Consider the following 57,671-nt stretch of genomic DNA (forward strand, 5'->3'; position numbering starts at 1 on the left):
CCGTTTCGAACGCTTCATTGGTGAGCTCTTGCGGCACAAGACCAATCCGCTCGCGGGCTTGGCGATAATCGCGCACGCTGTCGAAGCCGTCGACAATGACATGGCCTTCGCTGGGATTGACCAAGCCACATACCAAGCTGATCAAGGTAGTTTTACCCGCCCCGTTCGGGCCGAGCAGTGCAAAAATTTCGCCGCGCTGGATGGTTAAATCCACGCGGGTGAGCGCCTGAAAGCCACCTTCGTAGGTTTTATTCAGGCCATCGATGGTGATGATAGGGTCGTCCAAGGCGTGCTCCTTACATCGCGGGCCAGCGCAGAACCGGCGCAGCGCGATGCCAATGGCACCGCGACATGGCTGCCGCGGTGCATGACGGCCTTTAAAAGGTATTAAGTGCGGCTGGTGATTTCGAGCAAGTGATAGCCAAACTGAGTTTGAACCGGCCCGTGAACCTTGTTGAGTTCACCGCTGAAGACGACTTTGTCGAATTCCGGCACCATTTGGCCGGGGCCAAAGCTGCCCAGGTCGCCGCCCTGACGGCCAGAAGGGCAGCTGGAGTGCTGCTTGGCTATGTCCGCGAAATCGCGGCCGTTTTCGATTTCTTGTTTCAGTGCGTTGCACTGCTCTTCACTGCTTACCAAAATATGACGGGCGCTGGCACGTGCCATAACAAACTCCTCAATAAAAAAACCCAATACGGCGGGCCAGTTTATCACGCTCGCTGCTAGTCGTGACCCAAGGCACCGCTATAACGCAGCGCTTCGCCCACACTCGCCAGGGCACGCTCATGGGCCTGCACCGAGAGCGGCCCACGAGCACAGGCCACGATGACCCAGGGGCCATTGGCGGCGTCACCTGCTTGTGAGGCACGCGATGCAATACCGGCATCGCAGCTTCGCCGGTGCTGCGTGCCTGTTTTGTGCGCAAAGGTGAACCCGCTGCCCATGCCTTGTTTCAAGCGCCGCTCGCCAGATTTAGTTCGCTGCATGATCGCCAGCAGCGTTTGGCGCTGTTCGGCATTCACATCCTCCATACCACCGTGATGCAGGCTGGCCAGCAGGTCGCCATAGGCGCGCAGCGTGCCCACGTTTTCACCGGTGGCTTCGTAGGCATCGAAGGCGTGGTCGTAGTCGGGCTGTTCGAAGCTCCCTTCACCCATGCCCAATGTGCGCGCTAAGGCGGCCGGGCGCTGGTTCACACGGTGTTGGCGCAGGGCGATAAAATCTAACCCGCCCAGTTGGCGAGCCTCGGGATGTAACTGGCCATATACACCCTGGCGCACTTCCACCAGCTTGCTGATGGGGCCAAGGTGCGCCGGCTGGCCGTTGCTGGAGGCCACCATGCGGCGGGCGCGGGCATTCACGGCGTCCAAGCCCACACGGTCTATCAGCATATCCGTGGCGGTGTTATCGCTGACGGTGAGCATCTGCTCGAGCAAATAACGAATCGAGATCGGTGTACCGGGGTCGTGCCAGTTGACCGGCCCGGCGCCATCGACAAAGTCGCTGCGTGCCAATCTAAGGCGCTCATCCAGAGAGAGCGTACCCGCCTGGCGCTCGGCCAGTACTTGAGCCGCCACGGGCACTTTAATCAGCGAGGCCAAATACCAGGGGTCGTCTGCCTGCCAGGAGTACGCCTCGCCTGTTGCAAGGTTCTGAACGTAAACACCTAGCGCGCCGCCAAACACCTCTTCAATGGCGCTTATTCGCGCATCTACATCGCCTTGCCAAAGGCTCTGTTTATCGACCTCGTAGTACCAGTTCGTACTTGCCAAAATGGCGGTGCTGGCTGGCAATAAAGCGCACAGCAGCGCTGCGGCTAGCCAGCGTTGAAGATGTCGCAACTTTACCTCCTACCGCGGCTGGTGGCGGGTTATTTGTAACGGGCGATCCAGCGCGTTAGCCAAATCCACAGCGCGGCCCCAAGAATTAACAGCCCACCTACGCCAAGCGCCTGTGGATAGGTGTACATGCCTTCGCCTTCCAGCAGAAAACGCAGCACCAGAAAAATCATCACAATGTGGAAAATAAACGCGTTGAGCGCGTCGCTACCCACCATGGTTAATGGCCGTAGCGCCTTGGCTGCCGTAGCTCCACCAGCGAGTACAGCGCCTAAAATAACCAGCGCGCCGCCCACGCTGTACAGCGTGAATTTGAGCCCAGGCGGGTGCTTGCCATCGTTATTGGCTACCGCCAGCATCGCAGCAGAAACATCGCCTTCTGCAAAGGCCAAGCCATAGAACGCGGCGACCATGACAGCCCCCACGCCCACCAGCGCCAGCACCAGCTTTCGCCGCAGCGCCGTATCAAAATAGCAGCGCAGCAAGGCTTCACCGATCAGCAGGCCCGCCAAGATCAACGGCGCGCGGCTGAGCTGGCCCCAGGTGTAATGGTCTTCATGGTCTACCAACAGCGCTTTTAAGGTGTCGTTACCGCCAAAGCTCATCCCCTGCAGCCAAGCGGAGAGCGCGGTTAAGCCAATAATAAGCGTACACCGCCCCCACAGCGGTGTACGTGCCCATAGCGGAAGTACCAATGGTACCCACAGCAGGGCAATGGCATAAAAACCGAGGATTTCTACCCAAATCGCAAAGCGCTGATAAAGCAGCGCATCAACAATATCGCCTGGGGCGTAATACGGCAGCATCTCGACGACCGTCAACGCCTTGTACCAAAACCACACTTCAACCGCGCGCACCCATAGTTTTAGCCGCCGTTTTGGCCACGCCTCTGTTTGGGTAGACGCTAAAAAGGCCACGGATAGCGCAATCCCGAAGACCAGGATGAACAGGGAAGAAGAGAACTTAGTGAGAAAGTGGACGGGTACCATGCCCCAATCGGGCACGTTGCGTATTCCAATCAGCCCACTCACCGTATGGCTGAGAATCATCAGCCCAATCGCTATACCACGGGCGAGATCAATCGCATCTATACGCCCTTCCGCACGGGGCAGGCGTGGCACTTCTTGCCAGGTAAACACGTTAGCAACGTCCTTGTAGGGTGTTCATGTTAGGGAAACATTGCTTTTACCATAGCCTATTCACCTAGTGTGCTATTGCGCTTTATTAAACGTTGCCACTCATCCAACACAACAGTGCCCCGCAATGGGCGGGGCACTGTGCTGCTCATCCATGAGCGTGAGGGGAAGGACTTCCTTTCGCTAAAATGGGTTTACTGGCCGGATGTGTCATCCTTTTCCGTTTCCCACTGCTCTTGCTCTTCCTCCTCCTCTTCGTAAGTAAATTCTTGCTCTTCCTCTTCGTACTCGGTGGTCACGCCTTCAGTAGTAGTGGAACCCTGCTCCTGCTCGGTGTCGGAGGAGTTGAAGGTGCCTTGATCATCCTGCATGGTCTCTTCTTGCGGCGTTGCGGGCTGCTCTTCGGGCTCTTCCATCGCAAACGCGAGCGGGCTCGCTACCAGACCAAATGATACACCCAGGATACCTAACTTCTTGAGAGCTTCCTTTTTCATGGTCGTGCCTCCTAATGGCAACTCTTTCGTTCAATTCAGCGTTAAACATTCAACAACGTTATGTCTTCACGATTGATTCACGATCAATAAGAGCGGCGAGTCTTCCTAACCTTTCGCTCTTACCCAACTATTGCAGACGCCATACCAGGGCATGCCAAAAATAAATATAAAAACCATTTTTCAACCACTTAATAAAAAATTCATTAACTGAGACAAGGTGAATAGCGATTTTTAATTAGCAAAATCTTGTTTACGTTTGGCACATGAGCCCCAGCGATTCATGCCACCCCGCACCGCGGCTAACTTGGCATAATAAATAGGTACATAGGGCGAAAGCGTTGGTGAGAAAGGTTGCAAGGCTAGAAAGGCTTATTTTAACCCAACATAACTGCTGGTATCTTTTGGTCACCGTTCACCGTATCGAGAAAATAAATGTCTACCCAACAAGCATCCACGTTTCGTTTAGTTACCCGCAGCGATTTTGATGGTTTGGTATGCGGTGCCCTGCTCAAGCACTTAGGCCTTATTGACGACATCACCTTCGTTCACCCGAAGGACATGCAGGATGGCAAAATTGATATTGATGCCAACGACATCACCACCAACCTGCCCTATGTGCCCGGCTGCCACTTAGCGTTCGACCACCACCTAAGCGAAACCGTGCGCAACGTGGAGCGTGCCGACAACCACATCATCAATGCAGACGCGCCTTCCGCTGCCCGCGTAGTGTGGGAGTACTACGGCGGCCACGAGGCCTTCCCCGCACGCTGGGACGATATGATGGAAGCCGTCGATAAGGGCGACTCTGCCCAGTTCAACAAAGACGAAATTCTCAACCCGCAGGGCTGGGTACTGCTCAACTTCATTATGGACGCCCGCACCGGCCTGGGCCGCTTCCGCGACTTCCGCATCTCCAACTATCAGCTGATGATGAAGCTGATCGACTACTGCCGCGAGCACACCATCGATGAAATCCTCGCCCTTGACGATGTGCACGAGCGCACCACGCTTTACCGTGAGCATGAGCAGTTAGCAAAGGAGCAAATCGAGCGCTGCGCAACCGTGCACGGCAATGTGGTAGTACTGGATCTACGTAACGAAGAGACCATCTACGCCACCAACCGCTTCGTGATCTACGCCATGTACCCCGACTGCAACATCTCGATTCACGTGATGTGGGGGCTCAAGCAGCAGAACACCGTGCTGGCGATTGGTAAATCGATCCTGAACCGCTCCAGTAACACCAACGTAGGCGAGCTGTGCTTAAGCTATGGTGGCGGCGGCCACCTAAATGCGGGCACCTGCCAAGTTGATAATGACCAAGCGGAGAGCGCGCTGGCGGAGATTGTTAAGAAGATTAATGCGGATGGGTAAAACGGGTACTTATCTGTCATAAGTAGAGTGGCCGCTACTGGCGGCCACTCTACTTAGTTAACGCAGGCTACTCAGCGCCAACCACATGCTTCACTTCCAAGTACGCACTCAGCCCCCAAGGGCCTAACTCACGCCCGATACCGCTGCGCTTGAAGCCACCCCAGGCAGTTTCGGGTAGCACGAGCTGCTCGCTGTTGTACCAAATACTGCCTGCCTTCAACTGACGGCCAATGCGCTTGGCCCGCTCCGGGTCGCCGCTGATCACCGTCGCGGCGAGGCCATAATCACTGTCATTGGCAAGCTGAATCGCTTCGGCTTCGCTTGCCACGCTACGACCACAAAGTACGGGGCCGAAGATCTCTTCTTTCCACAAACGGCTCTCTACCGGCACATCGCGGTAAAGCGTGGGCGCTAGGAAGTAGCCTTGGGCGGGCAGCGTGCGGTGTTGCCCATCGCGTACCACCGTGAGCCCTTCCTGATCGGCAATATCCAGGTAGCGCTGTACTGCATCGCGCTGCTTAACGCTGGTAAGTGGGCCTAAATCGGTGCCTTCGGCTAGCGGGTCGCCTAGCGTCAGCGCATCCATGCGTTCGGCAAGCGCAGCGTAAAGCGCTTCGGCTATGTCTTCGTGAACCAACAGACGCGAGGTAGCAGAGCAGATCTGACCGGCGTTGAAGTAAATACCCGCCATTACCCAATCAGCGGCTTGGGCAGGGTCCGCATCTTCCATCACTAAAATGGGTGATTTACCGCCCAGCTCCAGTGACACACTCGCAGTACGGGCGCTGGCAGCCTGCATGACAGCTTCGCCAACGCGATTACTGCCGGTGAAGGAGATTTTATCCACGCCAGGGTGGTTAGTCAGCGGCGCACCGATGCCCTCGCCGTCACCATTGAGCAGATTTAGCACGCCTGCAGGCAAGCCGATTTCCAGCGCGATCTCCGCCAGCATTTGTTCAGGCAGCGGCGTCACTTCTGAAGGTTTAAATACCGCAGTGCAGCCCGCTGCTAGGGCAGGTGCCAGCTTCCAAGCACTAGTCACTAAAGGGAAGTTCCACGGCGCAATCAGCCCCACTACCCCAACCGGGTCATGATACGTCAGTGCTTCAACGCCTTCCATTTCGACACTGACCCGCTCCCCTTGCCGGGCATCCAGCGCTTTGGCCTGCTTGGCGTAGTAGCGGTAGCAGGCAATTGCATCGTCTAGGTCAATACCTGCTTCCACCAGTGGCTTACCGTTATTGGTGGCCGACAGTGTGATCAATGCCTCTCGACGAGACTCCAGCGCATCAGCAAACCCATCGAGGTAGTTGGCACGTGCGGCCCCACCCAACGCCTGCCATTCAGGTTGAGCCTGCTGGGCAGCTTTAACGGCAGCATCCACATCTGCCGCATCCCCTGCGGTGACCTGAGCAATACGCTCTTCGCGATAAGGATTCATCACATCGAGCAACCGTGTACCCTTCGATGCAACCCACTGGTTGTTGATGAACTGATGATTGAGTGTCTGCATGGGAATACCCTAGTCAGAAAGTGAGCACGCGCGCTGCCAGGCAGCGGCGTCAATTTCGATCAGTAGCGGCCCGGTGGGAACGCGGTTGGCGAGTGCCTGGGAAAGCTCAGCGGGGCTCTCTACCAGCATGCCGGGGCAGCCAAAGCCTTCGGCCAGAGTCAGGAAGTTAGGTGCTTGAATATCGACCCCCAATCGCGCCACGCCGTTGGCATCCATATAGCGGCGGATCTCTTCATAGCCCGCGTTATGCCATAGCACGATGACCACGGGCAGGCGGGCTTCCACGGCGGTGGCGAGCTCCGAGAGCGTAAACATCACCCCGCCGTCTCCCACCAGCGCTACTACGGGTAAATCTGGCCGGGCTAGCTGCGCTCCTAATGCCGCAGGCAGCCCATAGCCCAGGGTGCCGTAACCGGTGGATGCATTGAAATAGCGGCGAGGCGCAGGCTGGCTGACGAGGTGGTTTCCGACGTACACCGGGGCGGTGGAGTCGCCCACTAGAATGGCGTCAGGTAAGTGGTCGGCCAGCGTTTTATAGAGCGGAACGAAATCGCTAAACGCGGGATCGTTGGCCAAATCTAAAGCATTCAGAGCAGCGGCGGTCCGCTCGCCGCCCTGACGCTTCAGCGGCTCCGAAAAATGCGTTAGCAGAAGCTCCAAACTGCGCCCGGCATCGCCCACCAAACCAAGCGTGGTGCGCTGATTGCGCACCAGCTGCTCGGGATCAACGTCGATACGAATCAGCGCGCCGTTGAGGTGAAAACCGTCTTCAAAGACGACGTCATAGTCGGTTTCACCCAACTCGGTCCCTACCGCCAGAATCACATCCGCCTTAGCGGCTAGTGCCCTCACGGCGGGCAGCGCGGCATTGGCGCCTAAGTCCAGCGGGTGATCACGACCCAGCAGCCCCTTGGCGTTGATGGTTGTCACCGTAGGCGCATCCAACTGCTCTACCAGTGCTCGTGCGGCATCAGGCGCTGACACACAACCACCGCCCAACAGCACCAGAGGCTGCTTCGCCGCCGTGAGTAGCCGAGCCGCCTCGGCCAGCCCTTCCGGATCGGGAGCCGCGCGGTACAGCGTGGGCGCCTGCCAGCTAGTCGGAACACTGACGGGCGCATTAAACAGATCAATGGGAATTTCAATATGCACCGGGCCAGGGCGGGCGCCGTTAAAAACGGCAAAGGCACGGGCCAACACTTCAGGTAGCGTGCTGGCATCCAGCAACGTGTGGCTAAACCGCGCCACGCCGCTGATCATCTGCTGCTGGCTGGGCAGTTCGTGCAACCGCCCCTGGCCTAAACCCAAGGTATCGCGGCGATTAACGCTGGAGATCACCAGCATGGGAATGGAGTCCGCCAGGGCTTGGCCCATGGCGGTGGTCATATTGGTCATCCCCGGCCCAGTGATAATTAAACACACACCTGGCTGACCGCTGGCACGGGCATAGCCATCAGCCATAAACCCCGCCCCCTGCTCATGGCGCGGAGTGATATGCGCTACCTCACTGCCTTCCAGGCCACGGTACAGCTCTACCGTGTGCACACCGGGAATGCCAAATACTTTATTAACATTATAGCGATCATGTAGTAGTCGGATGAGTAGTTCAGCACATGTCATGGCAGACTCCAAAGCAGCATATTGAAAGGATCGGCATTAATGATCAAATTTTAGGAGGCTGGCCTTGCCAAGTAGCCTCTAAGCCAATGTTCTGTAGCTCACGATCACGATCGTAAATAGGCTGTCCTTGAAGAAAGCTAATCTCTACTTGGGTTCGGTGTAGGTTACCCCGCACTTTCCGCTTGAAAGGATCATGGTCCAGTACAATTAGATCGGCAGACTTGCCAACTTCCAGTGAGCCTGTTTCTTCTTCTAGCCCCATAGCGTAGGCCCCATTGATTGTTGCCACGCGTAATGCTTCTTCAAGACTGATGGGCGTCCCAAATCGTTCGTCACCTGGCTCCCACGGATTTTGACGTGTCACAAGAGTCTCCAAGGCGAGCCATGGGTCAATTGAGGCCACCGGAAAGTCTGTACCAAAAACAGCAATCCCGCCGGCATCCAATACTCCGCGAAGATTGTAAGCCCTTGCGAGTCGTTCTGGACCATAGCCTGCACGAGCACCCGAGGTAAAACGAGAGGGATACCAGGCAGCAGGAGAAAATTCTGCAATGACATCCAGTTCGCCAAAGCGCGCTAGATTGGCTTCATGCAGGATGGTGCTGTGAGCACATTGATGACGTACGCCACTTGGGCCGTTTATACGCCGAGTCTCCTCCACCGCATCTAGGAATAGGTCGGATGCGCCATCCCCAGTACAGTGAGCAATGACTCTAATCCCCCGGCGATCCATATCAAGCAGCATGCCGCGCAAATGCTCAGGCGTTAGATTAATTTTTCCACGCCAACTATCGCCATCCTCCCAGGGCGTTAACAGAAAGGATGAACGGGGTTCTACGGTGCCATCGAAGTGAAATTTAACGGCATTGGCATTGAGGCGACTGCTTGCATAATAGTGCCGTTCCCCACAGAGAAGCTCCCAGCGGCGCTGAACGGGAAAGATATCGTCCTGCCAGCTAATCGCTGCTTCTACGCGTAAGCTCAGTTTGCCTGTATCGTCGAGCTGCTTAAGTGCCGCTAGCCGCTGTTCGCAGACATGAACATACTTTGTCGCGGTGACTCCACGACTGGATTGAAAATGCATGCCTTCCTGGTACGCCTTTCTCAACACATCCACGGGTGTTGGAGGCATTGCAGCATGAATCATGGCATATGCCCCATCAATCATAAGGCCCGTGGGGTCATCCGTCAGCGGATCACGCTCCATATAACCATTACGTGGGTCGGGCGTATGTCGATCAATGTTTGCCAGTTCCAGGGCTTTGCTATTGACCATCATCGTGCCCCACATACGATCCAGTATTGCGACAGGCCGGTCAGGCATGAAACTGTCCAACCACTCTCGGCCAGGCGTCAAACCAGCTTGCCGAAAGGTATAGCGTACGAAGTAGGCGCCATGAATCCAGCCATCGCCAGGGTGACTTTCCGCGTAGTCTAGAATCGATTGCTTTACTTCCTGAGGCGTTGGGTCCTCAAGGTTGATTTTGAGAGATTTATCGTACTTGGCTGCAAGACCCAGGTCTGGATGGGTATGCATATCATGTAGGCCTGGCATAACAAAACGGCCGTTCAGTGGGATGACGCGTGTATCAGGGCCGATCCAATCGTGCACGCTATTGTCATTACCAATGGCGCATAACCGTCCTCCCGCTATGGCTAGTGATTCAGCCCAAGGGCAAAGCGGATCAAGTGTGTATATTTTTCCCCCTTGGAGCACAATATCGGCATAGTTAGGGGCGGGAGCATGGCTGGAACGCCAAGGATCGAACATGGAAAATCACCTCTGACTGTTTTGCAAAACTCACCATAAACCAGGAAAAAAGTGTGTGAGGTGGTAATTTCTTGCGTCTGAGGTGAGGATTCTTGGCGTATTGCTCGGTTAGCCAGTGACTGTCGACGTGTTAAGCAACCCTTCCAGGAGCTTCTTTACCCAGTCGCTAAAGGCTTTCACGTTTGGGTCCTCTAAGCGACTATGAGGAGTGACCAGATAATAGGCACGATCACTGGGAATTTTTTCATTGAACGGTCTCACTAACTGACCTTGTCGTAGGCTATCTCCACAGACCACGTCGTCACCCATTGCAATTCCTTGACCAGAAAGCGCTGCTTGTAAGACTAAAAGGACATTTGAGAAATAAAGGCCGGATTCAACGTTAACCTGGCTTTTTCCAGTACAACCGGCTAGCCAGAGTTGCCAATCATGCATGTCGTGTAGATGAAGGAGTGTCGCGCGTTCAAGGTCGCGAGGATGTGTGATGTTTAGCTCGTTAAGCAACATGGGACTGCAAACAGGGTGGTAAGTAGGTTTGGCCAACAGTTCCACATTCTGGTCTGTATGGATACCGTCGCTGAACACCACAAAGAGATCAAAATGAGGTTGGTTGACCGTCTCGTTTTCTCTGTTGGTACTTAAATGCAGGCGAATGGTGGGGTAGGCACGATAAAAATCATTGATATGCCGACTGACTACGCTGGCAGCAAACCCAGGCGGCAAACAAACATTTAAATGGCCGTTATATTCCTGGTCTGGCAAGTTAGCATGGATCCGCTCCAGGCTCTGCAGTACCTCGCGAACCTCACCAGCGTATAGCTGGCCTGCCGGGGTCAGAATGACGCCGCGACCGTGACGTTCATAAAGTCGGATATTTAGCTGGCTTTCAAGAAGTCGCAGCTGATGGCTGATCGCGCTCCGGGTCAGGCTAAGATAGTCGGCGGCTTCTGTGAGGCTACCCAACCTTGCTAAAGCTTCAAAAGCTCGTAACGCCTGTAACGAAGGCAGGTGATAATTTCTTTGTTGAGACATTTTGACCAATAAGATGATTATTTTTGACTTTTGATGAGTTGAGTTTGCTCTATAGTGGTTTTTAAAGCAATAACACAACTAAGAAGGGGCTTTAATGACTACTCAAACTCAACGGGATGGTCTTACACAGCACATTGACAAGCTGATGCCCAAGCTATCCGAGTGGAATCAAGTCATCTGGCATTATGCCGAAACAGCTTGGCGAGAGTATCGCTCGGCTCGCTTCTATGTCGATCTGTTGCGAGAGCATGGCTTTAACGTGGAAGAGGGCTCTGCCGGTATGCCGACAGCCTTTTGTGCCACATGGAGTAATGGTTCTGGCCCAACGTTAGGTGGCTATGCCGAATACGATGCCGTGCCCGGTAATTGCCAAGCGGCCGATGTGGTTAAGCGTCCCCGTGACAATCTCAGTCCATGGGCCGGGGGGCATACCGACCCTCATTCCGCCTTGGGCATGGGGTCGTTAGGCGGCTTTTTGGCCATGCAAGCGTTAATGAAAGAACAGGGCATCACGGGTACGTTAAAATTTTTCGGCGAACCAGCAGAAAAGGTTCGTGGTTCCAAGCCTATTCATGCTGCCCATGGCTATTACGATGATTTAGATGCAGCGATCAGCTTTCATCCCTTCTATATGCTGCCACTGTGTAACACCACGCGTTGGGATACACACTGTGGTGCTGCTTATGGGGTCATATACACCTTCGTATGTGATAGCCCCGAGACCTGGATGACTCGGGGTACTCACTCTCCGATTGCTGCCTCTCATGCCAGTGCACGCGCTCCTGGTGCTAATGATGCCGTCACCCAAATGTATACAAATGCCAAGGCCCTTCGTGAGCATGTCTTAGCCAGTGGGCTTAATTGGTCGATGAATGAAGTAATCCTCAACGCGGGACAGGCGACAGCCGACAACTTGGCCGCTCAAATGTCACAAATTCAATACTTCATTCGTGTATCAACCGTCGAGCAAGCAGAACATGTGGTACGCGGCCTGGACCACATTGCAGAATCCGTCGCCAAGCTAACGCACTGCCGCGTTGAGCGTCATTGGGTTGCTAAGTCCCGGCCCGGTTTGCCGAATCATTCGCTCGCAGCACTAACATATGCAAATTTGGAGCGGGTTGGGCCGCCAGCGTTAGGTGAAGAAGCCATTGAATTAGCGCGTAAAATCCAAACGGGTTTGGGTATGACGCCAATGGAAAAACCCTTTCTAGCCGATATTGAAACACTGCGCACACCTCAAGATGCTGAGCGCGAACTGCGTCAGATTTTGCCACCTAACCAGACCCACTTCACGTCAGACGATTACACCGAATATAGCTGGCATGCGCCCACTGTAAGGCTCTATGTTGGGCGACCAGCACTGGCACCCCGCGATGATGGTGGCGCATATCCAGACTGGGTAATGAATGCACTAGGTGGGTTGGCGCCCTGTATCGATCCCATGATCGAAACAGCAGCTAAGACGGTTGGCCTGACGCTGCTTGATCTGTTCCAGAAGCCGGGCGCACTTGAAGAAGCACAGGCCGAGTTTCAAAAGCGCACAGGAGGGGGGATCGGAGGAGACAAGTGGCTGGCGCCACTTTGCGATTATGAACCGCCGATTAATTTCCGTTGGCCAGAGTATGTCACCACGCCACGTGGTGAAAATGAGTGGGTGATTCCGGCATCCAGTGAGTGCTTCAAGGCACCCCGGGGACAGTGAAGCTTACCTTCAGTAGGAGAAAAGCAGATGAAAGATAATAAGTTTGCACCTCGAACCCTTTCAACCTCAGCCAAGGTAGGCTTGATATCACTGGCATTGGGAGGCAGTGCATTAGTCTTTCCCCTAACCGTGATGGCACAGGACGATGATGTCATCGAAATACGCATGCAGCGTTATACCGGCACTGAAGAAGATGAAATATTCAAGCGTTACCAGGATATGCTGTCAGAAGCCAGTGATGGAAGAATCAAGCTCAATATTTTCCGCGGTGGAGAGTTGGTACCCAATGACCAGATGTTCTCTGCTCTTCGCGGTGGCACATTACAAGCCATTTATGGCTATGGCGGTTACTGGGGAGGGCAAATGGATACCGCCGTCCTTGAGTCGGGAATACCGATGGCCTGGACCAGTCTTGAGGAAGCGCAGGAGCTTTGGAATGAGCGTGGCCTGGGTGAACTATTGTCGGAAAATTATGCCCAGCTAGGGGTTCATTATACTGTGCCGGTCTTTGGGGGTAAGTTCGATCTTTTGACGAAAGAGCCCGTTGAGTCATTGGCTGATTTGAGCGAACTCAAGATTCGTGCAACACCCTCTGTTTCTGCTGTGCTCAATCACTTCGATATCCCCACCGTCTACATTCCACCTCAAGAGTTTTACATCGCCCTGAGTACCAATGCCATCGACGGCTTGATCTATGGGGGGCCTTATGATTATTCGGTGCTTAAATTGAATGAGGTTGCCACCAGCTATACCGAGATGAACATGCTTTATCCGGGGTTTGTCGATAACGTTCTTGTGAATCAAAACGTATGGAACAGCATGCCAGAGGATCTCCAGGAAACGTTTATGGAGGTTACTGCTGAATGGGCTGACTATCGTCATCAAAAATTCGTTGAGTGGAACGAGGAAGCAGCTCACCTCTTTGAGATCACTACTTTGCCAGAAGAAGACGTCGTGTCCATGACTGAGGCTGCTCAAGATGTATGGGATGCCGAGGCTGAAAAATCACCAGTGGCGGCTGAAGCGATCGAGATGATTCGTAACATGGCCCAAGACCAAGGCCGCCTTGAGTAATTAGGGAGCCAAACAATGAACGTGCTTCATACTTGGATCCGATGGCAGGACCGCCTGAGCGAGTGGCTCGGGCGGGTCGTCGCTTGGCTTGGTTTTGCCTTAGTTTGTATATTGGTTTACGAGGTGGCATCGCGTCAATTGCTAAGCTCACCTACCAATTGGGCGCATGAAGCCTCGACCCTGACATACGGCGTTTATGCCATCCTGGCTGGCGCCTATACCGAAAAATGGCAGGGCCATGTAAGAATAGATATTTTCTATCAGCGCCTCTCCCCAAAGGCGCAGGCATTTATATTTTTCATCATTAGCATTCTGACGCTAATTCTTCTTTTGCTTCTACTACAGAGTGCCTATGAGTTTGCCATGCAATCTGTAGCGATGCAGGAGCGCTCTTTTCGTAGCACCTGGGCGCCCATTATCTGGCCCGTTAAGGTGATGATACCCATCGCTGTCGTCCTGATTATGATGCAAATGCTGGCAAATACATTGCGCCATCTTTGCACCTTATTGGGCCACCCTTTGGATGCTGATCCCGTGACACACCAAGCTACTGATACAGAGAGGGATTTGCATGGTAAGCATTGATCCAATTTTGCTAACACTGCTGATGTTTGGTGCCATGCTCACTCTAATGTTCTTTGGTGTGCCACTCGCCTGGACATTAATGGGGGTGGGTGTTGGTTTTGGCTACTGGATATGGGGCCCCGACAGCTTGGGCATTATGTTGCCGTCGGTCTTTGGTCTAATGAATGAATTCATTCTAGTAGCATTACCGTTGTTTATTTTAATGGGTATGGTACTGGAGCGTTCTGGCATTGCTGATGATCTGTTTGGCATGATTTATAAGATTATGGGCAGTGTGCGAGGCGGTTTAGGCATGGGCACCGTGGTTATTTGTGCGTTGATCGCCGCCATGGTGGGAATCACTGGTGCTGCCACTGTCAGCCTGGGATTGATAGCTCTGCCTGCTATGCTCAAGCGTGGCTACAGTAAACAGCTTTCAGCCGGCACTATTATGGCGGGAGGGGCACTGGGCTTCTTGATCCCTCCTTCCCTTGTGATGATTCTCTACGCCTTTTTGACGCGTGAGTCAGTAGGTAAATTATTCGCAGCGGGTATTATGCCTGGGCTAATGTTGACGGTTATTTACATGGCTTATATTGGCATGCGTTGTTACTTCAATCCTTCACTGGGCCCACCTATCGAGTCTTCTGAGCGTATTAGCAATTTAGACAAGCTGAAGTCGCTTAAAGCGATAGTGCTTCCAGGTGCTCTTATTGCCGTCGTGCTTGGAACGATGGCGGCAGGCGTGGCTTCTCCTACTGAAGCTTCGGCACTGGGGGCAAGTGGCGCTATGCTCTGCGCGCTAGCGCACCGCAAACTGAGTTTTTCAATGCTGAGCAGTGCGCTTTACAGTACCGCACGCATCATGGGGATGCTGATGTGGATCATGATAGGCGCGGTAATCTTCTCAAAGATTTACATTGCCTTAGGTGCAGGACAGGCGATCGTAGGCCAAATAATGGCCGCTGACCTCAGTCCCTACCTTGTGTTAACAGTGATCTTGCTAAGTTATCTTGTGCTAGGCATGTTCCTGGATGACTCCGCTATCCTTTTCATTACGGTACCGCTCTATGTACCAATCATTAAGGCGCTGGGGTTTGACCCGATCTGGTTCGCTATTCTTTTTGTACTTGCCATGCAGACTGCTTATCTCACCCCTCCGTTTGGTTACAACCTCTTCTACATGCGTTCGGTAGCACCACCAGAAGTCACCACCGGGGATCTCTATCGCTCTGTTGTGCCTTTCTTAATTATGCAGGTGTTGGGAATTGTAATACTGGTTCTGTTTCCACAAATAGCACTTTGGTTGCCCGAGCTTATTTTCAATTAGGAGACATCATGTCGACAACTTTATCGGCTCAGGCAACGCGTCAGCTAGAAAATGAGCACGTTATTGTGACGCGCTGGGATTTTCAACCTGGTGCAGAAACTGGATGGCATAAGCATGCACTGGATTATGTGGTGGTGCCCGTCTTCGATGGAGTCATGCGGCTAGAGACGGCCGAGGGGGGTCAAAGCAGTAGCGTCAAAGCGGGCGAATCCTATTACCGCACAGCAGGGGTTGAGCACAACGTAATTAATGCAGGCGAGGGCCACTTTGCATTCGTCGAGATCGAATTTAAATCTTCTAGGCAATAGACAATGTCAGAACTACATCAGTCGGTACCAGAGTTGGAAAAACTGGGCGTCACCGTTGTGGCAGGTTTTCTAGGGGCAGGCAAAACTACTCTGGTTAACCACCTCCTGGAGCATGCGAATGGTCGGCGTCTAGGGGTCATGGTTAATGATTTTGGTGCACTTAACATAGACCAGGCACTTATTAACGAACGGCGTGATGACCTTATAACACTCAGCAACGGCTGCGTATGTTGCAGTTTGCAGGGTGAGCTCTCCTCATCCATAGAATCATTAATCGCGCGCAAAGGGCCGCAGCTTGATCATCTGTTAATAGAGTGCAGTGGCGTTTCCGACCCTGAACGCGTGGTCAATGTACTTTGCTACCCTCGAATACGTAATAAGGCAAGACTGGAGGGGGTAATAACGCTTATCGACGCTGCTCTGGATTATGATGCCCTAAGCTCACCTTTGAGGCACCTTGTCTCTTCTCAGATCGAGAACGCTGATCTTGTAATGATTAATAAAAGTGATTTGGTCAATGAGCCAATTATTGAGCGGCTCGAACAGTCACTTTTGCTGCCTGATAGCCGCCATCTCCGCACTACTCAAGCAGCACTACCTACAGATTTCGTATTCTGGCCAACACCTTCTCGGCTGCCATCATTTCGTCCAGTGAAACCCAATACCCATGCGTCTACGCAGATTGAATCCTTGGGCCTAAGCACGATGAGTTGGCAGCACGAGGGAATAGTCAATATGGATGTGCTCCGCACTATTCTCAATGACATGCCAAAGCAAATTCTACGTTTCAAAGGTGTGGTCTGCCTTAGCGATGGTAGGGTGCTTGCTTTACAGCGCGCGGCAGGAAGATTGACCAGTTGGGAGCTTGAGCTTTCCACAAACAATGAGAGTCAGTTTGTATTTATCGGAGAAGATACACCTTCAGTCTGGGAGTGGCTCAATCTGCGCTTAAGCACATTAGCAAAGAGCACTTGAGGTAGGTCCGAACATATATTAAGTATCAGCCAGGGGTACACAGAAATAATGACTTTTATTGTATGCGATGACTTTATAATACTGACCTTCACTCCCAAAATAGGTGATAATGGCTCCAGCTAATTTTGGCTAACAGCATCTCGCTATATAAAGCACGTCATATCAATTATGAGACAGGAAACAAGGCCGATGATATGTACAACAAGTTGAGCGTTTCTACTACCTCTTTATCATTGAGCTAGTCGTACTAATCTAGGGTAATAAACTAAAAAAAGCAGTACGCCCATCAGCGAAGGCAGCAAAAACTTTAGAAGATGTGCTCGGGGGATCAATGAGGACGAAGTGGGTTCTTCCGACTTCGCTTGAGAATAAGACATACGGTTCACCTATTGGATGTGATTATTGGAGGTGGGCTGGCGGCGTCCTGAAGGGAAGCGCGGCTCCCCTTCTTATGTTTTGTCATCTGCGCCTTGTTAGGTCAGCGCTTTTTCACGAACAAGTGCATGCTAGGTTTAGGCGTTATGCTTAACGCCCGGCAGTACGCAGAGCATTTCATACAGCAGCGTGGCACCCATCAGCGCCGTATTACCGCTGGGGTCATAAGGCGGTGATACCTCTACTAAGTCACCACCGACGATGTTCAAGCCAGCGGTGCCCCGCACAATTTCCAAGCCTTGGGCAGAGGTTAGGCCGCCCATTTCCACGGTGCCGGTACCGGGGGCAACGGAGGGGTCTAAGCCATCGATATCAAAGCTGATATACACGGGGATATCGCCCATTTGTTCGCGCACTTCCGCCATCAATGGCGCCAGCGAGCGGTGCCAACACTCCTCAGCAGGTACCACGCGGAAACCCTGCTCGCGGCACCAGTCGAAATCTTCAGGGGCGTAACCGGTCCCGCGCAGGCCAATTTGCACGACCTTGTTATGGGCGAGTAACCCTTCCTCCTGGGCACGACGGAACGGCGTGCCGTGCGCGATGGGTTCGCCAAACATGTGCTCGTTCACATCCGCGTGGGCATCGATATGAATCAACCCCACCGGACCATGCTTTTTCGCCATGGCACGCAGAATGGGTAGCGTCAGCGTATGCTCGCCGCCCAGGGTTAACGGAATGCAGTTGTGCTTGAGCACGTCGTCATAGAAGGCAGTGATGATGTCGACGCTTTTCGGCAGGTGAAAGGTGTTGATGGGCACATCGCCAATATCGGCCACCTGAAGACGCTCGAACGGCGCAGCGCCTGTCGCCATGTTGTAAGGGCGCAACATGCGCGACTCATCGCGAATCTGCCGTGGCCCTAGGCGCGTACCCGGGCGGTTCGACGTACCGATATCCATGGGTATACCGATAAACGCCGCATCCAGCCCTTCAGCACTCTCTTGCGTGGGCAGGCGCATCATGGTGGCAGGCCCTGCAAAGCGCGGCATGGTGTTGCCGCCCAGCGGCTGATTAAAGTCCGACATCGTTCTCTCCTTGGATTTATTGTGGCCAGCCTGACGGCTGATTTATCTAGCTCATACCGCTCATAGACAGGTATTGCACAGACCATGCCAAGTTACCCGCGCTGATAAATCGGTAGGTTTCCTGCTTTGTCGATGCAAAAATGAATCGAATAGCCGATGAAACGATGCAAAAATGAATCAATGAGTCATTTTTGCATCACTCTGTTCATCCAACGATATAAAAGCGGCGGCGGTAGACAAGGAGGGACGCATGAGTGAAATCGACAGGCGCGTACTGCAAACCATTGTGGAAACCGCGAATGACCACTTCTTTATTGTCAGTGGCGACGGTCAGATTATGGATATCAGCCCCGGTGCCGAGGCGGTGTACGGCGTATCGCGGGAGGAGCTGCTTTCCAGCAGCGTTCAGCAACTGCAGGCGGCCGGCGTTTTAAAGCCTTCCATTACCATGGAAGTGATGCGCACCCGCCAGCCCGCTCAGCTCATGCAGATCACCGGTACGGGCCGCCGCGTCATCGCAGAAGCCTATCCGGTGTTCGTCAACGGCACGCTAGAGCGCATTATCAGCCGCTCGAGAGACCTCACCGACTTGCAGCTTCTGCAGGACGAGTACGCCCTGCTGCAAAAACGCTTTAGCGAGCACTTAAAACGCAGCCAAGCCGCGCCCGATGCCGAAGAGCAGGCGCTGGATGACGCGTTAGATAACTTGCAAGTCAGAAGCCATGTGATGCGCGAAATTGCCCTGCTGCTCAAGCGTGTCGCGCCGTCGGATGCCAACGTCCTGATGCTCGGCGAATCCGGCGTCGGCAAGACCGCGTTTGCCAAACAGCTACACCGCTGGAGCCAGCGCTGCGATGGCCCCTTTATTGAAGTGAACTGCGCGGCAATCCCGGAAAATCTGTTTGAGTCCGAAATGTTTGGCTATCAGCCTGGCGCCTTCAGCGGTGCAGCCCGGCAAGGCAAAGCGGGGCTGTTAGAACAGGCCGAAGGCGGCACGCTATTTCTGGATGAAATCGGCGAGCTGCCGCTGTTGATGCAAACCAAGCTGCTCAAGGTCATTCAGGATGGCAGCTTGACCCGTCTGGGTGATACGCGCTCTCGTCGGGTCGATTTCCGTTTGGTGGTCGCGACCAATCAGGATTTGGGCAAGCAGGTGGAAGCGGGGCTTTTCCGCCTGGATCTTTATTACCGCCTCAACGTCATCCCTGTCACCCTGCCACCTTTGCGCGAACGACGTGAGGATATTCCCGACTTAGTGGAAGCGTGCTTACAACGGCTGAACCAGCGCTACGGGAGGCAGAAAATTCTCGGTAATCAAGTCTGGTCGACACTCATGGGCAGCGACTGGCCGGGTAATGTTAGGGAGCTGGAAAACTGGCTGGAAAGAGCCTGGCTTTCAAGCCCAACGGATCAAATCGAAGTGCCTGCAACGCAAGCCTATAGCGAACAGCATACCCACAGCTTGGCGAATGTATCTGCCTCACTTTTAGCGGCACCGCTCGCCTCAGGCGAAAGCTTGAAAGAGTACCTAGAGCGGTTAGAGCGGGACGCGCTACAAACGTTGTGTCACACGTTGCCCAGCACCTACGCCATCGCCAAACGGTTGGGTATCAGCCAGTCCAGCGTGGTGCGGCGGTTACAGCGTTATGACATTAAAATCACCCATTAACGCTCCCACACGTCACCCGCCTGCCACATAAGCGTCATTCAACCGCAACATCGCCATCACATGATCCCATTACACGACGCTAAAAGGCGTCGACGAACGCCACTCACGACCAGACAGAGGCCTTGAGCATGAGAGATCATGTCATCTTGATGCAGCAGGGAAACATCGTGCAGGAAGGCACACTTAGCGACCAGACTGACAGCGTAGATACTGCTAACGCTACCAGCAGTATGGCCATGAACTTTCTACCTCTGATAGAGGGCGAACACGGCGCGGTGATTGAGGGTGAAACCTCCTCCCTTCCCGTCGCGCCCAAAGAGGCAGCCGGTGGGTATCTAGGCTTGCGCCCCGGCGCTATTGAATTACACCCAGTATCGGCAACGGGCATGCCCGCTAAAGTGCTCCGCACCGAGCGTTGGGAGGACGACGATACGATGGCGCATGTGGCCGTTGGACCTCATGTGGTGCGCGTTCGTTTGAACGGTCATCAGCCTATCGACAACCAAACGTGCAAGCTTACGTGGGCACCTGCGCTTGCTCAGCTCTTTGATGCGCAGGGAGCCCGCCAAGATACGCTGTTGGCCTTTGCGCTTTCCGCCACTGATCGACGCATTCCCCGACCGCCAAGGGTGGGTTCGTTCCAACATTGAGTTGGTCATGACGATTACAGGCCTTCGCTAGCCAAACTCACGTGAGTTTTCGTGCGACAATTCTCCTTCACGCACACGACAAGGAGAGCAGCGATGCACGGCGACTCGGCAGCCCTCAAGGTACTGCAGGAGGTCTTTGGCTACGACCACTTTCGTGGCCCGCAGCAGGCCATCATTGAGCATGTGATGGCCGGAGGCGATGCGTTGGTGCTGATGCCCACCGGCGGCGGTAAATCGCTGTGCTATCAGATCCCTGCGCTGCTACGTGAAGGCACCGCGATTGTGGTCTCGCCGCTCATTGCGTTGATGCAGGATCAGGTGGCCGCGCTGATTCAGAACGGGGTGCGCGCCGCCTACCTAAACTCCAGCCTCGAGATGCATGAGGCGATGGATGTGGAGAACCGCCTACGGGCGGGCGAGCTGGATCTTCTCTACGTCGCGCCCGAGCGGCTGGCCACGGCGCGCATGCAGATGCTGCTGGAGCAGACCCACATTGCGCTGTTCGCCATCGATGAAGCTCACTGCGTTTCCCAGTGGGGCCACGATTTCCGCCCCGAATATCGCCAGCTCTCCCACCTGCACCAGCGATTTCCTGACGTACCACGCATCGCGCTCACCGCCACCGCCGATGTGCCTACCCGGCACGACATCATGGAGCACCTGCAGCTTCAGGACGCCGCGCTCTACAACAACGGCTTTGACCGACCCAACATTCGTTACCATATCGCTGAAAATCAGGGCAATGCCAAAGAGCAGCTGCTGAGTTTCATCCGTGAGCATCACGACGGCGAGGCGGGCATCGTCTACTGCCTCTCACGGCGCAAAGTAGAGGAGACCGCCGCTTGGCTGGCACGCCAGGGGTTGACCGCGCTGCCCTACCACGCCGGGCTGCCCGCCGGGCAGCGCCAGCAGCACCAAGCCCGCTTTCTGCGCGAAGACGGCGTGGTGATCGTCGCCACCATCGCTTTTGGCATGGGCATCGACAAACCGGACGTGCGCTTTGTGGCGCACCTCAACCTACCCAAAAGCATCGAAGCCTACTATCAGGAGACCGGCCGCGCCGGACGCGATGGGCTGCCCGCCGACGCCTGGATGGCCTACGGGCTTCAGGACGTAATCACTCTGCGCCAGATGCAGCAGGACTCCGGTGCCGCCGACCAGCAAAAGCGCATCGAGCAGCAGAAGCTCGACGCCATGTTGGGGCTTTGCGAGATCATTAGCTGCCGCCGCCAGGCGCTGCTCCACTACTTCGGCGATTCGCTAGACGAACCCTGCGGCAACTGCGATAACTGCCTCACTCCGCCTGACACCTGGGAGGCCACGGTGGCTGCTCAGAAGGCGCTGTCGTGTGTCTACCGCACCGAACAGCGCTTCGGCGTCACGTATTTGGTGGATGTACTGCTGGGCAAACGCAACGAGCGTATCAGCCGCTTCGGTCATGACAGTTTGAGTACGTTCGGCATTGGCAAAGAGCTCACCGCCAGCGAGTGGAAAGCGCTGTTCCGCCAGCTGATCGCCAGCGGTTTTTTAAGCGTGGATATGGAGGGCCATGGCGGCATCAAGCTCACCGCCAACGCCAAGCCCATATTGCGCGGCGAGCAGAGTCTCACCCTGCGCAAACCCAGCAAGCCCGCGCGGCGCGGTGCCAAAGGGGCGTCTGCCGTCAAGGGCCACGGCGCCTTGTGGGAAGCACTGCGCCAGCATCGCAAGGCGCTTGCCGACGCCCAGGGCGTACCCGCCTACGTGATTTTCAACGACGCCACCCTGGCCGAGCTGGTAGCGCAAAAACCGCAGACACTGCAGGCGCTGGGCACCATCTCGGGCATTGGCGCACGCAAGCTGGAGGATTATGGCGAAGGCTTTCTAGCGGTGGTTCTGGCGCATCCTGATGAACCTGCCGCTAGCGCCCCTGTAGGCAGCAGCGCTCTTGAATCTGCCGCGCTACTGCGCCAAGGGCTAACGCCGGAACAGGTCGCCGAGCAGCGCGGGCTGGCCGCCAATACCGTGTACCGCCATTTGAGCGATGCCATTCAAGGCGGCGAGCTGGACCTGGAAGAGGTGGTCAACCTGGACCCAGCGACCCTGGCGCAGATTCGCGCGGCTTTTGAGCAGTTTCCCGGCCAGGGGCTGAAAGTGGTGTTCGAAGCGCTGGAAGGCCGTATTGATTACCCGGTTCTGCACTGCGTGCGGGCGTCCATGGCTGCTAAGGGTTAGGCTTTTTACGAAAAGTCGGCGAGCGTAGGCAGTTTTCGTAAAAGCCTAGCGCCATCCCCGCAGATGCTCGCCCCGTGCAATCGCCGCTGAGTCAAACACGCCGGTATCCAGAATCCAGGCGGTGACTAGCTTGGCGGGCGTCACGTCGAAGGCTGGGTTCCACACCGGGGCATCGCTCGGTGCCCACACCACCTCGCCAAACGCGCCTGCGGCTCCGCGCACCTCCGCGCCATCGCGCTGTTCGATGGGAATCGCCGCGCCGGTCGCGCAGGCGGAGTCGACCGTGGTGTAAGGGGCGACCACGTAGAACGGCACCTGATGGTAGTGTGCCGCCACCGCCAGCATGTAGGTGCCCACTTTGTTGGCAAAGTCACCGTTGGCGCAGATGCGGTCCGCGCCGACCATCACCTTATCCACCTTGCCCGCTGCCATTAAGCTGGCCGCCATGCTGTCGGTGATTAGCTGGTAAGGAATGCCCAAATCGGCCATTTCCCATGCAGTCAAGCGGCCGCCCTGGAGTAGCGGACGGGTTTCATCCACGTAGACATGCAGGTCGATGCCGCGCTGTTTGGCGATGGCCAACGCGCCAATCGCGGTGCCCACACCGGCCGTGGCCAGCGCACCGGTGTTGCAGTGGGTCAGCACGCGGTCGCCGGATGCCAGCAAGTCAGCGCCCCGCTCGGCCATGCGTTGGCACAGCGCGCGGTCCTCTTCAAACAGCGCTTTGGCTCGTTCGGCCAGGGCGTCAGCGCCCTGGGCAAAACAGGCTTCCATGGCGTCCAGGCAGTACATCAGGTTCACCGCCGTGGGGCGCGTCGCCCGTAAGCGGTCGCTGACGGCTTGCCACTCGGATTCGGGATGGCGAGCGGCGTACTGGGCCAGCACGAAAGCAGCGCTCAAACCAATCAGCGGCGCGCCGCGAATAGCGAGATGTTTAACCGCGTGCTGCCATGCGTCGGGGGAGTCGCAGCGCACCCACTCTTCGGCTTGGGGTAGCCGGGTTTGGTCCAAATACTCAAGCGAGTCGGCATACACCCGTAAACTGCGTGACTGTAAATTGACCATGAGGGGCTCCTTGATAATGGGGCAAGCAGAACAGCGGCACGGCTTATCAGGCGCGAAGCTTATCATATAGAATGGCCGCCACTAGACGAGGCGATGCTGACCCGATGAACACCTTACACACCGAACTGCTGGACGCCATCTCCTGGGCGGCGCAGCAAGGCTGGACGCCCGCCACTGGCGGCAACTTTTCCGCGCGTACCGAGGCGGGCTATTTAGTCACCGCCTCCGGGCGGAATAAAACCCGTATCCAGGCGGATGACCTGCTGCTGTGCGACCTGGAAGGCAGCGTGCTGGAAGGCAACGGCAAACCCAGCGCCGAAAGTGACCTACACGCCGCGCTGTACCGGCTAGACCCCAGCATTCACTGCGTGCTGCACACCCATACCGTCGCCAGCACCGTGCTGTCGCGGCGCTTTCCCGAAGGCATTGAGCTAAGCGGCTTTGAGATGCAAAAAGCGTTGGCGGGTAACGTGACGCATGATGCGACGATTCTTTTGCCGGTGGTGCCCAACTCCCAGGATATGGAGGAGTTAGCCGAGCATGTTCGCCAAGGCTGGCCGATGCCCTGGGGCTTTTTGGTCGCGGGCCACGGTATTTACGCCGTGGGCGACAGCATTGCCAGCTGCCGCCGCCACCTGGAAGCAATCGAATTCTTACTTGCCTGTGTACTGGAAGAGAGCCGGTGGTCCCAATGAGTAACCCAACCGTTCGCGCCATCGTGACCGATATCGAAGGTACCACCACCGATATCCACTTCGTTCACAAAGTGCTGTTCCCCTATGCCTACGCCAAGCTGCCTGACTTTCTGCGTGAGAATGCAGAAGCACCGGCGGTGGCCGAGCAGATTGATGCCGTGCGCCATGAGATGCAGGACGCCGACGCCACACTGGAAGCGGTGATTGCCACCCTGCTGCACTGGATCGACACCGACCAGAAAGTGACGCCACTCAAAGCCCTGCAGGGCATGGTGTGGGCCGACGGCTACCAGCGCGGCGACTTCACCGGCCATTTATACGCGGATGTTGCTCCGGTGCTACGCCAGTGGCAGGCCGCAGGCGTGGCGCTCTATGTGTACTCGTCAGGCTCGGTGCAGGCGCAGAAGCTGCTGTTTGGCTACAGCGACGAGGGTGATTTGACCCCGCTGTTCAGCGGCTACTTCGACACGCACATTGGCCATAAGCGCGAGGCCATGGCCTATCAGCGCATTATCGAGGCGCTCGATCTACCTGCAGAGTCGATACTGTTCCTGTCGGATGTGGTCGAAGAGCTGGATGCGGCCAAGCAGGCGGGTATGCAAACCCTGCAGCTCGTGCGCGAAGGTACCCAGGCGGGCACTGTACACGCCTGTGTCGAAAGCTTTGCTGACATTGCCCTTTAACGGCTATGTTCACCCCTTACCTCTTAGGAGCGTCTTTATGTCCCAACTGAAAGTCTTTGCCGATCAACATCCTAATGATGCGCTGCTGGACACCACGGACGGCGAACAAATTGCCGCTGAGCTGAACCGGGTAGGCGTTCTATTTGAGCGCTGGGCAGCGCCGGGCGAGATTGCCGACGATGCCACCCAGGAGGAGATTCTGGCGCTCTATCAGGAGGACATCGACCGCGTCAAAGCCAAGGGCGGCTACCAAACCGTCGACGTGCTGCACATGGTGCCCACCCACCCAGACAAAGAGGCGATGCGTCAGAAGTTCTTGAACGAGCACCGCCACCATGAAGACGAAGTGCGCTTTTTCGTGAAGGGCCAGGGGTTGTTCTGCCTGCACATCGACGAAAAGGTGTATCAGGTGCTCTGCACCCGCAACGACCTGATCAGCGTGCCTGCCAATACCCCGCACTGGTTCGATATGGGCCCCGAGCCGGAATTCACCGCGCTGCGCTTCTTCGACAACGTGGAAGGCTGGGTGCCACACTGGACCGACAGCGATATCGCCGGGAAGTTTGATCGTTTGGATCAGCTTTAACGTGTGAAGGCGGCTATCGCCGCCCTCGCGGGTGCCTCATTTGCTCGTACCTCGCAAGATTCGTTACGCCGCGCTACATGGCTTCGCCGAACTCCAGGTGGGGCATTCGTAGCGCGGCGTAAGCGGAGCGCACCCGCGAAGCACCGCAAAGCGGTGCCGAAGGTGCCACCTAAAGTGCTTACAGCACTGATTTCTGATTGTATGCCTTGGCTAAAGCCACCAGCGCATTGAGATCACAGTAAGCTTGCGGCTCCATGATTAGCGCTTGGCCCATCAGCACGTTGCGTGCTTCCAGCTTGGCGCGCAGGGCGGTGTCTTCGATCTCTTCGAAGTCGGCATTGTGGGCAAGCGATAGCACGCGGCGGTGCATTTCGATGCCGCAGTAGGCCAGCGCATCTTCACGGATCTCTTCCAGCAGCGCGTCGCAGGCGTCGTCGGCGCTGTTGCCCTGCTCTTCAAACAGCGCTCTGGGGAACAGAATACCGGTGCGTTCAGTTTGCCAGAGGTGGCGAAACTCCTCATCGAAGCGGGTAAAGCAATCGGTGACCACTTCTAAAATCCACGCTTGATAGGCGTCAAGATCGCTCGCTGCTCGGTGGGCGGGCTGGCTAAAGTAGGCCATGAAGAAGTTGGCTACCGCCATGCCCAAGTCGAACGCCATGGGCCCGTACTGGGAAAATTCAGGGTCGATGACGCGCACACTGGTGTCGGTGGCCATGATGGAGCCGGAGTGCAAATCGCCGTGCAGCATGGTCTCGGTGTTGGCGGTGAACTTCATCAGCAACCGCTGCACCTTGGCTTTCAGGCGCGCGTTGCGGCGCAGCTCGTCCACCACGGGCGATAGCTCGGGCGTGTGGCGGTTCATCTCCGCGCCGTAGTAGGGGTCGGTAAACACCAGCGATTCGGTGATCGCCGGAATCGCCACGTTGCCAGAGAACAGCCCGACATCAGCTTTCTTATCCGGGCTTGCCATGGAGAGTTCAGAGCCGCGAAACGCTGTGCGCGCACAGAACTCACCCAGAGTCGTGCCCAGCCCCGCCACGCGTTCGCCGCTGATCAGTTTACGCCGCAGAATGATATGGGGATGCAGATACTCCATCACGATCAATGCCTGGGGCTTATCGAAGTAGTACACCTCGGGGGCCACGCCCGGCGCGCGCTTGGCTTGACGCACTAAGGCGTAATACTCGAAGTGGGCGCGATAGAGCGGCAGCGGCCAGCTCTCGCCCACCATGCGCACATAGGGCAGCGCCTGCTTGACCACCACGCTGCCGGTGCTGCCTGTCACGATAAACACCAGATTGAGGTTGCCGTCGCCTACTTCACGGATGTGCCACTCGGCAGGGTTGCCGCCCACGCGGCTAGCGACTGCCTCCACACCGCCTAGCCGCTGGCCAAGGGTATCCACTCCCAACGCTTGATAGCTCTGCTCGTCTGTCACCGATGATTCCTCACACAAAATGGATGTGTGTTTGTCATACCCCGGCAACGTTGTCAATTCGTGACAGGAAGAACGGTCAACCACGGCGGCAGTTGCAAAGAAATGTTAAACAGAAAAAAGTCCTGTGGACAACTTTGGTATGAGTTTTATAGTAAATACCTGACTAACCCAATCAGGTACTCCATCATGAAAAACAACGGCCCAGTGACCCAGATGGAACACCCGCTGCGCGAAGATGATGTGCTGATTTCTAAAACCGATAACAGCAGCTACATCGCCTACGCGAACCATCGCTTTGTCGAGATCAGCGGCTTCGAGTATGAAGAACTGGTGGGTTCACCCCACAATATGGTGCGCCACCCGGACATGCCCGCGCCCGTCTTTGCCGATATGTGGAGCGACTTAAAAGCGGGCCAGTACTGGAGCGGATTGGTCAAAAACCGTCGAAAAAACGGCGACCATTATTGGGTAAGGGCGAACGTGGTGCCCATTCGGGAAAATAACCAAGTGACCGGCTTTGTATCGATCCGCGTCAAACCCTCCCAGGCAGAAGTCGACAACGCCGAGCATATCTACCGCGATATCCGTGAAAACAAGGGGCGCTTTACGGTCAAGCATGGCGAAGTCATGGCCCGCAACCCGCTCAAACGGCTGGTCAGCGCCACTTGGTGGGCCCCTCGGCTCGCCAACGTCGCTGGCGTGCTGTTTACCTTGGCGGCCACTGGCGCGTTAATGCTGGCTAGCGCCTGGTGGCTGGGCAGCCAGGTCACAAGCGGTGTGCTCGCCCCGCTGCTCGCGATGATACTTGCCACGGGCTTACTGCTCAGCGTCTACCAGTGGCGTCAGGCGCGCCGACTGCGTCGTTTCCTGCACAAAGCCAACGACTTCGCACTGCAAATCGCCGCCGGTGACTTGAATGCGCAGGTGCCCACCGTGGGCAATGCCGCCATGGATAACACACTGGCGACCATGAACTTCATGCGCCGCTCGCTGGACGCGCTGATTGGCGACCTGGATCAGCGCATCGCGCAAGTCATGCCCTCGGTGGAAGAGCTTTCCCGCCATAACCAAGCCATGGGCAACCGAGTCGACCAGCAAGCATCTGCCGTGCAGCAAACCGCCGCCAGCGCGGAGCAAATCGCCTCTACCGTGCGCCAAAGTTCAGATAACGCCCAGCTTGCCAGCCAGGCCTCGGTGGGGAACGTCAGCGAAGTCGACAACGCCGTGGCGATTATGCGTGAACTGGCCGATGCGATGGAGGGCATCACCGCGACTTCTCAAGACATGGCGGGCATCGTCAAAACGATCGATAACATTGCCTTCCAAACCAACATCTTGGCGCTGAATGCTTCCGTAGAAGCGGCCCGAGCCGGTGAGCATGGCCGAGGCTTCGCGGTAGTGGCCGAAGAGGTGCGCCGCTTGGCACGTCAATCCGCTGAGGCCGCCCATCAAGTACAAACGCTGATCGAGACCGCTCGCCAGCGTATTGAAGCCGGACAGCATAAAGCCGGTTCAGCGGGCGATGCCATGGGGCGCATTCGCCAAGCCAGCCATAACGTGAACGACTTGATGGAAGAGATTCGTGCGGCCGCTCGGGAGCAGAGCGAGGGCATCGCGCAGATCAGTCAGGCCATTTCGCAGATCGACCGGGGCACCCAAGAGAGTGCGGCCAGCATGGACGCGTATCTGAACGCCGTCGACGTTCTCTCTCGCGAGGTCAATCACCTGGCGCACAGTGCCCATGCCTTTATGCCGGTCACGAATGCGATGGCTCCCACACCCGCGCTTCCTCAACTCGCCAACAATGTGTACCGACTCCCCGTGGCTGAAAAACCGCGCGCCTTCCCCCGAGCAAAAGCCGTGTAACACTGCGCTGCGGGTGGCGTTTGCCACCCGCAGTGGTTTACCTCAAGCGCCATCCCAGTAGGGAACATCGCCAATCGTGCTTTCTAGATAAGCCATGAAGACGGATACCTTCGACGAGCGCAGGCGATTTTCAGGATAAATGGCGTAGATGTTGTCCAGATAGCCATCCTCAGACGCTTCCCACTGCGTCAGTAACGGCACCAACGTTTGCTGGCGCAGCGGCTCAAAGAGTAGCCACGAGGGAAACATCACTACGCCCTGCCCCGCCATCGCTGCTTCCACCAAGCTTTCGGCATTGTTAGCGACCAAATTGCCCGATAACGCGTAGCGCACCGCCCGTGGTGTGTGGGGTTCCTGGAAGTACCATAGCTGCGTTCCCTTACTGCCTTTATACAGCAGGCAGTTATGCTGGCTGAGCGCCCCTGGCGAAGCAGGCTCGCCGTGCGCCGCTAGATACGCTGGCGACGCGCAGACGATAAAACGCTGCCGGGCGATGCTGCGGGCCACCAAACTGGAATCCGCGAGCGCCCCCACGCGAATCACCACGTCGGCCCCCTCTTGCACCGGGTCGATAAAACGATCTTCCAGCGTTAAATCCACCTGAATATCCGGGAACTGCTGCTGAAACCGCGCCAAGTGCGGCGCGATATGACGCCGCCCGAAGGCCACGGGCGCATTGATACGCAGCACGCCCTGAGGATGCTGCGCGCCGCCCATCACTTGCTCGGTGGCTAGCTCCAACCGCGCCAGCGCATCGCGTACTTCGTGAAAATAGCGCTCGCCTGCCTCGGTCAGCCGTACCGCTCGGGTGTGACGATAGAGCAGTCGCTGCCCCAGCGCCCGCTCCAGGCTAGCGATGTGTCGAGAGGCCGAAGAGGTAGGCAGCCCGTAGTAACGCGCCGCTTCCGAAAAACTGCCGCTGGCGGCCACGCGCACAAACAGCCTTAGCGCCAGAAGACGTACTGAGTTGTTCAAAATGCACTAGTCCTTTGCTTTTTTAGCGCATTGTAGCAACAAGACGACCTCTTTAGAGTGCGGCCTCCCGTTTGATAAGGAGCACTACATGCAACACGCACTGATTCTGCTGGGCGTACTGATCGCCGGTATGGGCCTGTCGGTGGAAGCGGGACTGTTAGGGCCGCTTGGCGAGCAGGTAGGTCACCTTTCCGCCACGCTCTCCATTTTTATGGTCGGGGCGCTGCTGCTATCACTGGCGCTGCTGTTTTCGCCCAAGCGCCAGTTGGGCGCGCTGTTCAAGCAGCCACGCTGGCTGTTGACCGGCGGCGTGCTGGGGCCGGTCTACGTCATCGTCTTGACCTTGGCGACGCCGCTGGTGGGCGTTGGCATGACCATGGTCGGCATTTTGTGCGGCCAGGTAGCGACCAGCTTAGCCATTGACCATTTTGGCTGGCTCGGTAGCGAACGCCGCCAAGTGGATGGCTACCGTTTAGGGGCTCTTGCCATGATCCTTGTCGCGCTTTGGTTGATGTAATAGGAGAGACACCATGCTTTTACCCATCGTATTTGCTCTACTGCTCGCAGGCGGCGCGGTCTTGGCCGCTCAATCCTCCATTAACGGCCGTTTAGGTGCTCACACCGGCGTGCTGGAAAGTGCCTGGCTAACGTTTGCCGTGGGTGCCGTGCTGACTTTTTTGCTGATGTTCTTTTTTGAGCCGTCCCACGAGGCGACTCTGTTTAGCGTGCCCAAGTGGCAGCTCACGGGGGCGCTGTTTGGGGTGGTGTATATGCTCGCGATTGTGTTTGCAGTGCCCCGTGTTGGTACTGCAGCAGCGACGGTCTCGGTGATTTCCGGCCAGCTGTTGATGAGCTTATTGATCGATCACTTTGGATGGCTCAATAACGCCGAACGGGCGCTGGATGGGTCACGCTACGTGGCGATGGTGCTCTTGCTGTTGGCTATTGTATTGATCTACCTAAGCCATCGCCGCTCAGTGCATCCCGCGAGTTGATCATCACCACCCGGTTTCGCCCTTGGCGCTTGGCCTCGTAAAGCGCCTGATCGGCGGCTCTGAATAGCTGCGAAGCGCTCACATCCTCTGTTGGCTGCAGCACCGCGCCTCCTACGCTAATGGTGACGTTGGCAGGCACTGCACCGCCATGGTGGGGCAACTGCAGCGCCTCCACCGCGTGACGTAACTGCTCGGCTTGGGCCAGCACCGTCTGATGTGACTGCCCCATGCTTAACACTACAAACTCCTCTCCGCCGAAGCGCGCCACGACGCAGGCGTTGTCCGCGTGGGCACGCAGCGCGCTGGCGACTTGCTTGAGGCAGTGATCGCCCTGCAAATGGCCGTAGTGGTCGTTATAGGCTTTGAAACAGTCGATATCGATGACCATCAGGCCCACCGTGGCGCGCGCTTCCACGGCCTGCTGCCAATAGAGGTTAAACAGGGTATCGAACTGGCGGCGATTGGCTAACTCCGTCAGTGGGTCCGTTAACGACAGTTTGGACAGCTCCGCGTTACTGCGCAGCGCGTGTCCGGCTCGATGGGTTTCGCGCAGCAACAGCAGGTAGGCCTTGCGTTCGCTGGCTTCTAACCGATAGTTGGCGATCAGTGTGAAGATCGCTTTGGCACACAGTGTAAAAATCGCGAGCCGTTTGACCTCGACCGGCATCGGCTCATACCCCGCAACGAAGTACACCATGATGGCGACGCTCAGAAGTGACGACACCAACGCATACTGAAAGCGCAGGGAGTAAAGCACATTGCCAACGACCAAAATCAGGCCGAACGAGAAAATATCCAAATAGGAGTATGGCGACCGAGAGGATATAAAGATCACGCAAGAGGCCACCATGGCCACCACAACGGTGCTCGCCATTAGGGTTTCCCGTGCGCCCCCTGAGACGCCTTTGTAAATGGCCCACAAGATGGGTAAACCAAAGGGAATGACCACCAACCCTCTTATTAGCACAGAGAGCCAAAATTCATTAGGTCGAAAGCTATAGTCATTGATGAGGAACAGACTGTAAATCAGCGCGGCGATCAGACCCGCCGCCACCATGTTGCGGTTTCGTTGGGGCTGGGTGTCGCTCTCGAAGCACGCCTCTAACTCATCGGCAAAACGCAGTTGCCAGCTGGGCCGCACCAGCTCACGCTCAATGGCGTTGTGAAAGGAGTCACTGGTCATGCATACCTCGTTGAGTCCCGGCGTCTCTCGACTATCCTGACGGAACAACGTGACGAAGAGACGAAACGCGCACTGACGAGTAGGTAAACGCTTACTACGCTTAACGCGGTTAGGGTAGCCTCTTTGTGACACACAACCGTCAGAACGATCAACGCTTTCTTCGCGCTATTTCTTTCACCTGACCCGTAACGGAGACCCTATGACGCGTCCCACCACCGCCTCTCATCACGACCTGACCTTCACCATGGGGCATGAGGAGCTGGTGATTCACCGCCGCTACGAAGTGCTCAGTATTCTCAACGATTTTATGCTGGGACTGTGGTTTGCCATTGGCAGCGTCTGCTTCTTTTATGACGGCACCGTCAAAACCATCGGCGTTTGGCTCTTCGTGATTGGCAGCCTGCAACTGCTGATGCGCCCAGCCATCCGCCTGCACCGCTACATCTATTTTAAGCGGCTGCCAGATGAGCAGCATGATGCCTAACCTGCGCTCATAAAGCGCACGCCTTGGGCGGCTAACGGGCTTCTTAAACGATCGGGCAGCGGGCTGTCGGTAATCACCGCGTGATAGTCTGCCAGCGAACCGGCGGCGCAGCGCAGCGGTAGGTCGAACTTGGTCTTATCCAGCACTAGAATTCGGTACGCCGCGTGGGCCAGCAGCGCCTCGCGGGCCATGACTTCGTCGTCGTTGTAGTCGTAGAGCTGGCCGTGGCTATCCATACCGCCCACAGAGACAATGCCAATATCCACTCGATAACGCTGAAAAAAGCGCCAAGCGTCGCCACCAATCACATCTTGATCACGGCGACGTACGCGGCCTCCGGCCACCACCAGCTCACACTCCAGCGCGCATAACTTAATCAAAGCGTGCAGGTTATTGGTCATAATCTGCAGCCCCTGCTTGTCCCGCAGCGCGTCGGCTAGCTGCTCTACCGTCGTCCCCGTCCCCAAAAAGAGCGACTGGTGATTGGAAATCAACGACGCCGCCTGCCGCGCAATATGTCGTTTGCCTTCCTGATTGACGATTTGGCGCTGATCGTAGCCCACATTCTCTTGGTCGGGAAAGGGCATCACCTCGCCGTGGCGGCGCAGAATCAGCCCCTGTTCAGCCAAGACGCGAATATCCCCCCGCAGGGTTTGCACGGAGACGCCAAAGTGATAGGCAAGTGCTACCAGCGTTTGCCGCCCCTCTCCCCGCACGCGCGCCAACACGGCACGCCGCCTTTCTGTCACGTTCATGCTGTATCTACCTTTCTCTTTATCGTACTTGCTGGAAAAACGAAAAAAACTTTCCCGTCAGCGAAAGCCAACCGCTATCAAACGAAAGTGTAGTGTCACGATGTTGTAAGCCGATGACAGTAATGTGGTGGCTGTTCACCTACTGGAGGTTTTCCCGATGTTGAAGCGCTCGTTGTGTTCCGCCGTGACTCTCGCAAGCATTGCCCTCTCCACGTCGTTGCTCGCTGATGACAAGCTGGTGCTCTACACCAGCCAGCCGAATAGCGATGCGCAGCAAACGGTCGATGCGTTCCAAGCCGCCTACCCAGAGATTGAAGTGGAGTGGGTGCGCGATGGCACCACCCGCCTGATGACACGCTTGCGTTCGGAGCTGGCTGCCGGTGTCAGCAACCCTGACGTGCTGCTGATTGCCGATAGCATGACCATGACCTCGCTGAAACAAGAGGGCCATCTGCAGCCCTACCTTAGCCCTGAGCGCGATGCCTACGACGAAGCGCTTTACGACCCAGAAGGCTACTTCTACGGCACCAAGCTCATCACCACCGGTATCGTTTACAACACCGGCGCCGAGCAGCAGCCCCAACGTTGGGAAGATCTGACCGGCCCTGAGTACGAAGGCCTCGTCACCATGCCTAGCCCGTTGTACTCCGGCGCGGCGCTAATTCATATGGCAGCCATCGGTGAAAACCCGGCATTAGGGCTTGAGTACTACGAGGCACTACAGGCCAACCGCACGGAAGCACAGGGCGGTAACGGCGGCGTGTTCAATGCGGTGGCCGCAGGCACCAAGCCCTACGGCATCGTGGTGGATTTTCTGCCCATCCGCGAAGCCGCGAAAGGCTCGCCCGTGGCGTTTGTGTTCCCTGAAGAGGGCGTGAGCGCCGTCACCGAGCCCGTTGCCATTATGCAAGAGGCTGAGAACCTAGACGCCGCTCAGAAATTTGTCGACTTCGTGCTCTCCCAACCGGGGCAAGAATTGGTGAGCCAGCAGGGCTACCTGCCTGCTCACCCGGATGTGACGCCGCCAGAAGGCTTCCCTGAGCGCAGCACGATCAACCTCATGCCGGTGGATATCGAGCAGGCGCTCGAACAGGAAGAGACGCTCAAGCAGCGCTTTAGCGATCTTTTCGGCGGCTAACCATGACCCCTTCGCTCAACCTTGGCAGCCAGCATCGCTGGCTGCTTAGCCTGATCACCCTACTCATCGTACTGCTCAGCCTCGCGCCCAGTTTGCGACTACTCATCGAGGCATTGAGCGACCTTGGCCAGGGTAGCCAAGCGCCGCTGTGGAAGGTGCTCACCGCTGCCAGCACGTGGCGTGCGCTGTGGCACAGTGTGTATACCTCGGGCCTCGGTATGCTGATTGCGCTGGTGCTGGGTAGCCTGTTCGCGTTTGTGATCACATTGACGGACATTCGCGGCAAAGCGTGGCTAGTGTTCTGCTTTATGCTGCCCATGATGATCCCGCCCCAAGTCACCGCTCTGAGCTGGCTACAGCTGTTTGGCCCCGCCAGCCCCTTGTTAAAAAGCATCGGCATGGCCCCGCCACTAGGCAGCCCGCAGCCGCTCTACTCCGCAGAGGGTATTGCGCTGCTGCTGGGCATTCAGAGTGCGCCCCTAGTCTTTTTGGCGCTACGCACGTCTCTGCTGTCCCTGCCACGTGAATTGATTGAAGCCGCACGCATCAGCGGCGCGCGCCAAACTCAGGTGTGGGGCCATATTATCTTACCCATCACCCGCCACGGCCTGATTGCCGGGGCCGCCATGGCGTTTATCTCCAGCCTGGGTAACTTTGGTATTCCCGCGATGCTGGGTATTCCCGCCGGCTATTACGTGCTACCCACGCTGATTTACCAGCGCATGGCCAGCTTTGGCACCGGCGTACTGGCAGAGATGGCGGCGCTTTCTCTGTTGATCGGCATCCTGGCGCTGGCAGGCGTGGCCTTGCAGCAGCGTTGGATGAACCGCAGCCGGTTTGGGTTAGGCGGCCATAGCGGCCGCGCCCACGATTTTTCGCTAGGCCGCTATCGCCCCCTCGTGACGGCTTTGCTGGTCGGCGTCCTGCTGGTGATTCTGGTCGCGCCGCTGGCCGCGCTGGTGGTGAGCTCCTTGGTACCTGCCATGGGCGTGCCACTGAGCGTTGAGTCCATCACGCTCAATGCCTATCACGAAGTGATTGGCCGTCAAGGAGCCACTTGGCGGGCAGTGCGTAACAGTCTTTGGCTGGCGGGCGGTGCCGCGCTGGTACTGATGCTATGCAGCCTGCCGCTCGCTTACCGCCTACAGCGCCTTCCACCGCGTCTGCAGCAGCTCACCCTTAGCGCCATTGAGCTGCCGTACGCGCTGCCCGGCGTAGTACTGGCGATTGCCTGTATTTTACTGTTTGTCCGCCCGTTACCGCTCATCAACCTAGCGCTTTACGGCACGCTCGGATTGATCTTTGTGGCCTATCTGGCGCGCTTTTTGGTGGTCTGCCTGAAACCCGTAAGTGCCAGCTTGGCCCAGCTAGATCCCTCACTGGAAGAAGCCGCTCAGCTGGCGGGCGCAGGCCCCTGGCGTCGGCTCATCACCATTCTTTTACCGCTGATTGCGCCCTCGCTGTTTGCTGGCGGGCTGCTGGTATTTTTGCTGGCAGTGAATGAACTGACCGTCTCCGCGCTGCTCTGGAGCGCCGGGAATGAAACCCTGGGCGTACTGATTTTCAACTTGGACGAGGGCGGCGAAAGCGTGCTGGCATCGGCAGTTTCTGTGCTGGTAGTGATCATGGTCGCCTCGCTGATGCTATCTCTCAGCCTGCTGGCCCCGCGTCTACCTAAAGGAGTCGTGCCGTGGCAGGGCTAGCTATTCATCGTGTGACCAAACAGTTTGGCGATCACCGGGCGGTTGATGATCTGTCGCTGGAGATTGCCCCCGGCGAGTTTGTGGCCCTACTCGGTCCCAGCGGCTGCGGCAAAACCACCATGCTGCGCATGTTGGCGGGGTTTGAGCAGATCAGCAGCGGCACCGTCACGCTCAACGGCACGCTACTCGCCAGCGACCAGCACCATGTGCCCCCTGAACAGCGCAACATGGCGATGGTATTTCAGTCGTACGCCCTCTGGCCGCACATGAGCGTGGCCGATAACGTGGGCTACCCGCTGAAACTGCGCCGCGTTCAGGGCAGCGAGTATCAGCGCCGAGTCGCCCACGCGCTGGAGCAGGTTGCGCTTACCCCCTACGCCCAGCGCGCTCCACAGGAGCTCAGCGGTGGCCAGCGCCAGCGGGTAGCGTTGGCGCGTTGCCTAGTCACCGACCCAGACGTGGTGCTGCTCGATGAGCCGCTCGCCAACCTGGACCGCAACCTGCGCGCCTCTATGGAGCACAGCTTTGTCGACTTCCACCGCCGCACCCAAGCCACCATGGTGTACGTGACCCATGATCAAAGCGAAGCCATGGCAATGGCGGATCGCATTGCGGTGATGCGTGACGGCGCGCTGGTACAGTGGGCAACGCCTGAAACGCTCTACCGAGAGCCGCGTAGCGAATGGGTGGCTCGGTTTATCGGCCAAGGTAGCCAGCTAAAGGTCGCAGGCGGCGCACCGGGCCAGCGACTAAGTGAATCAGCGCTGATGCAAGGCTTGGCCGCGCCGCTCACGGCGCGCACTCAGCCCGTTTTGGTACGTCCTGAACATATCCGTATTGAGGCACACTCCCCTGCACCGTCGTCCGCACAATCGCCTAACTCTCACGACTTAACCGGACGCGTGGAGCGGCTCACCTTTCGCGGTGAACGCTATGAGCTACACCTGTGCTTATCCACGGGAGAAGCGCTGCTGGCCTATCATCACACCGCACTCAACGAGGGCCAGCACGTCGCGGTGCGCTTGTTGGAAGGCTGGTGCCTGGAGCCTGACCAATGAGCACCACGATTCAGATCCTCAGTGGGCTGGGCGGCAAAGGGCCAGCGGCTATCGTGGTGGAAGCGCAGGGCAAACGCCTGCTGCTGGATGCCGGAGGCGCACTGCACCCCGGCGAGCCGATTACCTGGGCAAGTGGGCTGGACGTAGACGCCGTATTGATCAGCCATGACCACGTGGACCACATTGGCGGTGTCGCGGAACTACCCGCGCAGATACCGCTTTACTGCACGCCGTTAGTCGCTAAGGCGCTGCCCCCACAACGGGCGTGGCAGCCACTGCCCTACCGGGGCCGTATTAACGTCGAAGGGATTGCGGTGACCACCGGGCAAGCGGGCCATTCGCTAGGCGGTGTCTGGCTGCATCTCGACGTTGCAGGCGGCATTTTCTACAGCGGCGATGCCTGTTTTGAGTCGCGCCTGTTTCCGTTTGATGCGCCCCCACCCGCACACACGGCGCTGCTGGATGCCTCCTACGGCCGCTACGACCAGCCCCAAGCGCAGTGCATCCACGCCATTGGCAAAGCGTTAGACCACCCGCTGGTGCTGCCGGTACCAGAAACAGGGCGCGCCCTGGAAATGGCGCTATGGCTGGCGGAAGAGGCGGACCAACGCCACCTGCCCTTGGCGATTGACCCGATCATTCGCGATAACCTGGCCGCCCTACTCGCGCTGCCCAATGACCTTCGCCGTGAAGGGTTAGACGAGGCTATCCAAGCGCTTTTAAAACGCCCCAATGCCCGCGACCCGGCGCTTTGGCTGGTCAGCGACCGTGACGATAACCCTGCCGATTGGCCGCATCACCGCCTGCTCCACACCGGCTACTTAACCCCACAGCGCCGTCAACAGCTCGCCGCTGGCGATGTGCTTTGGCAGCGCTGGAACGTTCATTTGCGCGCCTCGCACTTGGTGGCCCTCGCCAACCAGCTCCAGGCCACCCAAGTGGCACCGCTGTTTACGCCGCTCCATGCCGATGCTGAGGCCGCTTGGCGTGCCCTGCTGGGCGAACGGTTCATCACGCAGCCTTCGCTAAACGCCCCATCAGAGGCGCGCCCGCTCTCTTCACTTCTGTTAACGCATTAGGAAACGTCTATGAACGCAGTCATTGTTGATGTCGACGGCACGCTGGCCGAGTTTCACCCTGCCGAGGTCCACGAGTGGGTACTTGGCCCCGCCAAACAGTGGGATCCTTTCTTTGCCCACATGGCGAACGCGCCGGTGATTGAGCCCGTCGCCCGGCTGGTCAAACTGCTAAAAGCCCAAGGCCAGCACATCGTCATCTGCAGCGGCCGCCCAGACAGCCACCGAGAACACACCCAGGCATGGCTCACCCGCCATGACATTCCTTTCGACGCCATGTACTTACGCCCGGAAGGCGATGACCATGTGGATGACGAAGAGGTGAAATCAGCGCTACTGGACCAAATGCACAGCGACGGCTTCGCCCCCTGGCTCGTGCTGGATGACCGCGATGCCGTCGTCGCTCAGTGGCGCGCACTCGGGCTGACCTGCCTACAGTGCGCACCGGGGGATTTTTAAAGCCGTATATAGCGCTTGTTGCCACTCAGCGATAAAGTCTTTGCGCGAATACACATTTCACGGATGAACCAAAACATAAGGAGTATGTTGCATGCGCTTACACCGACTAATGTGGGCACCTACGCTTGTGCTGTTAGCTGCCTGTGGAAACGACGCCAGTACTGATACAAGTAGCGATGCAAGTAGCGGCTCCAATGAAGCATCCATCTCGCAAGACATGCTGTATGGGCGTTGGGCGGTAGAGCCCACATGGTGCCAAGAGGGGCAAGAAGGTGCCCCCATCACGTTAGCGCAAGGAAGGTTTGAGGGACGTGAAAACCGTTGCGATATGGCATTGGAGGAGAGCGATGAACCACATACTTGGCAAGCAACACTCAGCTGCCAAGGGGAGGGAATGACCAGCGAAGAGCGTCTTCAGCTCATCCTGGAAAGCGATAATACGCTGTCCCTTACTTATCTGGATCGTGATCGCCAGCAGATATCGCTTAGCCGCTGTGATTAACGCTCACACTAGCCCGTGCGCTCCATCGGCGCTTCCATACGGCGCACGCTGGCAACGAAGTCGCTAAAGCGCTCGCCTTGGATCAACACGTGGTCGCAGAGCGCCTGTTGGGCCTGGGCGGCGTCGCCCTGCTCGATGGCGTCGACGATCGTTTGGTGCTCATGGAGCGAGTTGTGCATGCGCTGTCGGACCTGCAGCTGTAAGCGGCGGTAAGGCTTTAAACGCTGCTTGAGCTGGCGGGCTTCGCTGGCTAAAAAGGTGTTGTGGCTGGCGGTATAGATACAGTCATGGAACGCTTCGTTCTCGTAGTAGTACTCATCGGTGTCGCCCGCCAGGGCGGCGGCTTCGCAGCGCTTGTGTGCGGCCTTAAGCGCCGCCAGCTCTGGCTCGCTGATACGCCGCGCGGCCAAGCGGCCACACATGCCTTCAAGCTCTGCCATCACTTCAAACATTTCGATTAGCTGATCGATACCCACCTTCGCAACGAACGTGCCTTTCTTCGGCGAGACCGTGACCAGCCCGCTGGCCACCAATTGTTGAAACGCTTCACGCACTGGTGTGCGCGACACATTGAACTCTTGGCCAAGGGCTTCCGGATCTAGCCGCTCGCCGGGGGCGCGCCGCCCGTTGATGATGTCATCCTCTAAAGAATCCCTTAGCCGCTGTGCGTTGGAACGCTTCGTATCCGCCATGACTGACCTCCTTCGGTAACGCCGCAGGCGATGACATAAATATGGCATAAATTTGACATTAGCATACATAACCGCTATTGAAATATATATCAGCTCGCCTGATAAACACACAACGCTAATCCAAACACACAACAACAACTGTTGGAGACGCCATATGAAACGCTTCTTACTGCCCACCGCTGCGGCCCTGGGCCTCGCTATTGCAGCCTCCCACGCCAATGCGGACACCGTCCTACGCGCTTCGCACCAGTTCCCCGGCGGCCAGGGCGACATTCGCGATGAAATGGTGCAGATGATGGCACGCCACGTCGCCGATGCGGATGTCGGCTTGACCATAGAAGTCTACCCAGGCCAGTCGCTATTCAAGGCTCGTGAGCAGTGGGGCGCCATCGCCCGCGGCCGCCTGGATATCACCTCGCTGCCGTTGGATTACGCTAGTGGCCGCCACCCGGAATTTTCGGCCACGCTGATGCCGGGCTTGGTGCGTAACCAGGCCCACGCCCAGCGGTTGAACGACTCCGAGTACATGACGATGATTAAAGACGTCATCATCGAAGGCGGGGCACGCGTGCTAGCGGATGCTTGGCTATCGGGTGGTTTCGCCTCTAGCGAGCAGTGCATTACCTCCCCAGAGACGGTGAATGGGCAGAATATACGCGCCGCCGGCCCTGCGTTTGAAGAGATGCTGGAAGCGGCCGGTGCGTCGATCTCCTCCATGCCCTCGTCAGAGGTCTACACCGCCATGCAAACCGGCGTGCTGGAAGCCGCCAACACCTCTTCTATGTCGTTCATCTCCTTCCGCCTTTACGAACAGGTGGAGTGCTTGACGGAACCCGGCGATTACGCCCTCTGGTTTATGTACGAGCCCATCCTGATCTCTGAGCAGGTATGGCAAGGCTTGACCGAGGAGCAGCAAGCCGCGCTCATAGAAGCCGGTGAGGCCGCCGAGGTCTATTTCGCGGAAGAAGCGGCCGCCATCGACCAGCAGATGGTCGACGTGTACGAGGAGAACGGCGTCGAGGTGGTCAGTATGAGCGAGGATGACTACAACGCCTGGCTAGAGATTGCCCGCGAAACCTCCTACAAAAACTTTGCCGATAACGTTCCCAACGGTCAGGCCATCATCGACGCGGCGCTTGCCGTCGAGTAAGACGCGCCTCCACTGACCGTGCTGGCCACTCGCTGAGTGGCCACGTTTGTCCGCTGCTTGCTGAGCTTGACGAGGGAACTATGGCAACTTCAACTACACACCCCCCTGCCGTACGCAGCGGGGTCATCGGCGGCTATATCCGTTTGATGGATACGCTGTCGCGCGCGTCGGCATACCTTGCTTGCGCCATGTTCGTGGCAGGCGTTCTGGTGATCTGCCAAATGGTCTTTATCCGCTACGCCTTGGGCATGAGCACAAGCTGGCAGACCGAATTCACGATTTTCTCCGTGACCGGGGCCATGCTGATGGGCAGCCCCTACGTACTGATGACCGGTGGCCATGTGGCGATCACCATCGTACCGGACGCCCTCGGCGGCCTAGCGCAAAAAGCCATGCGTCTAGTCGCATCACTGTTTGGCCTGCTCTTTTGCGCGGCGTTGGCCTACGCCTCTTGGGTGTATGTCTTTGAAGCGCTGCACGGCGAATGGACCACTGGCTCGGTGTGGAACCCACCGCTATGGCCCGCCATTCTGCCCATGGCCGTGGGGGCCACGCTGCTCTCGCTGCAATACGTGGCTGAAATTATGCGCGGGGAGGGCTAATCATGGATCCCATTACGCTTGGCATTATCGTGGCCATTGGTTTAATCGTGCTGATGGCGATTGGTACCCCGATTGCGTTCGCACTCGGCGGTGTGTCACTGCTGGCGCTGCTGTACGACCGGGGCCTGCCGGAACTTACCTACTTTGGCGAAACGTTTTTTGATCGCATCGCGGAGTTTGGCTTTGTGGCCATCCCGATGTTTATTTTGATGGGCGCGGCAGTGGCCTCCTCCCCAACCGGGCGCGATCTTTACCGCTCGCTAGACCTGTGGATGGGCCGCCTGCCCGGGGGTCTCGCGGTCTCTAATATCGGCGCCTGCTCTATTTTCGCTGCGCTCTCGGGTTCCTCCCCGGCCACCTGCGCCGCCATCGGCAAAATGGGCATTCCTGAAATGCGCACCCGTGGCTACCCAGATGGCGTGGCGGCGGGCTGTATCGCGGCGGGCGGCACGCTGGGGATTTTGATTCCCCCCTCGGTCACCATGATTATCTACGGTATCTCCACCGAAACCTCAATTGGCCGGCTGTTTATTGCTGGGGTGGTGCCGGGCTTTATGCTCGCGGGCCTGTTTATGATCTGGACCATGATCGCCTGCAAGATGGCAGGGGGTTACAACAACCCGCTGGCGGCCTCTGCTGAAAAGCTGAAGGAGAACATCAAGCAGAACGTCGATAGCAACATGAAGGCGCTGGTGCGGGTGCTGCCCTTCTTGGGTGTAGTCGCGGGTATTCTATTTGCCCTTTACGGCGGCGTGGCGACCCCGTCGGAAGCCGCAGGCGTGGGGGCATTTCTCTGCTTGGCACTGGCGATTTTGATTTACCGCATGTGGCAGCTGGGCCCCATCAAGCTGATCATGCGCGACTCGCTGCGGGAAAGCGTGATGATCATGCTGGTCATTGCTACTGCTGAAGTGTTCGCCTACGCACTTTCGTCAATGTTCATCACCCAAACCGTGGCCGCTGCCATTGCCGATTTAGAAGTGAATCGCTGGGTGCTGATGGGCGTCATCAACCTGTTCTTGTTGGTCGCGGGGTTCTTCCTGCCCCCCGTGGCGGTCATCGTGATGACCGCGCCGATTCTGCTGCCGATCATTTTGGCGGCGGACTTCGACCCCTACTGGTTCGCGGTCATTCTCACCATCAACTTGGAAATCGGCCTGATCACACCGCCGGTGGGGCTTAACCTGTTCATCATCAAAGGCATCGCCCCCGATATCTCGCTGCGGGATATTCTGATGGGCAGCCTGCCCTATGCGCTGTGCATGGTGCTGGGCATTCTGCTGCTCTGCCTGTTTCCGGGGATTGCGCTATGGCTACCGAACCTGATTATGGGTTAAAGGGGGACGCATCATGAACATGACCTTTCTCCAAGAGATGTTTAACAGCATCACCCAGCGGGACGCGCTGTTGCGGCGTAAACACCCGGAAACGCTGACGCCCGACCATCATCAGCTGGTCAAAGCCTGCCAAGCGCTGCTGGCCAGTGACGGCGAAGCCTCCAGCATTGCGCTGGCCAGCCGCGCACTGGCGATTTACCAGCGGCTGTCGGAAGGGGAAAAACGCCAGTTTTTTAAGCGCCTGGCCGACGACTTTGCCGCGGAACCGCAGCAGATTGATAGCGCCTACCAAGCCTATCAACAGGCCCGCGACAACCACACGCTGCAGGCGCTGTTTGAAGCCTGTGAGCCGCGTCGCCAGGAGCTGTTTAGGCGTTTGAACCTCGCCACCGACGGTACTTACGACCTCGTCAAAATGCGTGAGGATCTGCTGCAGCTGCTGCGCGAGGAACCCAACTTAGCACCCATCGATGATGACTTTGCGCACCTGTTTGGCTCCTGGTTTAACCGCGGCTTTTTGATGCTCAAGCGGATCGACTGGAACACGCCTGCTTCCATTCTGGAAAAAATCATCCGCTATGAAGCGGTGCATGAAATTCAGGACTGGAACGACCTGCGGCGGCGCTTGGATGCCCGAGACCGCCGCTGTTTCGCGTTTTTTCACCCCGCGATTGGCGACGAACCGCTGATTTTTGTGGAGGTCGCACTCCACAAAGGCCTACCCAGCCGTATTCAACCCATTTTGGCAGGCGTTGAGGATGGCTTGGCGGACCCAGATGATGCCGATACCGCAGCCTTCTTCGGTATCAGCAACTGCCAAACCGGGCTGCGCGGCATTTCATTTGGCAACTTCCTCATCAAGCAGGTAGTGCAGGAGCTCAGCCAGGAACTGCCCCAGCTCAAGTACTTCGTTACCCTCTCGCCGGTGCCCGGCTTCGCCCAGTGGCTGGCCGAACAGCAGCAGGATGCCCAGTGGCCCGATAGCATCCGTGAGGCGCTCGACGCGCTAGCAACGCCCAACTGGCAGCAGGATAAAGCCCACGAAGAGCGCCTCAAAACCGCCATTCGCCCGCTCGCTGCCCACTATTTGGTCGATCAGAAGAACCGCCATGGCCTGCCGCTGAACCCGGTGGCCCGCTTCCACTTGGGCAATGGTGCCGAGCTGCACCGCATTAACTGGCTGGGGGATGTGTCTGCCAAAGGGATGAAGCAAGCGGCAGGGCTGATGGTGAACTACCTCTACGTGCTCGACGATATCGAGCGCAATCACGAAAACTATACCGCAAAGGCCACCGTTGCCTGTTCAAGCGAGGTGCGCGACCTGGCTCGCCGCGCCCGCAAGCTGGCCAAGGGAGAGACCACCAAATGAACCACAACTTATTTGACACCTTTGCCGCGCGCATGCGCGAGCGTGGCAACGCCCCCTTTATCACCACCCGCGAGGGCCGCCACTACAGCTACCAAGATGCGCTCAGCGCCAGCGCCCAGCTTGCCGGGGCACTGACCGCGCTAGGCGTGAACGTAGGCGACCGCGTGGCGGTGCAGGTGGATAAAAGCCCGGAAGCCATTTTGCTCTACCTCGCCTGCCTGCGTATCGGCGGCGTCTATTTACCGCTCAATACCGGCTACACCGGCGATGAGATCCGCTATTTCTTGAAAGACGCCGAGCCCGCACTGTTCGTGTGCAGGCCTTCAGACATCGACACCGCCCGCGCCATTGCCCGCGATACCGGCTGCCCGGCGGTCGACACCTTAGGCACCGATGCCGATGGCAGCCTGATGGAGAAAGCGCAGCAAAGTGACCCCAGAGATGACATCGTCACGCTTGGCGAGCGGGATTTAGCGGCGATTCTATACACCTCGGGCACTACAGGCCGCTCAAAAGGCGCGATGCTGACCCATCGTAACCTTGCTTCGAACGCGGAAACGCTGGTCTCGTCTTGGCACTTTAGCGCTGAAGATCGGCTGATCCACGCGCTGCCTATTTTTCACACCCACGGCTTGTTCGTGGCGTGCAACGTCACGTTGATGGCCGGGGCCAGCATGTGCTTTCTGCCTAAATTCGATGCCGATGTGATTTTCGATGAGCTGCCCAACGGCAGCGTGATGATGGGTGTACCGACGTTTTATACCCGCCTGGTTCAAGACCCGCGCCTCACCCCTGAGGTCACCGCCCATATGCGGCTGTTCGTCTCGGGCTCGGCACCGCTCACTGCGGAAACCCACGAAGCCTTCGAGGCCAAAACCGGCCACGCCATTCTTGAGCGCTATGGCATGACCGAAACCAATATGAACATCTCCAACCCCTACACCGGCGCACGCCGAGCGGGCACCGTGGGCATGCCGCTGCCGGGCGTCGAGATGCGCATTACCAGCCGGGACACCGGTGAAGAAGTGCCGCAGGGCGAGATTGGCATGCTGCAAATTCGCGGCCCTAACGTCTTCATTGGTTACTGGCGCATGCCGGAAAAAACCCGCGAAGAGCTGCTAGACGATGGTTTTTTCATCACCGGCGATCTCGCCATGGTCGATGAGCAAGGCTACGTGCATATCGTCGGTCGGGATAAAGACCTAGTGATTTCCGGCGGGTATAACGTCTACCCCAAAGAGGTCGAGCAGGTGATCGATGAGCTGCCGCAGGTGGCGGAGTCTGCCGTGATTGGCCTGCCCCACCCCGACTTTGGCGAAGGCGTCACTGCTGTAGTGGTAACCCAGCCAGGGGAGCAGGTGGATGAAGCCGCCATTCTGAATCATTTAGAGGGGCGGCTGGCCAAGTACAAACAGCCGAAGCGGGTCTTTTTTGTCGATTCGCTGCCGCGCAACACCATGGGCAAAGTGCAAAAGAACGAGCTGCGCAAACGCTTCGACACCACCTACCACGCCGCTTAGCCGATTCGTTAAAAACGCCCCACCCAAAACAGCCACGCCCCGCAAAACGGGGCGTGGCTGTTTTTTCTCAAATGCTGCTTTTAAACGCTGGCGTGATTAGGCTCTGCCGGAAGAGTCGGCGAGCGAAGACCAGACAAGGCAAAAATCGGCGAAAAGACGGAGTTTACATGTTGTAAATGAGTACTTTGAGCCGATTTTTAACGCCGTATGGTCGAGCGTAGCCAGTTTTCAGACAGAGCCTAGCCGCCTGCAAAGGAGGCGTACATGATCACCACCAACACCACCAGCACGATACCGGTAGGCACCGCGCCTTTCCACGGGGTGAGATCGACATCGCCGGAGTCTTCCTGCACCCAGTCCGTTGCGCGGGGGCGCAGCTTACCGATCACCAGCATGACCGCCACCAGCAGCACGAATACGGCAGCGACGAAGTGGAACTCGTGCATCACCATGGGCAGCTTGTTGAACGGCGGCACGAAGTAGCCCGCCGCAATCAGCAAACAGCCGCCGACCAGCGCTACTTTCGCGGCCATGGGCGGTACGCGTTTTGTCAGCAGACCCACCAGCACCACGGCAAGAATCGGGATGAAGTAGATCGCGTTCATCTTCTGCAGGTAGCCGAACAGGCTGTCCTGGCCCGCCAGCAGCGGCGCAATAATCATGGTGGTAATCGCCATGATCCAGCCAAACACCTTGCCGGATTTCACCACCTGCTCTTCCGTGGCGTCTTTTTTCAGCACGCCTTTGTAGATCCCCAAGCTGAAGATCGTCGTGGTGCTGTTCAGCGCGGAGTTAAACGAGGAGAGAATCGCCCCGACCATCACCGCCGCAAAGAAGCCGGTCAAGTAGGGCGGCAGCACGTTGAATACTAGGTGGCCATACGCCTCGTCGGCGCGAATACCCTGGTCGGCATACAGGTGGTACGCAATGATACCGGGCAGCACCAGGTACAGCGGCCCCAGCAGCTTTAGAAACCCTGTGAGCAAGACGCCCTTCTGGCCTTCGGCCAGGTTCTTGGCGGCAAAGGTGCGCTGGATGATTTGCTGGTTGGTGGTCCAGTAGAAGAGGTGAAGCAGCAGCACGCCGGTAAAGATGGTCGAGAACGGTACCTGCTGTTCAGGGCCACCCATGGAGTTGAATTTGCTGGGGTCGCTCTCTTTCAGGATATTCCAGCCCTCCATCACACCGGTGCCACCGCTCACCGCCTGTAGGCCAAAGTAAACGATCACGAAGCCGCCAATCAGCAGGCCTACCCCGTTGAGGGTATCCGACACCGCCACCGTACGCAGGCCGCCAAACAGCGCGTAGACCGCACCAATCAGACCCACCGCCCATACCGTCGCCCAGAGCAGCGCAGTGTTGGATTCAATGCCGGTCAGGCCCTGTAAGTCCAGCATGCCCTGAAGGCCGATGGCACCGGAGTAGAGGATGATCGGCAGTAACACCACCGCGTAAGCAATCAGGAAAATAACGTTGGCAATCAGCTGCGTGCCTGTATCAAAACGAATCGCCAGCAGCTGTGGCAGCGTGGCAATGCCGCTTTTCAGAAAGCGCGGCAGGAAAAATAGCGCCAGCGCCACCAGGGCGATCACGGCGATCACTTCCCACGCCATGACGCTCAAACCATCGGTAAACGCGGACCCGTTTAGCCCCACCATCTGCTCGGTGGAGAGGTTGGTCATCAGCATGGACGCCGCGATCAGCGGAAAGGTCAGCGTGCGGCCTGCCAGAAAATAGCCGCTGGTGCTACGGTGGTCATCACGTCGCGTGATGCGCCAGGTGACAAAGGCCACCAGGCCCGTAAAGAACAGAAACGATGCCAGGGTTAGGGCATGCATGGGGGAAAGTCCTTCGATGCGGTCGCGTCTGAAGCGGTGCCCAACACGGGCACGAAGAGCGGTATCAAGCGATACGACACGGTGAATTTAGGTAAAAATACCAAGCATCGCGGGATTCTAAGCAGGTGACACGTTTCATCTATTAGCCTTTAGTCGCAACAAAAGGCAAACAATAGGTTTTTTTACTACCAAATCCATCGCGCAACGAAAGCCAAAAGACGATTGCCGATCCCAGGCGAAGCTATGTCACAATGCCCACGTTGACTGACCCACCGTCATTGACCACAAGGATGACACTGCCATGTTGCACTATTTACAGGGATTACCGTCTTTCTTTGCCTACCTGCTCGGCGCGCTCGCGCTGCTGGTGGCCTTTATGTACTGCTATAGCCGCCTAACCCCGCACCACGAGTGGGCACTGATTCGAGCGGGCAATGCGGCGGCCGCCACCGCTTACGGCGGCTCTATCCTGGGTTTCACCCTCCCGCTCTACAGCGCCATGGCCCACTCCATTAGCTATATCGACTTCATTCTGTGGGGCGTGGTGGCCTTCGGCGTGCAGATCGCCACGTTCTTTGGCCTGAAACTATTTCTCCGCCGCCAGGGCGAGAGCTTGTCTCAGCACATCACCGAAGGCCACCAGGCTTACGGCACGCTGGTGGGCAGCATCTCGATTGCCGTGGGCTTGATCAACGCGGCCTCAATGACCTGGTAACGGAGCGCACTCATGGAAAAGCAGATCCATCCCACTCACCTGCCCCGCCGTAAGCGCAGCGCGCGCCTCTCTTTGGCGATGATGGGAGCGAGCGCCTTCGGTTTGACCGCCTGCACCCAGCCCGCGGAGGACGAGCACCTCACCGATGTACGCTTCGACGAGCCCAAAAGCTATCAAGGCGTCGAAGAGTGCGTAGCCGCCAACGTGTACACCCGCAGCGCCTGCGAAGACGCTTACGAGGCCTCTCTAGAGTCCGTGCCGCGCTTCGACACCCTGGAAGCCTGCGAAGCCGAACACGGCGAAGGCGCCTGCGCAGCCCCCACCGACGAGCAGGCCCAGGCTGCGGGCGGCGGCAGTTGGTTCATGCCTGCCATGATGGGCTATATGGTCGGTAACATGCTGGCGAATACCAGCCGAGGGCGCTCGTTTGAGCGCGTGTATCAAGAGCCGGTCTACCGCAACCGCCAAAACCAGGGCAACTGGAATGCCGCTGCCAGCCAAGCTTCCCAGCGGGTCAATCAGCGTAACGAGGCCCTGCGTAGCTCGGTGGTGCAAAACCGCCAAGCCACGACGCGGCGCGGCCTGGGCACCCGCTCGGCCTCTTGGGGCTCTTAGCCACCCCCTTGGGAGCCACTATGCTGCGCATCAACGTTTCTGAACGCCCGCAGTGGAAAACCCTGGCCAAAGAGCTGGGGTTTCATTTCCACACCATCGATGGCGAGCCTTACTGGAAAGAGGACGCCTACTACCAGTTCACCCTGGAGCAGATAGAGCAAGAGATCGAAGCGCCCACCGAAGCGCTGCACGAGATGTGTATGGCGCTGGTCGATAAGGTCTGCCACTCCAATGCCTTAATGCAACGCCTCGCGATCCCCGAGCATATGTGGGACATCATCCACCACTCCTGGCGTAGCGGGCAGCCGCCGCTGTATGGGCGCATGGACTTTGCCTATTCGGGCAACGGTCCCGCGAAGCTTTTAGAGCTCAATTACGACACACCCACTTCGCTCTATGAAGCGGGCTTTTTCCAGTGGGTGTGGCTAGAGCAGGCGATTGAGCAAGGCATCCTGCCCCGCCATGCCGACCAGTACAACTCGATTCAAGAGCGCCTGCTTAATGCTATGGCGCATCTGGGCGACCGCTTGGAAAACCGCACCCTCTACTTCTCCTGTGTCAAAGGCAGCGACGAGGAGCGCGCCACTGTCAGCTATTTGCAGGACATCGCCCTGCAGGCAGGCCTACAGGCACCGTTTATCTACATCGAAGACATTGGTATCGCTCCAGGAGTCGAGCACTTTGTCGATTTGGACGACCACCCCATCACTGCGCTATTCAAGCTCTATCCGTGGGAAGAGATGGCGGTAGAAGCATTTGGCGAGGCGGTCACGCAACTCAACACCCACTGGTTTGAGCCGCCCTGGAAAGCCGTGCTCTCCAATAAAGGGATTCTGCCGCTGCTGTGGGAAGAGTATGAGGGGCACCCGAATCTGCTACCGGCGTATTTTGAAAAAAATAGTCACTCGCCGCTGGAGGCAGGCTGGGTGCGCAAGCCGTTTTTCTCACGGGAAGGGAGCAATATTAGTTTGATAACGCCCAGCGGCCAGCAAGAGAGCGTGGGCGGGCCTTACACTGATAACCCGTGGATACGCCAGGCGTACCACCCGCTGCCGCGCTTTGGCGACAAGCACGCGCTGATTGGCAGTTGGGTCGTGGGCGATCGCGCCTGTGGCATGGGCATTCGAGAAGACGTGGGGCGTATCACCAAAGATACGTCATGCTTCATTCCCCACGCCATTCTTTAGCGATGGACGGTTCAGGCGGCGCTGGCGCCCGGGCGAGCGCCTTGGATAGGCACTTGCCAAGCGGGCGATACGCCCAACGAGCCACTCTCCTCCGCCACCCAACCCTCTTCGCCGATGACGGGTAAAAAGTGACGCGCGCCTACCCAGCGCAGAGGTTCGGCCAGCTGCACCTCGTCGGGCATACCACCTTGTATCATTCGCAACAGGTAGTCATCGCTCTCGGTGGGGTGCCAGTGGGCCAGCAGCTCGAACGGCGCCTGACGTGAACGACGCGCGGCCAGCACGCCCAACCCGGGCTGACAGTGGAGTTCGATAATATGCGCAACCCCTTTCGCCAGCAGGGAACGGTAGGTGTGTTTGTCCAATGCAGAGGTCGACACCGCCGTGATGTTCATGGGCAGCGAAGGAAGCCGCTGCGCCAACTGGCCCCACCGATCGGCGCTGGTGACCATGATATCGCCCGCGTTGAGTTCCCATAGCGCGTTGGCGTGATCGAACAGCGAACGCGACGACCAACCCGCCTGCTGTGGCAGCAGCGCCCCTAGCATGAACCCCGCCGCGGTTTGCATAGATAGCCAACTCACCACGCTGCGGCTGGCTTGGCTTTCGTGGGCCAACAGCGTCCTGAGCGCTTCGGCCTCTTGCCGTAACGATGCTGCGCTGTATAGGTGCTGGCGCTGCAATTGATGGCTAAACGCCCCGCCAGTGGCACTATCGAACAGGCGTAGGTGGGAAATGTCGCCACGCTCGCTAAGCGCATCGGCCCACTCCTCCAACGTGATGGAAGAGGCCGACAGAAGATCTGTATCGGTCAAGCCAAAACAGCGTTTGGCCGCGAGCACCAAGCGTTCGCGTTCTGGCGTCCCAGCGGCGGGCAACATACCGCTTTGGTGGCGGCTATGGCGCGGCAACATGCTCCGCAGGACGGCCAGCAGGGTAGGTGGGGTGAGTGACAACATGTTGCTTCCTTAGCAAATCATCGTTCCATTTGGTTAACAGGCTACGTGCATGTATCACTTTTGTCAAAATCTTAACCTACGTCAAACGCAATGGATAATCTTTGTATAAATAAATCACCTGCATAGGCAAACCGTTGGCGTAAATAGTAGACACTTCTCCCAAAAGCCGCTGAAATCGTTGTTATCATGCCTGACGGGCATGGCGTGACCCTGCTAATGATCTACCCATGAAACGCGCCGTGGCCCTCTGCCTTTTCATGAGCGTCTTCGTCCCACTTGGAGCAATCGCGATAATGACAGCGCGCTGGAAAACCCTGCCATTACGGCTACGTTTGTTTATCTCGTTTGGCACGGTGCTGGCCATTGCCATGTTTCTGGCTCTCTATTTGCAGGCGCGTACGCACAGCCAAGCCCGTCTGGATAACCTGCTGAACGTCGAACTGCCTGCCCAGGTGGAAGGATTAGCCACGCGTATCAACCTCCGCTTGAGTCCGGCGCTCGCGGTGTCTGAGAGTTTGGCCAACAGCTATTTCATCGAACAGTGGGTCGCCGACGGGCTACCCGAGGCACAGCAGCCAGACATCGAGCGCTACCTGTCGCGCCTCATGGACCAGTTGGATACCGAACTGCTCTTCATCGCCGCGCAAACCCAAGGGCGCGGCGTCTACTTCCAGTACCGTGACGGCGAGTTCCTGCAGCGTCCGCTCCAATCTCCTGGCGGAGACGACGACTGGTACTATCAGTTCACCGACAGCCGCGCGTCTTACAATCTGAATTTAGACAGTGATACCTTCTCTCCCGAAGAAGCCTTCGTATTCCTTAACTTCCGCAGCAGTGGCACCGCCGCCAACGGGCGCCCCAGTGTCGTGGCGGGCGCGGGGCTCGACCTATCGCGCATGGCACAGCTCATTCGTGACTACCGTTTGGGAGAGACGGGGCGAGCGTCGATCTTGAGTGCCGAAGGGGCGTTCTTGATTACCAGCAACGAAACCAATATCTCGGAACTGCAAGCCCAAGAAACCGATACCCTGCTGCGCCAGGATAACGAGCTTCACGTGACCGACATCGAGCGCGATGGCGATCACTATTACGTCACGACCCGCTGGCTGCCGGAATTACAGCGTTATCTCATGGTGGAGGTCTCCAAAGAGGAGTACACCACCAGCATTCGCCAGCGCTTTTTGAGTTCGATCGAGCTTGGCTTGCTGCTGCTGGTGGCCGGACTGGCGCTGCTCTACCCCCTAACGGGGAGCCTGATTCGACCGCTCAACCGTTTTCAACGCCAGCTAAAAGAGATCACCCATAGTCTGGACCTCTCCCGCCGGGTAGAAACGGACGACCGCGCCGAGCTTGGCGACTTGGCCGACCAAACCAACCAACTGCTGGAGCGCCTCTCCCGCGCAATTGCGGCCGTGTCATCCAACGCGTTGGCGCTGACCCAAGTAGCCGACCGTTTAGCACAGACGGCGGGGCTATCCGGCATTCAGGGGGGCGACATTCATCATGAAGCCAACCAGACGATGGCCGCCGCGGTGGAAGAGATGGCCTCTTCTGTCGCAGAAATCACGTCCACCATGGAAGAGCTCTCCACGTCGTCCACACAAATTGCCGATCACTCCCAATCCGTGGTGGACGTAGCGAACCAAACCCTAGAGCGCAGCCGTAAAGGCAGCACCGCCATGCAGTTACTGCAGGCCAAAATGCAGGATATCCGCAGCGACAGCGAGCAGAGTCTTGCTGAGATCATGACCCTAGGGGCGAAGTCCAAGCAGATCAGCAAGGTGATGGAGCTGATTAACACGCTGGCCGCCCAAACCAAGCTGATCGCCTTCAATGCCGCCCTGGAAGCCTCCAGCGCGGGAGAGTCCGGCCGCCGTTTCTCCGTGGTCGCCAACGAGATCCGCCGTTTGGCCGACAGCGTGACCGACTCCACCCAGGAGATCGAGGGGCACACCGACGATATTCAGCAAGCGATCAACCGCTTGGTGGTGGCCTCTGAAAAGGGCGCGACCTCCATCGAGCAGGGGGTCGAGGCCAGTATCAGTACCGCTCAAGACTTGGAAGCGCTGCTCAAAGCCGCGAGCCAAACCAGCAGCGCTGCCCAGCAAATTTCGCTCTCCACACAGCAGCAAAAAACGGCCAGCAACCAGGTGGTGATCGCCCTGCGGGATATCGACACAGCCAGTGCCCGTAATGCCCACTCCGTGCGCAGCATCACGGAAATCAGCCAAGACATGGTACAGATTTCTGCAGAGCTGAATGCGCTCGTTCAGGAGTTTACTCTCGAAGAGCACGGCACTGCCCCGCCCCATCAGCAACGCCCCTCCTGAGGACGTCCCCATGAGTCCAATTCGGGTCGTGATAGCGGATGACAGTCAGTTGGCGCGCGAGGTGTTGCGCGACATCCTCACCCGCGATGGCGATATCGAGATCGTCGGTGAAGCCGCCAACGGCCAAGAAGCCGTCGAGCTGGCGCGGCGGCTGAGTCCGCAGCTCATCACCATGGATTTGACCATGCCGGTGATGGACGGGCTCAGCGCCATCGAGGAGATCATGCACACCAAAGGGGTGCCCATCGTCGTGATCAGTGACAGCGCAGACGCCCAAACGGCGTATCAGGCGCTGGAGGTCGGCGCCCTGGAAGTCCTGCCCAAGCCCGGTCTCGACGAGGAGGACGCGCAGCGGCTGCTGTCGCGGGTGCGGTTGTTGTCAGGCGTGTCGGTGATTACCCGACTGCGGCGTCGCGCATCGGCCGCACGAACCCCCACGCCGGTCAGGCTGCCCGTTCCCGGCCCTTGCCCGGTCGCCTCCCGCGGTTTTCAGCGGGTGGTGGCCATTGCCTGCTCCACCGGTGGCCCGCAGGCGCTGGCCCGCCTCTTGAGCAAGCTGCCCAAAGGATTTCCCTCCCCCATAGTGATTGCCCAGCACATCAGCCCCGGGTTCATCGACGGCATGGCCACCTGGCTTGGATCGCTTTGCGCGCTGCCGGTGAGCGTGGCGCAAAGCGGCGAGCGGCTGTGCCCCGGCCATATTTACCTCTGCCCCCCCGAAAGCCAGCTCAGCGTCACAGGTCAGCATCGCTTGCAGCTCACCCCCAGCCCCGCCCAGACGCTGTACCACCCCAGCTGCGATGCCATGCTGCACAGCGTGGCCAGCGTTTATGGCGCCGACAGCATCGGTGTGATCTTAACGGGCATGGGGCGCGATGGCGTCAGCGGCCTAAGAGCCATCCTCCTCGCGGGCGGCACGACCCTGGCACAGGACGAAGCCAGCTCGGTGATCTACGGCATGAACCAAGAAGCCGTCAACGCTGGCGTGGTGCAGCACGTGCTGGGGCTAGACGAGCTGCCAGCGCGCCTGCTGCGGGAAGTCCGCTTTACCCCATCGCCTTGGCGGGAGCCGCAATGAGCGCCCTTGATCCGTTCAAACAGTGGGTTCATCAGCGCTGCGGGCTGCACTTGGAAGGTCTCGCCGAGGCGCGCCTGACCCGCGCCATCGACGCCTTGCAGGTCGAGCTAGGCACCCAAAACAGCGACGTGCTGCTGGCGCATCTGCGTCAAGACAACGATCTGTTCGACCGCTTTGTCAGTCAGCTAACGGTCAACGAAACGTACTTTTTCCGCGAACCGGAAACGATTCAATGGCTGGTCGATACGTACCTGCCCCGTCGGCTCGCCGAGCAAGGCGGCCCGCTGCGCCTGCTCAGCGCGGGCTGCTCCTCGGGGGAAGAACCCTACAGCGTCGCCATGGCGTTACAGGAGCGCTACGGTGATCGCGCCCAAGCGCTGTTCGGCATTATCGGGGGCGACGTCGACCACCAAGTGCTGACCAAAGCGCAGGCGGGTCTCTACGCCGGTATGGCGTTTCGTGCGCTTCACCCCTCGCTGAAAGCGCGATTTTTCACGCCGGTGGGGCGCAGCTTTCAACTGAGTGCCTCGCTGCGCCAGTGGGTGGCGTTTCGCTCGCTGAATCTGTTGGCGCCGGATGAACGAGCCATTGGCGGCCCGTTCGATGTCATCCTGTTTCGCAACGTCTCGATCTACTTCGACGAAGCCACGCGCCGCACCATCCAGCGCAAGCTCAAACGGTTGCTGACACCTAACGGCATTCTGCTGTGCGGCGTTACCGAAACCCTGGGTAACGACCTGGGCGTGCTCTCCCTCAAAGAGGAGCAGGGCGTCTTCTACTTTCAAGCCGATACGCCCGCGTCTGAGGAAGACAGTGGCGCACCGACCATACCGCTGACGAATCATATCGCCGTGGTCAACGAGCCTGACGCCCCTACAGCACTACCCGCCCAAGAACCACCACGCCAGACGCCACCCTCGTCATCGGCGCCCACGGCGGCCCAAGCCGAGCTACAGCACGCTCACGATGCGCTGAACCAGAACCGCTTCAGCGAGGCCGATGCCTTGCTGGCACCGCTGCTGGCTGACGACCCTTGGAACGTGGATGCGCTGCTGTTAGCGGGTCTCGTTGCCCGCTGGCAGCAGCAGCCCCAGCGAGCGTTCGACTACTTCAAGCGCGCGCTGTACGTCGCCCCCGAGTGCTGGCCGGCCCATTTCTACCAAGCCGAGCTGCTGCGCCAGGGGGAGCTACCCGACCATCCGACACAGCGGCAGCGCGGTTACGCCGCCGTAGTGCGGCTGCTCGAAGCATCGCCCCTGGCCAGCGGCGGGCTGACCGTCATTGCACCGCCCCTGCCGCCCGGCGATGCCTGCTTCTTGGCAAAACGCTACCTATCTGAACACACCGCCACACAGGGAGTGGGCTAATGGCGCTGGATATTCGACGCTTCATCCAGCGGTTCGTCGAAGAGGCCGCTGACCACCTACCCCGCTTACGCGAGGGGGTCAGCGCCTTGGAGCAGGGAGCCGCCGATAAAGAGCGTATCAACGAGCTGTTTCGCTCCGCGCATACGCTCAAAGGCTCGTCCCGTATGCTCAAACTGGCTCCTATCACCGCAGTGGCGCACAGCGCGGAAGAGCTTTTGAGCGCGTTTCGAGACGGTAGCCAAGCGCCCGGCCCCGACAGTATCAGCCTGCTGAATCAAGCCATCGATGCGCTAGCCGACTACGTGGCCCAGCTCGCCCAGGGGGCCGCTCCCGAGACCCTCGCCGAGGCCGACCCCACGCTCTGCCAAGCGCTGGAAGCCGCCGCCGGGGCAGCAGACCCCGCATCACTGCCCGAAGCATCGGCAGCGGCTGCCCCGCCTGTACCGCCGCCGTCAGCACCTCCGGACACCCCGCCGCAGCCCTCTCCCATAGGCAGTACGACACTGGCGCTCAGCGACACGGTACGTGTACGCCTGGATCGTTTGGACGACGTGATCCGCTTGATGGGCGAGGTGCTCTCGGGGCATCACCACCTCCACACCTTGGTCGAACAAGCCCAGGCGCTGGAAGCCACCCTGCCCAGCGATCAGCGCAGCGCCGTCCATGCCTTCAACCGCGAATTGAAAGACAGCGTGCTAAGCCACGATGCGCTGATGAGCGACCTGCATGAGCGCGCCCTGCAAATGCGTATGCTGCCCCTTGGCGTGGTGTTCGACCCGCTGGCGCAAATGGCCAGGGAACTTGCCCAGTCGCTGGGGAAGCGCGTGGATTGCCGGGTGCGGGGCAGTGAAATCGAGCTGGACCGCCAACTGATCGATCGCCTGTCCGACCCGCTGATCCACCTGCTGCGTAACGCGCTGGATCACGGCTTGGAGACGCCGGAACAGCGCCAAGCCGCCGGCAAGCCGCCCAGAGGGCAGCTCGAACTGGCAGCGTGGCAAGATGGTAACTGGGTGGTGGTCGAAATGCGCGACGACGGCGCCGGCATTTCCCTGGCAGCGGTTCGCCAAAAGGCCATCGCCAAGCAGCTGCTCACCGAGGAGCAGCTGGCCGTCTTGAGCGATCAAGAGACGCTCGAACTGATCTTTCTGCCCGGCTTTTCGACCAAGCCCATGATTACCGATTTTTCGGGGCGCGGCGTGGGCATGGATGTGGTGAAGCGGACCATGATGGATGAGCTGAGCGGCGATCTGCAGCTCGCCAGCGAGCACGGCAAGGGCACACGGTTTACGCTTCGCCTGCCGCTCTCGCTGGCGATGATGCGGGTGCTGCTCGTCCAGGTCGGCAACGTAACGCTCGGCGTCACCGCGCCCCAAGTCGCCGAGCTGGTCGAGTGTTCGCCGGAGCAGTTCATCGATGCGGCAGGCCAGCCCACGCTGATATTGCGCAATGAGTTCGTTCCCGTGGTGCCCCTCGCGGAGCTGCTAGGGCTGCCCGTCCCCGCAGCGCTGCCCACCA

Annotated in this window: 53 protein-coding genes (2 of these 53 cut by a window edge); 35 read left to right on the top strand and 18 right to left on the bottom strand. The window is 57.9% G+C overall.

The genetic code is table 11. The features are described from left to right. The 5 genes from QIT27_RS09280 to QIT27_RS09300 all read right to left on the bottom strand — a co-directional run. Positions 1-286: the 5' portion of an ABC transporter ATP-binding protein gene (locus QIT27_RS09280; RefSeq protein WP_285263589.1), read on the bottom strand. It extends 650 nt beyond the left edge of the window; the window shows 286 of its 936 coding nt (coding positions 1-286); its start codon is at positions 284-286; its stop codon lies beyond the left edge, outside the window. Positions 287-387: 101 nt separating this feature from the next. After that, on the bottom strand, positions 388-666 hold the full coding sequence (locus QIT27_RS09285; protein ID WP_285263590.1) for a peptidylprolyl isomerase: 279 nt from the start codon (positions 664-666) through the stop codon (positions 388-390). A gap of 56 nt (positions 667-722) precedes the next feature. Next, positions 723-1,841: a serine hydrolase gene (locus tag QIT27_RS09290; protein ID WP_502875196.1), complete on the bottom strand. Its 1,119-nt coding sequence runs from the start codon at positions 1,839-1,841 to the stop codon at positions 723-725. A 29-nt stretch (positions 1,842-1,870) separates the two neighbouring features. Then, complete coding sequence (locus tag QIT27_RS09295; RefSeq protein WP_285263591.1) at positions 1,871-2,977, bottom strand: heparan-alpha-glucosaminide N-acetyltransferase domain-containing protein; 1,107 nt, start codon at positions 2,975-2,977, stop codon at positions 1,871-1,873. 191 nt (positions 2,978-3,168) lie between these two features. Next, complete coding sequence (locus tag QIT27_RS09300; RefSeq protein WP_285263592.1) at positions 3,169-3,468, bottom strand: hypothetical protein; 300 nt, start codon at positions 3,466-3,468, stop codon at positions 3,169-3,171. Between the two features lie 432 nt (positions 3,469-3,900). Here QIT27_RS09300 and QIT27_RS09305 point away from each other — a divergent pair, with 432 nt between their 5' ends. Further along, the gene (locus tag QIT27_RS09305) at positions 3,901-4,842 is read left to right on the top strand and encodes a DHH family phosphoesterase (RefSeq protein WP_285263593.1); all 942 of its coding nucleotides are present in this window, start codon (positions 3,901-3,903) and stop codon (positions 4,840-4,842) included. Between the two features lie 67 nt (positions 4,843-4,909). On the opposite strand, the gene QIT27_RS09310 is transcribed toward QIT27_RS09305, so the two are convergent. The 4 genes from QIT27_RS09310 to QIT27_RS09325 form a co-directional block, all read right to left on the bottom strand. Then, on the bottom strand, positions 4,910-6,355 hold the full coding sequence (locus QIT27_RS09310; RefSeq protein WP_285263594.1) for an aldehyde dehydrogenase family protein: 1,446 nt from the start codon (positions 6,353-6,355) through the stop codon (positions 4,910-4,912). 9 nt (positions 6,356-6,364) lie between these two features. Then, on the bottom strand, positions 6,365-7,975 hold the full coding sequence (locus tag QIT27_RS09315; RefSeq protein WP_285263595.1) for a 5-guanidino-2-oxopentanoate decarboxylase: 1,611 nt from the start codon (positions 7,973-7,975) through the stop codon (positions 6,365-6,367). Positions 7,976-8,018: 43 nt separating this feature from the next. Continuing rightward, a complete protein-coding gene (locus QIT27_RS09320; RefSeq protein ID WP_285263596.1) occupies positions 8,019-9,746 on the bottom strand; it encodes an amidohydrolase in 1,728 nt (575 codons plus the stop codon). A 108-nt stretch (positions 9,747-9,854) separates the two neighbouring features. Further along, a complete protein-coding gene (locus tag QIT27_RS09325) occupies positions 9,855-10,778 on the bottom strand; it encodes a LysR substrate-binding domain-containing protein (protein WP_285263597.1) in 924 nt (307 codons plus the stop codon). 94 nt (positions 10,779-10,872) lie between these two features. On the opposite strand from QIT27_RS09325, the gene QIT27_RS09330 reads away from it, so the two are divergent. Genes QIT27_RS09330 through QIT27_RS09355 form a run of 6 tightly spaced genes read left to right on the top strand, consistent with a single transcriptional unit; the run spans position 10,873 to position 16,734 of the window. Further along, a complete protein-coding gene (locus QIT27_RS09330) occupies positions 10,873-12,483 on the top strand; it encodes a zinc-binding metallopeptidase family protein (RefSeq protein WP_285263598.1) in 1,611 nt (536 codons plus the stop codon). Between the two features lie 27 nt (positions 12,484-12,510). Then, entirely contained in the window at positions 12,511-13,557 is a 1,047-nt protein-coding gene (gene dctP, locus QIT27_RS09335; RefSeq protein ID WP_285263599.1) for a TRAP transporter substrate-binding protein DctP, read from the top strand. 15 nt (positions 13,558-13,572) lie between these two features. Next, positions 13,573-14,142 carry a TRAP transporter small permease subunit gene (locus QIT27_RS09340; protein WP_285263600.1) on the top strand — a complete coding sequence of 190 codons (570 nt, stop codon included), beginning with the start codon at positions 13,573-13,575 and terminating at the stop codon, positions 14,140-14,142. Continuing rightward, positions 14,129-15,451 carry a TRAP transporter large permease gene (locus tag QIT27_RS09345; RefSeq protein WP_285263601.1) on the top strand — a complete coding sequence of 441 codons (1,323 nt, stop codon included), beginning with the start codon at positions 14,129-14,131 and terminating at the stop codon, positions 15,449-15,451. The genes QIT27_RS09340 and QIT27_RS09345 overlap by 14 nt, the downstream gene beginning before the upstream one ends. An 8-nt stretch (positions 15,452-15,459) precedes the next feature. Next, entirely contained in the window at positions 15,460-15,759 is a 300-nt protein-coding gene (locus tag QIT27_RS09350; protein WP_285263602.1) for a cupin domain-containing protein, read from the top strand. Positions 15,760-15,762: 3 nt separating this feature from the next. Beyond that, positions 15,763-16,734 carry a CobW family GTP-binding protein gene (locus QIT27_RS09355; protein WP_285263603.1) on the top strand — a complete coding sequence of 324 codons (972 nt, stop codon included), beginning with the start codon at positions 15,763-15,765 and terminating at the stop codon, positions 16,732-16,734. A gap of 512 nt (positions 16,735-17,246) precedes the next feature. Here the strand turns inward: QIT27_RS09355 and speB are convergent. Then, complete coding sequence (gene speB, locus QIT27_RS09360) at positions 17,247-18,197, bottom strand: agmatinase (protein WP_285263604.1); 951 nt, start codon at positions 18,195-18,197, stop codon at positions 17,247-17,249. Positions 18,198-18,447: 250 nt separating this feature from the next. Between speB and QIT27_RS09365 the strand changes: the two genes are divergently transcribed. The 3 genes from QIT27_RS09365 to recQ all read left to right on the top strand — a co-directional run bounded on the left by QIT27_RS09365 (position 18,448) and on the right by recQ (position 22,730). Continuing rightward, on the top strand, positions 18,448-19,866 hold the full coding sequence (locus QIT27_RS09365; protein ID WP_285263605.1) for a sigma-54 interaction domain-containing protein: 1,419 nt from the start codon (positions 18,448-18,450) through the stop codon (positions 19,864-19,866). A 128-nt stretch (positions 19,867-19,994) separates the two neighbouring features. Then, entirely contained in the window at positions 19,995-20,516 is a 522-nt protein-coding gene (locus QIT27_RS09370) for a P-loop NTPase family protein (RefSeq protein WP_285263606.1), read from the top strand. 93 nt (positions 20,517-20,609) lie between these two features. Further along, a complete protein-coding gene (gene recQ / locus QIT27_RS09375) occupies positions 20,610-22,730 on the top strand; it encodes a DNA helicase RecQ (RefSeq protein WP_285263607.1) in 2,121 nt (706 codons plus the stop codon). Positions 22,731-22,775: 45 nt separating this feature from the next. Here the strand turns inward: recQ and mtnA are convergent, their stop codons facing one another. Beyond that, positions 22,776-23,795, bottom strand: a complete 1,020-nt coding sequence (mtnA, locus tag QIT27_RS09380) for an S-methyl-5-thioribose-1-phosphate isomerase (protein WP_285263608.1) — start codon at positions 23,793-23,795, stop codon at positions 22,776-22,778. A 104-nt stretch (positions 23,796-23,899) separates the two neighbouring features. Here mtnA and mtnB point away from each other — a divergent pair, with 104 nt between their 5' ends. The 3 genes from mtnB to QIT27_RS09395 are packed head-to-tail and all read left to right on the top strand — an operon-like array spanning position 23,900 to position 25,759. Continuing rightward, complete coding sequence (mtnB, locus tag QIT27_RS09385) at positions 23,900-24,490, top strand: methylthioribulose 1-phosphate dehydratase (RefSeq protein WP_285263609.1); 591 nt, start codon at positions 23,900-23,902, stop codon at positions 24,488-24,490. Then, positions 24,487-25,173, top strand: coding sequence for an acireductone synthase (gene mtnC, locus QIT27_RS09390; protein WP_285263610.1), 687 nt, complete (start codon positions 24,487-24,489; stop codon positions 25,171-25,173). Before mtnB ends, mtnC begins: the two co-directional genes overlap by 4 nt. 37 nt (positions 25,174-25,210) lie before the next feature. Further along, a complete protein-coding gene (locus tag QIT27_RS09395; protein WP_285263611.1) occupies positions 25,211-25,759 on the top strand; it encodes a 1,2-dihydroxy-3-keto-5-methylthiopentene dioxygenase in 549 nt (182 codons plus the stop codon). Positions 25,760-25,937: 178 nt separating this feature from the next. Here QIT27_RS09395 and mtnK read toward each other — a convergent pair whose 3' ends face one another. After that, positions 25,938-27,200 (bottom strand): S-methyl-5-thioribose kinase, encoded by a 1,263-nt coding sequence (gene mtnK / locus QIT27_RS09400; RefSeq protein WP_285263612.1) that lies wholly within the window; start codon positions 27,198-27,200, stop codon positions 25,938-25,940. A 186-nt stretch (positions 27,201-27,386) separates the two neighbouring features. Between mtnK and QIT27_RS09405 the strand changes: the two genes are divergently transcribed. Further along, positions 27,387-29,066 carry a methyl-accepting chemotaxis protein gene (locus QIT27_RS09405; RefSeq protein WP_285263613.1) on the top strand — a complete coding sequence of 560 codons (1,680 nt, stop codon included), beginning with the start codon at positions 27,387-27,389 and terminating at the stop codon, positions 29,064-29,066. Between the two features lie 42 nt (positions 29,067-29,108). Here the strand turns inward: QIT27_RS09405 and QIT27_RS09410 are convergent, their stop codons facing one another. Further along, complete coding sequence (locus QIT27_RS09410; RefSeq protein WP_285263614.1) at positions 29,109-30,041, bottom strand: LysR family transcriptional regulator; 933 nt, start codon at positions 30,039-30,041, stop codon at positions 29,109-29,111. Positions 30,042-30,129: 88 nt separating this feature from the next. On the opposite strand from QIT27_RS09410, the gene QIT27_RS09415 reads away from it, so the two are divergent. Then, entirely contained in the window at positions 30,130-30,558 is a 429-nt protein-coding gene (locus QIT27_RS09415; protein ID WP_285263615.1) for a DMT family transporter, read from the top strand. A 13-nt stretch (positions 30,559-30,571) separates the two neighbouring features. After that, the gene (locus QIT27_RS09420) at positions 30,572-31,036 is read left to right on the top strand and encodes a DMT family transporter (RefSeq protein WP_285263616.1); all 465 of its coding nucleotides are present in this window, start codon (positions 30,572-30,574) and stop codon (positions 31,034-31,036) included. Here the strand turns inward: QIT27_RS09420 and QIT27_RS09425 are convergent. Next, complete coding sequence (locus QIT27_RS09425) at positions 30,984-32,219, bottom strand: GGDEF domain-containing protein (protein WP_285263617.1); 1,236 nt, start codon at positions 32,217-32,219, stop codon at positions 30,984-30,986. The two genes, QIT27_RS09420 and QIT27_RS09425, sit on opposite strands and share 53 nt — an antisense overlap. A gap of 199 nt (positions 32,220-32,418) precedes the next feature. Between QIT27_RS09425 and QIT27_RS09430 the strand changes: the two genes are divergently transcribed. Then, positions 32,419-32,703, top strand: coding sequence for a YrhK family protein (locus tag QIT27_RS09430; RefSeq protein WP_159343300.1), 285 nt, complete (start codon positions 32,419-32,421; stop codon positions 32,701-32,703). On the opposite strand, the gene QIT27_RS09435 is transcribed toward QIT27_RS09430, so the two are convergent. Further along, on the bottom strand, positions 32,700-33,458 hold the full coding sequence (locus tag QIT27_RS09435) for a DeoR/GlpR family DNA-binding transcription regulator (protein WP_285263618.1): 759 nt from the start codon (positions 33,456-33,458) through the stop codon (positions 32,700-32,702). The two genes, QIT27_RS09430 and QIT27_RS09435, sit on opposite strands and share 4 nt — an antisense overlap. Before the next feature lie 157 nt (positions 33,459-33,615). On the opposite strand from QIT27_RS09435, the gene QIT27_RS09440 reads away from it, so the two are divergent. The 6 genes from QIT27_RS09440 to QIT27_RS09465 all read left to right on the top strand — a co-directional run bounded on the left by QIT27_RS09440 (position 33,616) and on the right by QIT27_RS09465 (position 39,394). Further along, on the top strand, positions 33,616-34,596 hold the full coding sequence (locus tag QIT27_RS09440; RefSeq protein ID WP_285263619.1) for an ABC transporter substrate-binding protein: 981 nt from the start codon (positions 33,616-33,618) through the stop codon (positions 34,594-34,596). A 2-nt stretch (positions 34,597-34,598) separates the two neighbouring features. Continuing rightward, complete coding sequence (locus QIT27_RS09445) at positions 34,599-36,299, top strand: ABC transporter permease (RefSeq protein ID WP_285263620.1); 1,701 nt, start codon at positions 34,599-34,601, stop codon at positions 36,297-36,299. After that, positions 36,287-37,357 carry an ABC transporter ATP-binding protein gene (locus QIT27_RS09450; protein ID WP_285263621.1) on the top strand — a complete coding sequence of 357 codons (1,071 nt, stop codon included), beginning with the start codon at positions 36,287-36,289 and terminating at the stop codon, positions 37,355-37,357. Before QIT27_RS09445 ends, QIT27_RS09450 begins: the two co-directional genes overlap by 13 nt. Further along, on the top strand, positions 37,354-38,436 hold the full coding sequence (locus tag QIT27_RS09455; RefSeq protein ID WP_285263622.1) for an MBL fold metallo-hydrolase: 1,083 nt from the start codon (positions 37,354-37,356) through the stop codon (positions 38,434-38,436). Before QIT27_RS09450 ends, QIT27_RS09455 begins: the two co-directional genes overlap by 4 nt. A gap of 9 nt (positions 38,437-38,445) precedes the next feature. Then, complete coding sequence (locus tag QIT27_RS09460; RefSeq protein WP_285263623.1) at positions 38,446-38,892, top strand: phosphatase domain-containing protein; 447 nt, start codon at positions 38,446-38,448, stop codon at positions 38,890-38,892. 91 nt (positions 38,893-38,983) lie between these two features. Then, positions 38,984-39,394, top strand: a complete 411-nt coding sequence (locus tag QIT27_RS09465) for a hypothetical protein (protein WP_285263624.1) — start codon at positions 38,984-38,986, stop codon at positions 39,392-39,394. Positions 39,395-39,402: 8 nt separating this feature from the next. Here the strand turns inward: QIT27_RS09465 and QIT27_RS09470 are convergent, their stop codons facing one another. Continuing rightward, positions 39,403-40,086 (bottom strand): GntR family transcriptional regulator, encoded by a 684-nt coding sequence (locus QIT27_RS09470; protein ID WP_159343309.1) that lies wholly within the window; start codon positions 40,084-40,086, stop codon positions 39,403-39,405. A gap of 154 nt (positions 40,087-40,240) precedes the next feature. Here QIT27_RS09470 and dctP (QIT27_RS09475) point away from each other — a divergent pair, with 154 nt between their 5' ends. The 5 genes from dctP (QIT27_RS09475) to QIT27_RS09495 all read left to right on the top strand — a co-directional run bounded on the left by dctP (QIT27_RS09475) (position 40,241) and on the right by QIT27_RS09495 (position 46,064). Next, positions 40,241-41,236, top strand: coding sequence for a TRAP transporter substrate-binding protein DctP (dctP, locus tag QIT27_RS09475; protein ID WP_285263625.1), 996 nt, complete (start codon positions 40,241-40,243; stop codon positions 41,234-41,236). Positions 41,237-41,316: 80 nt separating this feature from the next. Further along, on the top strand, positions 41,317-41,838 hold the full coding sequence (locus QIT27_RS09480) for a TRAP transporter small permease subunit (protein ID WP_159343311.1): 522 nt from the start codon (positions 41,317-41,319) through the stop codon (positions 41,836-41,838). A 2-nt stretch (positions 41,839-41,840) separates the two neighbouring features. After that, complete coding sequence (locus tag QIT27_RS09485) at positions 41,841-43,175, top strand: TRAP transporter large permease (protein ID WP_285263626.1); 1,335 nt, start codon at positions 41,841-41,843, stop codon at positions 43,173-43,175. 13 nt (positions 43,176-43,188) lie between these two features. Next, entirely contained in the window at positions 43,189-44,544 is a 1,356-nt protein-coding gene (locus QIT27_RS09490; protein ID WP_285263627.1) for a malonyl-CoA decarboxylase, read from the top strand. Next, positions 44,541-46,064: a malonate--CoA ligase gene (locus QIT27_RS09495; RefSeq protein ID WP_285263628.1), complete on the top strand. Its 1,524-nt coding sequence runs from the start codon at positions 44,541-44,543 to the stop codon at positions 46,062-46,064. Before QIT27_RS09490 ends, QIT27_RS09495 begins: the two co-directional genes overlap by 4 nt. 239 nt (positions 46,065-46,303) lie before the next feature. On the opposite strand, the gene QIT27_RS09500 is transcribed toward QIT27_RS09495, so the two are convergent. Beyond that, positions 46,304-47,902: a solute:sodium symporter family transporter gene (locus tag QIT27_RS09500; protein WP_285263629.1), complete on the bottom strand. Its 1,599-nt coding sequence runs from the start codon at positions 47,900-47,902 to the stop codon at positions 46,304-46,306. 301 nt (positions 47,903-48,203) lie between these two features. Here QIT27_RS09500 and QIT27_RS09505 point away from each other — a divergent pair, with 301 nt between their 5' ends. Genes QIT27_RS09505 through QIT27_RS09515 form a run of 3 tightly spaced genes read left to right on the top strand, consistent with a single transcriptional unit; the run spans position 48,204 to position 50,419 of the window. Next, positions 48,204-48,617: a DUF350 domain-containing protein gene (locus QIT27_RS09505; RefSeq protein WP_044630035.1), complete on the top strand. Its 414-nt coding sequence runs from the start codon at positions 48,204-48,206 to the stop codon at positions 48,615-48,617. Between the two features lie 12 nt (positions 48,618-48,629). Further along, positions 48,630-49,232 carry a DUF1190 domain-containing protein gene (locus QIT27_RS09510; protein WP_253018328.1) on the top strand — a complete coding sequence of 201 codons (603 nt, stop codon included), beginning with the start codon at positions 48,630-48,632 and terminating at the stop codon, positions 49,230-49,232. Positions 49,233-49,252: 20 nt separating this feature from the next. Then, entirely contained in the window at positions 49,253-50,419 is a 1,167-nt protein-coding gene (locus QIT27_RS09515) for a glutathionylspermidine synthase family protein (RefSeq protein WP_285263630.1), read from the top strand. An 11-nt stretch (positions 50,420-50,430) separates the two neighbouring features. On the opposite strand, the gene QIT27_RS09520 is transcribed toward QIT27_RS09515, so the two are convergent. Continuing rightward, positions 50,431-51,378, bottom strand: a complete 948-nt coding sequence (locus QIT27_RS09520) for a hypothetical protein (protein ID WP_285263631.1) — start codon at positions 51,376-51,378, stop codon at positions 50,431-50,433. Positions 51,379-51,671: 293 nt separating this feature from the next. Here QIT27_RS09520 and QIT27_RS09525 point away from each other — a divergent pair, with 293 nt between their 5' ends. The 4 genes in view from QIT27_RS09525 to QIT27_RS09540 are tightly spaced (at most 10 nt apart) and all read left to right on the top strand, a layout consistent with a single transcriptional unit that may run on beyond the window. Continuing rightward, positions 51,672-53,708, top strand: a complete 2,037-nt coding sequence (locus tag QIT27_RS09525) for a methyl-accepting chemotaxis protein (RefSeq protein WP_285263632.1) — start codon at positions 51,672-51,674, stop codon at positions 53,706-53,708. A 10-nt stretch (positions 53,709-53,718) separates the two neighbouring features. Further along, positions 53,719-54,786, top strand: coding sequence for a chemotaxis-specific protein-glutamate methyltransferase CheB (cheB, locus tag QIT27_RS09530; protein ID WP_285263633.1), 1,068 nt, complete (start codon positions 53,719-53,721; stop codon positions 54,784-54,786). Continuing rightward, positions 54,783-56,153: a CheR family methyltransferase gene (locus tag QIT27_RS09535; protein WP_285263634.1), complete on the top strand. Its 1,371-nt coding sequence runs from the start codon at positions 54,783-54,785 to the stop codon at positions 56,151-56,153. Before cheB ends, QIT27_RS09535 begins: the two co-directional genes overlap by 4 nt. Further along, positions 56,153-57,671: the 5' portion of a hybrid sensor histidine kinase/response regulator gene (locus QIT27_RS09540; protein ID WP_285263635.1), read on the top strand. It continues 611 nt past the right edge of the window; only the first 1,519 of its 2,130 coding nucleotides appear in the window; its start codon is at positions 56,153-56,155; the stop codon falls past the right edge of the window. Before QIT27_RS09535 ends, QIT27_RS09540 begins: the two co-directional genes overlap by 1 nt.

This window comes from Halomonas sp. LC1 (assembly GCF_030247125.1).
Taxonomy (GTDB): Bacteria; Pseudomonadota; Gammaproteobacteria; order Pseudomonadales; family Halomonadaceae; genus Vreelandella.

Coding starts and splice junctions, on each gene's coding strand:
- QIT27_RS09285 (WP_285263590.1), bottom strand. CDS start 666: ATGGCACGTGCCAGCGCCCGTCATATTTTGGTAAGCAGTGAAGAGCAG.
- QIT27_RS09300 (WP_285263592.1), bottom strand. CDS start 3,468: ATGAAAAAGGAAGCTCTCAAGAAGTTAGGTATCCTGGGTGTATCATTT.
- QIT27_RS09305 (WP_285263593.1), top strand. CDS start 3,901: ATGTCTACCCAACAAGCATCCACGTTTCGTTTAGTTACCCGCAGCGAT.
- QIT27_RS09310 (WP_285263594.1), bottom strand. CDS start 6,355: ATGCAGACACTCAATCATCAGTTCATCAACAACCAGTGGGTTGCATCG.
- QIT27_RS09315 (WP_285263595.1), bottom strand. CDS start 7,975: ATGACATGTGCTGAACTACTCATCCGACTACTACATGATCGCTATAAT.
- QIT27_RS09320 (WP_285263596.1), bottom strand. CDS start 9,746: ATGTTCGATCCTTGGCGTTCCAGCCATGCTCCCGCCCCTAACTATGCC.
- QIT27_RS09325 (WP_285263597.1), bottom strand. CDS start 10,778: ATGTCTCAACAAAGAAATTATCACCTGCCTTCGTTACAGGCGTTACGA.
- QIT27_RS09330 (WP_285263598.1), top strand. CDS start 10,873: ATGACTACTCAAACTCAACGGGATGGTCTTACACAGCACATTGACAAG.
- dctP (WP_285263599.1), top strand. CDS start 12,511: ATGAAAGATAATAAGTTTGCACCTCGAACCCTTTCAACCTCAGCCAAG.
- QIT27_RS09340 (WP_285263600.1), top strand. CDS start 13,573: ATGAACGTGCTTCATACTTGGATCCGATGGCAGGACCGCCTGAGCGAG.
- QIT27_RS09345 (WP_285263601.1), top strand. CDS start 14,129: ATGGTAAGCATTGATCCAATTTTGCTAACACTGCTGATGTTTGGTGCC.
- QIT27_RS09350 (WP_285263602.1), top strand. CDS start 15,460: ATGTCGACAACTTTATCGGCTCAGGCAACGCGTCAGCTAGAAAATGAG.
- QIT27_RS09355 (WP_285263603.1), top strand. CDS start 15,763: ATGTCAGAACTACATCAGTCGGTACCAGAGTTGGAAAAACTGGGCGTC.
- speB (WP_285263604.1), bottom strand. CDS start 18,197: ATGTCGGACTTTAATCAGCCGCTGGGCGGCAACACCATGCCGCGCTTT.
- QIT27_RS09365 (WP_285263605.1), top strand. CDS start 18,448: ATGAGTGAAATCGACAGGCGCGTACTGCAAACCATTGTGGAAACCGCG.
- QIT27_RS09370 (WP_285263606.1), top strand. CDS start 19,995: ATGAGAGATCATGTCATCTTGATGCAGCAGGGAAACATCGTGCAGGAA.
- recQ (WP_285263607.1), top strand. CDS start 20,610: ATGCACGGCGACTCGGCAGCCCTCAAGGTACTGCAGGAGGTCTTTGGC.
- mtnA (WP_285263608.1), bottom strand. CDS start 23,795: ATGGTCAATTTACAGTCACGCAGTTTACGGGTGTATGCCGACTCGCTT.
- mtnB (WP_285263609.1), top strand. CDS start 23,900: ATGAACACCTTACACACCGAACTGCTGGACGCCATCTCCTGGGCGGCG.
- mtnC (WP_285263610.1), top strand. CDS start 24,487: ATGAGTAACCCAACCGTTCGCGCCATCGTGACCGATATCGAAGGTACC.
- QIT27_RS09395 (WP_285263611.1), top strand. CDS start 25,211: ATGTCCCAACTGAAAGTCTTTGCCGATCAACATCCTAATGATGCGCTG.
- QIT27_RS09405 (WP_285263613.1), top strand. CDS start 27,387: ATGAAAAACAACGGCCCAGTGACCCAGATGGAACACCCGCTGCGCGAA.
- QIT27_RS09415 (WP_285263615.1), top strand. CDS start 30,130: ATGCAACACGCACTGATTCTGCTGGGCGTACTGATCGCCGGTATGGGC.
- QIT27_RS09420 (WP_285263616.1), top strand. CDS start 30,572: ATGCTTTTACCCATCGTATTTGCTCTACTGCTCGCAGGCGGCGCGGTC.
- QIT27_RS09425 (WP_285263617.1), bottom strand. CDS start 32,219: ATGACCAGTGACTCCTTTCACAACGCCATTGAGCGTGAGCTGGTGCGG.
- QIT27_RS09430 (WP_159343300.1), top strand. CDS start 32,419: ATGACGCGTCCCACCACCGCCTCTCATCACGACCTGACCTTCACCATG.
- QIT27_RS09435 (WP_285263618.1), bottom strand. CDS start 33,458: ATGAACGTGACAGAAAGGCGGCGTGCCGTGTTGGCGCGCGTGCGGGGA.
- QIT27_RS09440 (WP_285263619.1), top strand. CDS start 33,616: ATGTTGAAGCGCTCGTTGTGTTCCGCCGTGACTCTCGCAAGCATTGCC.
- QIT27_RS09445 (WP_285263620.1), top strand. CDS start 34,599: ATGACCCCTTCGCTCAACCTTGGCAGCCAGCATCGCTGGCTGCTTAGC.
- QIT27_RS09455 (WP_285263622.1), top strand. CDS start 37,354: ATGAGCACCACGATTCAGATCCTCAGTGGGCTGGGCGGCAAAGGGCCA.
- QIT27_RS09460 (WP_285263623.1), top strand. CDS start 38,446: ATGAACGCAGTCATTGTTGATGTCGACGGCACGCTGGCCGAGTTTCAC.
- QIT27_RS09465 (WP_285263624.1), top strand. CDS start 38,984: ATGCGCTTACACCGACTAATGTGGGCACCTACGCTTGTGCTGTTAGCT.
- QIT27_RS09470 (WP_159343309.1), bottom strand. CDS start 40,086: ATGGCGGATACGAAGCGTTCCAACGCACAGCGGCTAAGGGATTCTTTA.
- dctP (WP_285263625.1), top strand. CDS start 40,241: ATGAAACGCTTCTTACTGCCCACCGCTGCGGCCCTGGGCCTCGCTATT.
- QIT27_RS09480 (WP_159343311.1), top strand. CDS start 41,317: ATGGCAACTTCAACTACACACCCCCCTGCCGTACGCAGCGGGGTCATC.
- QIT27_RS09485 (WP_285263626.1), top strand. CDS start 41,841: ATGGATCCCATTACGCTTGGCATTATCGTGGCCATTGGTTTAATCGTG.
- QIT27_RS09490 (WP_285263627.1), top strand. CDS start 43,189: ATGAACATGACCTTTCTCCAAGAGATGTTTAACAGCATCACCCAGCGG.
- QIT27_RS09495 (WP_285263628.1), top strand. CDS start 44,541: ATGAACCACAACTTATTTGACACCTTTGCCGCGCGCATGCGCGAGCGT.
- QIT27_RS09500 (WP_285263629.1), bottom strand. CDS start 47,902: ATGCATGCCCTAACCCTGGCATCGTTTCTGTTCTTTACGGGCCTGGTG.
- QIT27_RS09505 (WP_044630035.1), top strand. CDS start 48,204: ATGTTGCACTATTTACAGGGATTACCGTCTTTCTTTGCCTACCTGCTC.
- QIT27_RS09510 (WP_253018328.1), top strand. CDS start 48,630: ATGGAAAAGCAGATCCATCCCACTCACCTGCCCCGCCGTAAGCGCAGC.
- QIT27_RS09515 (WP_285263630.1), top strand. CDS start 49,253: ATGCTGCGCATCAACGTTTCTGAACGCCCGCAGTGGAAAACCCTGGCC.
- QIT27_RS09520 (WP_285263631.1), bottom strand. CDS start 51,378: ATGTTGTCACTCACCCCACCTACCCTGCTGGCCGTCCTGCGGAGCATG.
- QIT27_RS09525 (WP_285263632.1), top strand. CDS start 51,672: ATGACAGCGCGCTGGAAAACCCTGCCATTACGGCTACGTTTGTTTATC.
- cheB (WP_285263633.1), top strand. CDS start 53,719: ATGAGTCCAATTCGGGTCGTGATAGCGGATGACAGTCAGTTGGCGCGC.
- QIT27_RS09535 (WP_285263634.1), top strand. CDS start 54,783: ATGAGCGCCCTTGATCCGTTCAAACAGTGGGTTCATCAGCGCTGCGGG.